Annotated in this window: 49 protein-coding genes and 2 tRNA genes (2 of these 51 only partly in view); 24 read left to right on the forward strand and 27 right to left on the reverse strand. The window is 63.9% G+C overall.

The genetic code is table 11. The features are described from left to right. Both AX756_RS15355 and AX756_RS15360 read right to left on the reverse strand, forming a co-directional pair. Positions 1–642 carry the 5' portion of a metalloregulator ArsR/SmtB family transcription factor gene (locus AX756_RS15355; protein WP_068313335.1) on the reverse strand. The gene continues 216 nt to the left of window position 1, outside the view, so the window shows 642 of its 858 coding nt (coding positions 1–642); it begins with the start codon at positions 640–642; its stop codon lies off the left edge, out of view. Positions 643–1,031: 389 nt separating this feature from the next. After that, the gene (locus AX756_RS15360) at positions 1,032–1,829 is read right to left on the reverse strand and encodes an N-acyl homoserine lactonase family protein (RefSeq protein ID WP_068313338.1); all 798 of its coding nucleotides are present in this window, start codon (positions 1,827–1,829) and stop codon (positions 1,032–1,034) included. Positions 1,830–1,963: 134 nt separating this feature from the next. Here AX756_RS15360 and AX756_RS15365 point away from each other — a divergent pair, with 134 nt between their 5' ends. Both AX756_RS15365 and AX756_RS15370 read left to right on the forward strand, forming a co-directional pair. Beyond that, the gene (locus tag AX756_RS15365; protein ID WP_156461515.1) at positions 1,964–2,983 is read left to right on the forward strand and encodes a Gfo/Idh/MocA family protein; all 1,020 of its coding nucleotides are present in this window, start codon (positions 1,964–1,966) and stop codon (positions 2,981–2,983) included. Continuing rightward, positions 2,980–3,654 (forward strand): GntR family transcriptional regulator, encoded by a 675-nt coding sequence (locus AX756_RS15370; RefSeq protein ID WP_068313343.1) that lies wholly within the window; start codon positions 2,980–2,982, stop codon positions 3,652–3,654. The genes AX756_RS15365 and AX756_RS15370 overlap by 4 nt, the downstream gene beginning before the upstream one ends. A gap of 4 nt (positions 3,655–3,658) precedes the next feature. Here AX756_RS15370 and AX756_RS15375 read toward each other — a convergent pair whose 3' ends face one another. Then, entirely contained in the window at positions 3,659–4,144 is a 486-nt protein-coding gene (locus AX756_RS15375) for an ureidoglycolate lyase (protein WP_068313346.1), read from the reverse strand. Continuing rightward, complete coding sequence (gene puuE, locus AX756_RS15380; protein ID WP_068313348.1) at positions 4,144–5,565, reverse strand: allantoinase PuuE; 1,422 nt, start codon at positions 5,563–5,565, stop codon at positions 4,144–4,146. The genes AX756_RS15375 and puuE overlap by 1 nt, the downstream gene beginning before the upstream one ends. Before the next feature lie 79 nt (positions 5,566–5,644). Here puuE and uraH point away from each other — a divergent pair, with 79 nt between their 5' ends. Next, positions 5,645–5,998, forward strand: coding sequence for a hydroxyisourate hydrolase (uraH, locus tag AX756_RS15385; RefSeq protein WP_068313351.1), 354 nt, complete (start codon positions 5,645–5,647; stop codon positions 5,996–5,998). A 91-nt stretch (positions 5,999–6,089) separates the two neighbouring features. Here the strand turns inward: uraH and AX756_RS15390 are convergent, their stop codons facing one another. Next, on the reverse strand, positions 6,090–10,811 hold the full coding sequence (locus AX756_RS15390) for a translocation/assembly module TamB domain-containing protein (RefSeq protein ID WP_068313354.1): 4,722 nt from the start codon (positions 10,809–10,811) through the stop codon (positions 6,090–6,092). Next, complete coding sequence (locus AX756_RS15395) at positions 10,811–12,625, reverse strand: autotransporter assembly complex protein TamA (protein WP_082739133.1); 1,815 nt, start codon at positions 12,623–12,625, stop codon at positions 10,811–10,813. The genes AX756_RS15390 and AX756_RS15395 overlap by 1 nt, the downstream gene beginning before the upstream one ends. A gap of 319 nt (positions 12,626–12,944) precedes the next feature. Here AX756_RS15395 and parA point away from each other — a divergent pair, with 319 nt between their 5' ends. Both parA and AX756_RS15405 read left to right on the forward strand, forming a co-directional pair. Further along, positions 12,945–13,583, forward strand: coding sequence for a ParA family partition ATPase (gene parA / locus AX756_RS15400; RefSeq protein ID WP_068313583.1), 639 nt, complete (start codon positions 12,945–12,947; stop codon positions 13,581–13,583). 61 nt (positions 13,584–13,644) lie between these two features. After that, entirely contained in the window at positions 13,645–14,526 is an 882-nt protein-coding gene (locus tag AX756_RS15405; protein WP_068313360.1) for a YegS/Rv2252/BmrU family lipid kinase, read from the forward strand. Between the two features lie 4 nt (positions 14,527–14,530). Here the strand turns inward: AX756_RS15405 and AX756_RS15410 are convergent, their stop codons facing one another. From AX756_RS15410 to AX756_RS15420, 3 genes are all read right to left on the reverse strand, one after another. Further along, positions 14,531–15,142, reverse strand: a complete 612-nt coding sequence (locus tag AX756_RS15410; RefSeq protein WP_068313363.1) for a L,D-transpeptidase — start codon at positions 15,140–15,142, stop codon at positions 14,531–14,533. A gap of 184 nt (positions 15,143–15,326) precedes the next feature. Further along, positions 15,327–15,665 (reverse strand): carboxymuconolactone decarboxylase family protein, encoded by a 339-nt coding sequence (locus AX756_RS15415; protein ID WP_068313367.1) that lies wholly within the window; start codon positions 15,663–15,665, stop codon positions 15,327–15,329. A 309-nt stretch (positions 15,666–15,974) separates the two neighbouring features. Further along, positions 15,975–17,048, reverse strand: coding sequence for an NAD(P)/FAD-dependent oxidoreductase (locus AX756_RS15420; protein WP_068313370.1), 1,074 nt, complete (start codon positions 17,046–17,048; stop codon positions 15,975–15,977). Positions 17,049–17,348: 300 nt separating this feature from the next. Between AX756_RS15420 and AX756_RS15425 the strand changes: the two genes are divergently transcribed. Then, entirely contained in the window at positions 17,349–17,672 is a 324-nt protein-coding gene (locus AX756_RS15425) for a hypothetical protein (protein ID WP_068313373.1), read from the forward strand. 103 nt (positions 17,673–17,775) lie between these two features. Beyond that, on the forward strand, positions 17,776–18,819 hold the full coding sequence (locus tag AX756_RS15430) for a Hint domain-containing protein (RefSeq protein ID WP_068313376.1): 1,044 nt from the start codon (positions 17,776–17,778) through the stop codon (positions 18,817–18,819). A 57-nt stretch (positions 18,820–18,876) separates the two neighbouring features. On the opposite strand, the gene AX756_RS15435 is transcribed toward AX756_RS15430, so the two are convergent. After that, positions 18,877–18,952 (reverse strand) — tRNA-Trp (locus tag AX756_RS15435). A gap of 69 nt (positions 18,953–19,021) precedes the next feature. Further along, on the reverse strand, positions 19,022–20,104 hold the full coding sequence (locus AX756_RS15440; protein WP_068313379.1) for a hypothetical protein: 1,083 nt from the start codon (positions 20,102–20,104) through the stop codon (positions 19,022–19,024). A gap of 527 nt (positions 20,105–20,631) precedes the next feature. On the opposite strand from AX756_RS15440, the gene AX756_RS26080 reads away from it, so the two are divergent. After that, positions 20,632–20,907 (forward strand): hypothetical protein, encoded by a 276-nt coding sequence (locus AX756_RS26080; protein WP_197431083.1) that lies wholly within the window; start codon positions 20,632–20,634, stop codon positions 20,905–20,907. A gap of 4 nt (positions 20,908–20,911) precedes the next feature. Continuing rightward, positions 20,912–23,299: a caspase family protein gene (locus AX756_RS26085; RefSeq protein ID WP_068313385.1), complete on the forward strand. Its 2,388-nt coding sequence runs from the start codon at positions 20,912–20,914 to the stop codon at positions 23,297–23,299. Positions 23,300–23,613: 314 nt separating this feature from the next. Here AX756_RS26085 and AX756_RS15455 read toward each other — a convergent pair. Continuing rightward, a tRNA-Arg gene (locus tag AX756_RS15455) sits at positions 23,614–23,690 on the reverse strand. A gap of 292 nt (positions 23,691–23,982) precedes the next feature. On the opposite strand from AX756_RS15455, the gene tolQ reads away from it, so the two are divergent. From tolQ to tolB, 4 genes are read left to right on the forward strand one after another with little or no spacing between them, the layout of a single operon-like run. Then, positions 23,983–24,678, forward strand: coding sequence for a protein TolQ (tolQ, locus tag AX756_RS15460; protein ID WP_068313388.1), 696 nt, complete (start codon positions 23,983–23,985; stop codon positions 24,676–24,678). A gap of 3 nt (positions 24,679–24,681) precedes the next feature. Beyond that, the gene (tolR, locus tag AX756_RS15465) at positions 24,682–25,164 is read left to right on the forward strand and encodes a protein TolR (RefSeq protein WP_068313391.1); all 483 of its coding nucleotides are present in this window, start codon (positions 24,682–24,684) and stop codon (positions 25,162–25,164) included. Next, the gene (gene tolA / locus AX756_RS15470) at positions 25,157–26,329 is read left to right on the forward strand and encodes a cell envelope integrity protein TolA (RefSeq protein ID WP_231701074.1); all 1,173 of its coding nucleotides are present in this window, start codon (positions 25,157–25,159) and stop codon (positions 26,327–26,329) included. Before tolR ends, tolA begins: the two co-directional genes overlap by 8 nt. Positions 26,330–26,381: 52 nt before the next feature. Beyond that, positions 26,382–27,716: a Tol-Pal system beta propeller repeat protein TolB gene (gene tolB, locus AX756_RS15475; protein ID WP_068313397.1), complete on the forward strand. Its 1,335-nt coding sequence runs from the start codon at positions 26,382–26,384 to the stop codon at positions 27,714–27,716. An 18-nt stretch (positions 27,717–27,734) separates the two neighbouring features. Here the strand turns inward: tolB and AX756_RS15480 are convergent, their stop codons facing one another. Further along, positions 27,735–28,127, reverse strand: coding sequence for a hypothetical protein (locus tag AX756_RS15480; protein WP_068313401.1), 393 nt, complete (start codon positions 28,125–28,127; stop codon positions 27,735–27,737). A 176-nt stretch (positions 28,128–28,303) separates the two neighbouring features. Here AX756_RS15480 and pal point away from each other — a divergent pair, with 176 nt between their 5' ends. The 7 genes from pal (at position 28,304) to folD (ending at position 36,889) form a co-directional block, all read left to right on the forward strand. Beyond that, positions 28,304–28,816, forward strand: a complete 513-nt coding sequence (gene pal / locus AX756_RS15485) for a peptidoglycan-associated lipoprotein Pal (RefSeq protein WP_068313586.1) — start codon at positions 28,304–28,306, stop codon at positions 28,814–28,816. Between the two features lie 12 nt (positions 28,817–28,828). Next, complete coding sequence (gene ybgF, locus AX756_RS15490; protein WP_068313403.1) at positions 28,829–29,659, forward strand: tol-pal system protein YbgF; 831 nt, start codon at positions 28,829–28,831, stop codon at positions 29,657–29,659. A gap of 10 nt (positions 29,660–29,669) precedes the next feature. Continuing rightward, positions 29,670–30,893 (forward strand): tRNA lysidine(34) synthetase TilS, encoded by a 1,224-nt coding sequence (gene tilS / locus AX756_RS15495; protein ID WP_231701078.1) that lies wholly within the window; start codon positions 29,670–29,672, stop codon positions 30,891–30,893. A gap of 76 nt (positions 30,894–30,969) precedes the next feature. Further along, complete coding sequence (ftsH, locus tag AX756_RS15500; RefSeq protein WP_068313407.1) at positions 30,970–32,901, forward strand: ATP-dependent zinc metalloprotease FtsH; 1,932 nt, start codon at positions 30,970–30,972, stop codon at positions 32,899–32,901. A 258-nt stretch (positions 32,902–33,159) separates the two neighbouring features. Further along, positions 33,160–33,957: a methyltransferase domain-containing protein gene (locus AX756_RS15505; protein ID WP_156461516.1), complete on the forward strand. Its 798-nt coding sequence runs from the start codon at positions 33,160–33,162 to the stop codon at positions 33,955–33,957. A 180-nt stretch (positions 33,958–34,137) separates the two neighbouring features. Further along, the gene (locus AX756_RS15510; RefSeq protein ID WP_068313409.1) at positions 34,138–35,814 is read left to right on the forward strand and encodes a formate--tetrahydrofolate ligase; all 1,677 of its coding nucleotides are present in this window, start codon (positions 34,138–34,140) and stop codon (positions 35,812–35,814) included. A 181-nt stretch (positions 35,815–35,995) separates the two neighbouring features. Further along, positions 35,996–36,889 (forward strand): bifunctional methylenetetrahydrofolate dehydrogenase/methenyltetrahydrofolate cyclohydrolase FolD, encoded by an 894-nt coding sequence (gene folD / locus AX756_RS15515; protein WP_068313412.1) that lies wholly within the window; start codon positions 35,996–35,998, stop codon positions 36,887–36,889. A gap of 281 nt (positions 36,890–37,170) precedes the next feature. On the opposite strand, the gene AX756_RS15520 is transcribed toward folD, so the two are convergent. From AX756_RS15520 to AX756_RS15545, 6 genes are all read right to left on the reverse strand, one after another. Continuing rightward, positions 37,171–37,599: a PaaI family thioesterase gene (locus AX756_RS15520; RefSeq protein ID WP_068313415.1), complete on the reverse strand. Its 429-nt coding sequence runs from the start codon at positions 37,597–37,599 to the stop codon at positions 37,171–37,173. Between the two features lie 34 nt (positions 37,600–37,633). Next, on the reverse strand, positions 37,634–38,290 hold the full coding sequence (gene pdeM / locus AX756_RS15525) for a ligase-associated DNA damage response endonuclease PdeM (RefSeq protein WP_068313592.1): 657 nt from the start codon (positions 38,288–38,290) through the stop codon (positions 37,634–37,636). A gap of 50 nt (positions 38,291–38,340) precedes the next feature. Then, the gene (locus AX756_RS15530; RefSeq protein ID WP_068313418.1) at positions 38,341–40,767 is read right to left on the reverse strand and encodes a ligase-associated DNA damage response DEXH box helicase; all 2,427 of its coding nucleotides are present in this window, start codon (positions 40,765–40,767) and stop codon (positions 38,341–38,343) included. Between the two features lie 77 nt (positions 40,768–40,844). Next, entirely contained in the window at positions 40,845–41,951 is a 1,107-nt protein-coding gene (locus tag AX756_RS15535) for a DUF389 domain-containing protein (RefSeq protein ID WP_068313421.1), read from the reverse strand. Between the two features lie 177 nt (positions 41,952–42,128). Then, positions 42,129–42,947 carry an NAD(P)-dependent oxidoreductase gene (locus tag AX756_RS15540; RefSeq protein ID WP_231701075.1) on the reverse strand — a complete coding sequence of 273 codons (819 nt, stop codon included), beginning with the start codon at positions 42,945–42,947 and terminating at the stop codon, positions 42,129–42,131. Continuing rightward, positions 42,944–44,254 (reverse strand): DUF8689 domain-containing protein, encoded by a 1,311-nt coding sequence (locus tag AX756_RS15545; RefSeq protein ID WP_068313428.1) that lies wholly within the window; start codon positions 44,252–44,254, stop codon positions 42,944–42,946. Before AX756_RS15545 ends, AX756_RS15540 begins: the two co-directional genes overlap by 4 nt. 132 nt (positions 44,255–44,386) lie before the next feature. On the opposite strand from AX756_RS15545, the gene AX756_RS15550 reads away from it, so the two are divergent. Next, on the forward strand, positions 44,387–46,000 hold the full coding sequence (locus AX756_RS15550) for a hypothetical protein (protein ID WP_068313431.1): 1,614 nt from the start codon (positions 44,387–44,389) through the stop codon (positions 45,998–46,000). Here the strand turns inward: AX756_RS15550 and AX756_RS15555 are convergent. From AX756_RS15555 to AX756_RS15580, 6 genes are all read right to left on the reverse strand, one after another. After that, positions 45,988–46,488, reverse strand: a complete 501-nt coding sequence (locus AX756_RS15555) for a prepilin peptidase (RefSeq protein ID WP_438938408.1) — start codon at positions 46,486–46,488, stop codon at positions 45,988–45,990. The genes AX756_RS15550 and AX756_RS15555 overlap by 13 nt on opposite strands. Before the next feature lie 7 nt (positions 46,489–46,495). Next, positions 46,496–47,344 carry a tetratricopeptide repeat protein gene (locus AX756_RS15560; RefSeq protein ID WP_068313435.1) on the reverse strand — a complete coding sequence of 283 codons (849 nt, stop codon included), beginning with the start codon at positions 47,342–47,344 and terminating at the stop codon, positions 46,496–46,498. A gap of 29 nt (positions 47,345–47,373) precedes the next feature. After that, entirely contained in the window at positions 47,374–47,940 is a 567-nt protein-coding gene (locus tag AX756_RS15565) for a tetratricopeptide repeat protein (RefSeq protein ID WP_068313437.1), read from the reverse strand. Positions 47,941–48,154: 214 nt separating this feature from the next. Beyond that, positions 48,155–48,697 carry a molybdenum cofactor biosynthesis protein B gene (moaB, locus tag AX756_RS15570; RefSeq protein WP_068313438.1) on the reverse strand — a complete coding sequence of 181 codons (543 nt, stop codon included), beginning with the start codon at positions 48,695–48,697 and terminating at the stop codon, positions 48,155–48,157. A gap of 3 nt (positions 48,698–48,700) precedes the next feature. After that, positions 48,701–49,330 carry a LysE family translocator gene (locus tag AX756_RS15575; protein ID WP_068313441.1) on the reverse strand — a complete coding sequence of 210 codons (630 nt, stop codon included), beginning with the start codon at positions 49,328–49,330 and terminating at the stop codon, positions 48,701–48,703. After that, positions 49,327–50,142 (reverse strand): uracil-DNA glycosylase, encoded by an 816-nt coding sequence (locus AX756_RS15580; RefSeq protein ID WP_068313444.1) that lies wholly within the window; start codon positions 50,140–50,142, stop codon positions 49,327–49,329. Before AX756_RS15580 ends, AX756_RS15575 begins: the two co-directional genes overlap by 4 nt. A 203-nt stretch (positions 50,143–50,345) precedes the next feature. Here AX756_RS15580 and AX756_RS15585 point away from each other — a divergent pair, with 203 nt between their 5' ends. Both AX756_RS15585 and AX756_RS15590 read left to right on the forward strand, forming a co-directional pair. After that, complete coding sequence (locus tag AX756_RS15585) at positions 50,346–51,839, forward strand: efflux RND transporter periplasmic adaptor subunit (RefSeq protein WP_068313447.1); 1,494 nt, start codon at positions 50,346–50,348, stop codon at positions 51,837–51,839. 3 nt (positions 51,840–51,842) lie between these two features. Continuing rightward, positions 51,843–55,259, forward strand: a complete 3,417-nt coding sequence (locus tag AX756_RS15590; protein WP_068313450.1) for an efflux RND transporter permease subunit — start codon at positions 51,843–51,845, stop codon at positions 55,257–55,259. 26 nt (positions 55,260–55,285) lie between these two features. Here the strand turns inward: AX756_RS15590 and AX756_RS15595 are convergent, their stop codons facing one another. After that, the gene (locus tag AX756_RS15595; RefSeq protein ID WP_156461517.1) at positions 55,286–56,143 is read right to left on the reverse strand and encodes a protein-disulfide reductase DsbD domain-containing protein; all 858 of its coding nucleotides are present in this window, start codon (positions 56,141–56,143) and stop codon (positions 55,286–55,288) included. 84 nt (positions 56,144–56,227) lie between these two features. Here AX756_RS15595 and AX756_RS15600 point away from each other — a divergent pair, with 84 nt between their 5' ends. Further along, positions 56,228–56,803: a YqgE/AlgH family protein gene (locus AX756_RS15600; protein ID WP_068313453.1), complete on the forward strand. Its 576-nt coding sequence runs from the start codon at positions 56,228–56,230 to the stop codon at positions 56,801–56,803. 4 nt (positions 56,804–56,807) lie between these two features. Here the strand turns inward: AX756_RS15600 and AX756_RS15605 are convergent, their stop codons facing one another. Then, positions 56,808–57,097, reverse strand: the 3' end of a protein-coding gene (locus tag AX756_RS15605) for a TIGR02186 family protein (RefSeq protein ID WP_068313456.1). The gene runs 490 nt beyond the window's last position; only the last 290 of its 780 coding nucleotides appear in the window; its start codon lies off the right edge, out of view — the gene reads right to left on this strand; its stop codon occupies positions 56,808–56,810.

Here is a 57,097-nt window from a genome sequence, read left to right on the forward strand (position 1 = left end):
GGGCCAGACCGGGCAGACCTCGGCGGCGGCCTTGTCACAGACGGTGAAGACGAAATCGAGCTTCGGCGCGCCTTCATTGGCAAATTCGGCCCAGTCCTTGGTGCGAATCTCCGACATGTCGTGGTTGAGGTTCTCCAGCAATTCGACCGTGTAGGGGTGCGGGCCATCGGCAGAGGGCAGGGAGCCGGCTGAGAAAGCGCGGAACTTGCCCATGCCTTCGCGATTCATGATGGCTTCGGCCATCAGCGAGCGGGCGGAGTTGCCCGTACAGAGAAAAAGCACGTTGTAGCTGTCTTTCGCCATGGGGGCCTCTGTGCGCTTGGAGGATCGTTCGATCAGGGGAAAACAGATTTCGGGACGCGACTGGCAGCACCCTTCCAGCAAGAAGGAGAGCAGCTCGCTGATCGTTTTTGTATCGGCCGTGTAGCGGATATTCCGGCCCTCGCGGACGCGTTCCACCAACCCTGCATTCAGCAGGATGTTCAGGTTGTTCGACAATGTGTTCTGTCGAATTCCCAACGTGTCGGCGATCTCGCCGGCATGGCGGCCATGTTCTCCGGCCTGCACAAGCATACGAAATATGTCCAGCCGGATCTGCTGGGACAGGGCGAAGAACGCCGTGGTTGCGGTCAACTTTTCCATAATTCATGAATTAATGAAATGAATTCTGGGCGTCAATGAGTCGATTGCCGCTGGCGGGGCGCTTTCTCTTTGCCATCTTTGGGTGACAGACAGATGTCGGTGCCGCGTGATAGCTACCAGTTCTAGAAAGTTAGACCTTAGGTATCAATTTTTGTTGTTGAGGTCTTCCAAGGGGCGCGATTGATGCTATCCTGACGCCTACAAGAAAACGCATTTGGAGGAAAACGGCATGCATCCTGTGCACGGATACCAGATGTTGAATGGCGAGCGGCGCTACAAGAGCAAGATCATGTTCCGTAGCCTTGTGGGTTCTTTCCCACCTCTCCGCTTTTTGCGGCGAATCTGGAGCTGAAAGCACCCGGCCGAACAGGCGGCTAACCTGCAGATTGTCAGAACGGGAGCGGTCGCATCGGGCCAAGATCGAGGCGGTTTATCCAGTCTGCCTGATCGTGGCGCGGGAAGAGCTCGCGCACCAACGGATCATGACCGGGAATCAAGCGTCCGGGATCTACGGCCAGTTTCTGAATTGTCTGGAACCCGCGCAGCATTTCCTCGGCATCGGCCACGATGGGGAAGAGTTTCCCCGCAAAGGCATTCTCATAGTAATGCGCGGCGTCGGAAGCCAGGCAGAGCGGGCCGGACTCGGTTTCGACACGAACCGCTTGAAGCCCCCGTGAATGCCCGCCGATCCGGTGCACGCTTACGCCCGGCGCCACCTCTCCGGAACCATCGTAAAACACCACGCGGCCAGCATAGAGCCGCTTGATCGCTTCGCAGATATGATCGGCGGTGAAGGGGTGGCGCATGGCCTGGTGGCACATGCAGGGCCCGGTCGCATAGGCCATCTCGACCTCTTGCATATGCAGCGTGGCATTTGGGAACAGATGCAGCCCGCCCGCATGATCGTAGTGCAGGTGGGTCACGATGAGAGTGTCGATCTGATCGGGTCGGATGCCGAGCGGAGCGAGGGCCTCTGTCGGGTCCATCCGAATGGGGCGATCGCGCCTAGCACCTTCGGCGGAATCATAACCGGTATCGACCAGGATCGTCCGCTCTTCGTCCTGCAGGACCCACATGAAGTAATCCATCGCGTGCGGCGCGGTCGGGTCCGCGTCGAACAGGAAGGAATCCGCCCGAATACGCGCGTTGCGCTCGGCATATTTCACGGAATGGACCTGCCATGTCATCGTTGTACCTCCCGGTTGGTGGCCACGGTTTTGATGGTGATCATCGCGGCGGTGTCCTTGCGGGACGGGCGCGTTCTGGCCTAGACTACGTATGCACTTGAAAATGCGCAACAGATTGAGCAGGGATGACGATCATGGCGTTGACGGCCGCCGTTCTGGGTGCCGGATATTTTGCGTCCTTTCATCACGAAGCATGGGACAGGCTGGACGGCGTCACGCTCAGCGCTGTTGCCAATCGCACGGTTGAAAAGGCGCAAGCCACCGGGTTTCCGGCCTTTGACAGCCTGAGCGCGCTTTTCGACAGGGCGGGCGTGCCGGACATTCTCGATATCGCAACCGCGCCGGAAACGCATGTGAACGCGGTTCGGGAAGCAATCGCGGCCGGTTGCAGGGTGATCATCTGCCAGAAGCCGTTCTGCAACAACCTGGAAGAGGCCCGCGCCCTGACCGAGCTTGCCGAGGCCGCGGGTTCCACCCTCGTCGTGCACGAGAACTTCCGCTGGCAACCCTGGTATCGCGCCATGAAGACGGCGATGGAGCAGGGCGAGATTGGCGACGTGCTCCAGGGCAGCTTCCGGATGCGGCCGGGCGACGGGCAGGGGCCTCGGGCCTACCTGGACCGCCAGCCCTATTTCCAGCAGATGCCGCGTTTCCTCGTGCATGAGACGGCGGTGCATTGGGTCGACACCTTCCGATACCTCTTTGGGCCGGTGAAATCCGTCTATGCTGATCTGCGACGGATGAACCCGGTCATTGCGGGCGAGGATGCGGGTTTCATTCTGTTCGATCACGGGGAAGGGGTTCGCTCGATGTTCGACGGCAACCGCCTGCTCGACCACAAGGCCGAACATCACAGGCTGACCATGGGCGAGGGGCTGATCGAGGGAACCGGCGGCGTCCTGCGCCTTGCGGGGGACGGCTCGGTGCATTTGCGGCGGTTCAATTCCCTGCAGGAACATGTTCTGATGCCGCCCTATGACGGCGGACGGTTCGGAGGCGATTGTGTCTTTCGCCTCTGTGAGCATGTCGCGCGTTTCCTGCGTGGCGAGGGAGCGCTGGAAAACAAGGCGCGGGATTACCTGAAAGTTCTCGAGATGGAGAACGCGATCTACAAGTCGTCCGAAACCGGATGCCGACAGGAACTGATCACATGACGCAAGCCGTGAAACCGAAGTCGAACACGCTAAAGGCACAGGACACGCTGCGCGAGATGATTTTCGCTGGCGACCTGATGCCGGGTTCCACCTATCTGGAAGCGGAACTGGCCGAGCTTCTGGGCATGTCGCGCACGCCGGTTCGCGAGGCGGCGCTGCGGCTGGAGGCTTATGGCCTGTTGGAGGTTCGTCCCCGGCACGGGGTGCGGATCACGCCGGTTTCGCCCAAGGATATGGAAGAGATCTACGAGATTTTGACCGAGCTGGAAGGCCTCTGTGCCGAGAAAGCCGCCGATGCGAGCCATTCCGACGAAGAAGTCGCCGCTTTGGAGGATGCGATCCGGCACATGGACGAGGCGCTCGCTGCGGAGGATCGCGTTGCTTGGGCCGCGGCCGACGAGGAGTTCCATTCGGCCCTGATCCGGCTCGGGCATAACAAGCGCATCCAGTCGATCTGCGCAATGTACAACGACCAAGTGCGGCGGGCGCGGGCGGTGACGCTCTGGCTGCGGCCCTTGCCGACAGAGTCGAACAAGGCCCACCGCGAGGTTTGCGAGGCGATCCGGAATTGCGACGCGGAGGCCGCCGGGCGGCTGCACCGCGCCCACCGCCGCGCGGCCCGCAAGCTGCTGACAGAGCTGCTTACGCGGCACGGGCTGCGAAACGTCTGAACCCTCAGCGTTCCCGAACGCTCCATGGCTGCGAATAAGTGACTTCTTCCAGGTTGGCGCCCTCCCCGATTCTGTCAATCACGGCAAAGAGGCCGGGGGCGTGGAGTGGGGTCAAGACACCATGCCATGTCCCACGGTACAGGTTGATGCCCTGGCCCGGTGCAGTGAGGAAGGCGCGCGGCGCGCCGGGGCTGCCATCCTCATCCGGAGCGACGATAACGAGAAACGGGTGCTCCGTCATTGGCAGGAATGCCTGGCTGCCCAAAGGGTGCCGTTCCACGAGGTCGAACGCGTAGGGCAGGCTGCGGGGCTGGGCGTTGAAGAGCGAAATGCCCGCCTGCCCATCGACGAAATCGAGCCGGGCGCGGTCATGATAGCGGCCGCAGGCGCCGGCATTGATCCACTTGTCGGGCTCGCCGCCGATTTCGAGGACATCCCCGAACGGCGCGAACGCTTCCGAGGTCAGCGGGGTCGTTAGGATCTCGGGCATTACCACTCCATCGCTTGCAGGCGCAGTTCGGCGATCCGCTCGACCTGCCGGCAGGCCTCGGCGAATTCGTACTCCCGATCCTGTTTCAACCGACGCTGGAAGGTCGCGAGAATGCCGGCCTTGTCGTGATCGCGCACGGCGATGATGAAGGGGAAGCCGAAGCGGTTGGTATAGGCGCGGTTCAGCGCCGTGAAGCTGTCGCGCTCGGCATCGGTCAGCGCGTCCAGCCCGGCGCTGGCCTGTTCGGCGGTGCTTTCATTGGTGAGCCGCTTGGCCTTTGCCAGCTTGCCGGCGAGATCGGGATGCGCGCACAGGACTTCGAGCCGTTCCTCTTCGCTTGCCGAGCGGAAGGCACGGATCAGCGCGGAATGCACGCCTGTCGCGGTGTCGTGCGCGGGGCCAAGCTCCAGCGCATGGGCACGCTCCGCGATCCAGGGCGAATGCTCGAATATCCCGCCAAAGGCCACGATGAAAGCCTCGCGATCCATCTCGCTCGGTCGAACCATCAGCCGTTTCTGCGGCGGATGGGTGGCCGCCCAATGCTCCGCGATATCAATGCGGCGCGCGAACCAGACGCCGTCCCGGGCGCTGGCATGTTCGAGGAAACGCTTCAACCCGGCAAGCCTCCCGGGCCGTCCGGCAAGCCGGCAATGCAGCCCGATGGAGAGCATCTTCGGCTGGCCCGCTTCGCCCTCGGCATAGAGGCAGTCGAAGCTGTCCTTGAGATAGGTGAAGAAGTCTTCGCCCGTGTTGAAACCCTGCGCGGTGGCGAAGCGCATGTCATTGGTGTCGAGCGTGTAGGGAACGACCAGTTGGTCATGCCCGTCAACCTCGATCCAGTAAGGCAGGTCGTCGGCATAGCTGTCCGCGATATAGTCGAAGCTGCCAAAACGCGCGGCCAGTTCGACCGTGTTTACCGAACAACGGCCGGTGTACCAGCCCCGCGGCGGCGCACCCGTCACCTCGGTATGCAGCCGGATCGCCTCCAGCATATGCTCGGTCTCTTCCTTGGGCGTGAAATCCTTGTACTCAATCCACTTCAACCCGTGGGACGCAATTTCCCACTCCGCCGCCTGCATCGCCTTGACCTGCTCGGGAGAGCGGGCCAGCGCCGTTGCGACCCCGTAGACCGTCACCGGAACCTGGTGTTCCGTAAACAGCCGGTGCAGCCGCCAGAAGCCTGCACGGGCGCCATATTCATAGATGCTCTCCATGTTCCAGTGCCGCTGACCCGGCCAGGCCGCCGCACCGACGATCTCGGACAGGAAAGCCTCCGAAGCGGCATCGCCATGCAGCACGCAGTTTTCGCCGCCTTCTTCGTAGTTTATCACGAACTGGATCGCGATCCGGGCATTGCCCGGCCAGTTGGCGTTGGCGGGCGTCGGGCCATGGCCATGCATGTCGCGAGGATAACGGTTCATTCTGGTCTCCGATCCGGTTCGGGCTTGTCTGGCGGCGAGTTTCCCGCCTTCATGGGGCGGACGCAAGAAGGAGAGCCCGATGGCGGGATATCTGACGACCCATGTTCTGGACACCGCGCTCGGGAAACCGGCGGCAGGCCTCGAGATTGAGCTGTTTCGGATCAAAGGTGACGCAAGGGAATTCCTTGGCCGCAGGATTACCAATCAAGATGGACGCACCGACGGACCGATCCTGCCGGAAGACCTGTTCGAAATCGGCAGCTACGAATTGGTGTTTCATGCCGGCGATTACCTGCGCGAGAGCGGGCAGGTCTTGCGGGAGCCGCTCTTTGTCGATCTGGTGCCCATCCGCTTCGGAATGTCGGAAGTCACGCATTTCCATGTGCCACTATTGCTCTCGCCCTTTGGTTACTCGACGTATCGAGGCAGCTGATCGGCGCAAGAGCGCGGGGGGCAATGCCCCCTACACATTTCACAAAGGGCTCGAACTGTACTTTAGGCACAAGCCCGTTTTGGCATTGAAGCTAGTAATCCCGCTCGAAATAGATGCCGATGGAGCTGTCGCCCTTTGAATCCGCCGTCCCCTTGACGGTGAAATTCTTGGTCAGGTCAATATTGATATCGATCTCGGTCTGGCCTTCGCTGTCAGCCACAAACTCGGTATAGATGTTGTCGCTGATATACTTGCCGGCACGAACCTCGGTGCCGCCGTCATCCGTGGTCGCGAGATCCAGGTCGTCCAGCCCAAGCCCTTCGCGCAGGTTGCCCATCAGGCCCACGCCGCCACGCCCGGTGAGGGTGGCGAGCGCATTTGCCATCTGCACGGCCTGCAACGCAGAGAGGTCCGTCACGCTTTTGCCGAACAGGAAATAGGCGAGCACCTCGTCCTGGGGCAGGTCCGGAACCGAGCTGAGCTTAAAGGTTGGATCATCCACCGGGCCGGTGATCTTGGCAACGAACTCGAAATCGTCCCTGCTCGAAGAGGCAGTGATGTCGATATAGGGCTGCAGCCCACCGGCCAGGGAAACGGTGCCTTCGGTCACATCCAGGCGTTGGCCGAGGATGTCCAGTCGTCCGCGGATCACCTCGATCTCGCCGACTGGCTTGGGGACTGCCGTGGTTCCGGTGACGACCATTCCGCCACCCAACTCGGTGTCGAGCCCGCGCCCGCGGATGAAGATCTCGTCCGGCGCGCTGACGGTAACGTTCAGCCCGAACACGGCGCCCGCTCCGCCCGAACCACTGGAAGAGGATGTCTCTTTGTCGATCAGCCCGGCCCGCTGGCGCGTTTGGCGCACGGCAAATGGTTCATTCACATGAGTCAGGTTCGGAACCGAGCCGCCGAAGCCCAGTCCGCCATCCGGAATGCGGATCTCGGTCCGGCCGACATTGATCCGTCCGTCGATATTGGCGCCACCTGTGAGCGGGCCAGAAATGGTCACGCCTCCGTCGAGGGTGGTCGAGAACAGGGCCGGGTCGGTCAGCACGAACTGGTTGAGCGAGGCTTGCAGGTTGGCGTTCATTCCGCCGGAGATCTGCAAAGATCCATTGGCGCCGAGCGAGCCGCCAGCCTGGCTGTTGGCGCTGGCGTCAAGCTGGATATTGGAGCCGTCAAGGCCAACCTGCACGTTGATGCCGCTCAGGTTTTGCCGGAACTCCGGCATGGTCATGTCGGCGCCGTTGATGGTGACCGTCCCGGAAACGGCGTCGAGCGATGGGGCGCCGTTGATTGCGATATCGAAGGCGGCGGTGCCGTTGAGCACGTTGGGCGAAAGCGCCTTGTTGACGAGGCCAAGCGGAGCGGTGCCGACTGCATCGAGGGCGACGGTTGCAAAATCTCCGGCCACGCTGCCGGAAACGGACGAGGAGACGCCCTGCGGTCCGCTGGTGTCGAGGGTGACGGCGTAGCCCGCTTCGGATTGCGCAACATTGCCCGTTGCCGAGAAACCGCCCGTGATGCCGGGGGCGAAGGGGGCGATCGTCGGCAGGTTCACCTGCAGGTCGAGCGCGGTTGCCCCGGCCGCGATCATGCCGGCAATATTGGCCGTGCCGTCATAGGGCAGGCCGGCATCGAGAACGACGTTCCACGTGTTGGCGCTCGCCTCGTCGGCTGTGCCCTTGATCGAGAACGGGCCGGAATAGGCCGGTGCAAGCGCGCCGACATCCGGCAGGGCTGCCTCGACAGCGAGGCGGCTCACGCCGGGGCCGTAAACGCCACCGGCGGCAACCGTGCTGCTATAGGGGCCGTTTGCATCCAGATCGAGTTCCCAGGCGCCATCGTCGCGCTGGGCGGCCGTTGCCTCGGCGGTCAGCGCGCCGTTCACGCCCGGCGCAAAGGCCGAAACCTGCGGCACCGCGACGGCGAGTTCCACATCCGTGCCGGTTGCACCGACGGCCCCGGCAATATCGGCTGTTGCTCCTTGCGGGCCGGCGACGTTGAAATCCACGTTCCAGCGGCCGTCGCCGGCCTCTGCGGCAGTGCCACGCGCCCGAACAGGGCCCTGCACTTGGGCAACGAGCGGCGATAGGTCGGGCAGAGAGGCGTCGAGCAGGAGGTCGCTCTGTCCGCCGCCCACGACACCATCCACGGTGGCAACGCCGTCATAGGGGCCGCTGGCGTCGAAGTCGATTTTCCACAGACCGTCGCCGGCATCGCTTGCCGTGCCTTCTGCAAGGATCGGGCCGGTCAGGCCGGGAGCGAGCGGGGCAATGTCCGGCAGGCTGGCGGTCAGCGCCACCTCGCCGGGGCCGCCGCCCATGCTGCCGTCCAGATTGACTTGCGCCTCGTAGGGGCCGGAGCCGTCCAGCTTGAACTTCCAACCGCCGGTTCCGGTTTCCGCAGCCGTACCAGACAGCGCCACGGCGCCACGATGACCGGGGACAAGCGGTGCGATGTCGGGCAGGGCAATCTCCAGCGCAACGTCGCTCTCGCCGGGGGCGACAAGGCCCGCCACCTGCGCGGCCAGCTCGTAGGGGCCGCCAACATCCAGATCGACATTCCACTTGCCCTCGGCCTCTTCCTTCGCGCTGCCCGTGACGCTGATCGGGCCGCTGTGATCTGGCACCAGCGGCGCGATGTCCGGCAGGGCAATCTCCAGCGCAACGTCGCTCTCGCCGGGGGCGACAAGGCCCGCCACCTGCGCGGCCAGCTCGTAGGGGCCGCCGACATCCAGGTCGACATTCCATTTGCCCTCGGCTTCTTCCTTCGCGCTGCCCGTGACGCTGATCGGGCCGCTATGGTCGGGTACGAGCGGCGCGATGTCGGGCATGGAGATATCGAGGGTGATATCGCCGTCGCCGGGGTGAATGCGTCCGGCGAGTTTTCCGGCCAGCTCATAGGGGCCAGCCAGTTCCAGCCCGGTCATCCAGTCGCCCGGCGCGGTTTCGCGGGCGTCGCCCGAAAGGGTCAATTGCCCTTCGTGCCCCGGCAGAACCAGCCCGACATCGGTCAGGGCCGCCTTGAAGGTGATATCCGAGCTGCCGCTGCCAACATTGCCCGAAGCATCGGCCTCGACACCCCGGCTGCGCAGCTCGAAACGGTCCAGCACGGTGCCGGAAGTGTCCCGCCGCGCGGCGGTGGCGATGGTGACCGGTCCGTCGAGCAGGCGGTCCGCCGTCTCGTCGCCGATAGACAGGCCGTCCGCCGCGATATCCGCCGTCACCGCGAAGATGCCGCCGAGCGGGTCGCCCTGACCGGAAAGCCCGACCGTGGCTTGGCCGGTCAAGGGACGCCCGGCCAGATCGGAGAAGCGCGAAATGTCGTCCGCCCGAACCTGGCCCTGGCCAGACACTTTCAGGCTGCGATCCGCGACCCGAAGATCGCCGAGAATGGTAACGCCGAAATCTGCCCCGTCGGCGAAGAGCCGCGTGATGTCCAGCGCGCCGCCCTGTTGCCAGCCGAAGGTCACGCCACCGTTGAGAACCTCGCCCGCCGCCGCCGCCAGCGCGGGGTCGGCCAGGGCAAGGCCGGCGAGATCGAAGAGCAGGTCGCCGGAAACGGCCGCGCCGTCACCGGTGGAGATCTTGCCGACGCCATCGAGGGCCAGCTGTTCCAGATCGGCGGCCTCCGTATCCACGCCGTCAACCTCTGCCGTCAGCGTCCAGCGGTCGCTTTGCGCGGCATCGAAATTGGCTGCGAGCGCGACCTGGTCGAGATAGGTGCCCGGCCCGGAGACTGGCAGGCGCAGCGGCGCGCCATCGGCCCGCCCCATCTTGCCGTCGATATCGAAGGCGGTCGGCAAGCCATCGGCGCCGAGCGTCACCGCGCCCTGCAATTGCAGCGACTTGGCTGCGAGCGAGAAAAGCGGCAGATCCAGAACCCCTTCGGCGCCGCGTTCGCCATTGACCGTCAGACGAATATCTTCGCCAAAAAACTCGTGGAAATCGGCCGGGATGAGCGGGGTAACGTCACCGCCGATATCTGCCGTGAAGGCGGTGTTGCCATCTTCGTCGCCCTTGAGCGTCACCGCGCCCGCGATCCGGTCCTGGTCATCGGTGCGCAGGCCGATATCGGCAGCGAAATCACTGAGCGGGCCGGCACCGGCGACCTTCAGGTCGAGCGACGGGGAGCCGGGCAGCTTGAGCAAGCTGGTGACGATCCCACCCGCGTCTTCGGACATGTTGAGGTCGAGCGTGAGCGTGCGGGTTTCGTTGACGAAACTGCCATGCAGGCTGATGGTATCGTCCGGCCCGTCGAGCCGGCGGGTCTCAAGATCGACCCGGCCTTCACCTCCTGCCAGCTCCACCCCGCCTTGCAGCCCGAGGATAGCGGCCTGGCCCAGCACCGGCTCGCCCAGTTCCGCGCGTTCGATGGCGAGCGTGTCGATCCGGATCGATATCGGCAGCTCGGGCAGGGAGAACCCGGAGGCCTCGGCCTTCGGCGCGTCCGGCAAGGCGTCCTCGTCCTGTGGTGCGGCTTCAGGAAGGCGCTCCACGATCAATTCGCCCGCCGAAAGGGTTTCGACCGAGAGATTGCCCCTCAGAAGCGCGGCCCGGCTCCAGTCCAACTCGGCATTGCGCAGCGTCAGCCAGACGCCCTTGTCATCGGCAATGGTCAGCTCGCCCAGGCGCGCTGCGCCGGAGAGCAGCCCCTCGAAGCCGCTGATCCGCACCTCTCGCCCACCGGAAGAGAGCTTGTCCTGCAGGAAACGCTGGATCATGCCGCCGCCATCTTCGTCTTGGGCGGGGGCGGGCAGGGCGATCAGGAAAAAGGTTCCTGCAAAAGCAGCTTGGCGGGCAAAACGCATCAGAAGGCCTGTCCGATACCAATATAAAGTTGAAGTTTGTCAGCGTCGTCCGGGCCGCCCTGAACGGGCGTTGCAAAATCTACCCGGATCGGGCCGAAGCCGGTTTTGTAGCGGACGCCGATCCCGGCGCCGGACATCCATTCTCCGGAGCCGTCATAGTATTCTTCGGCGCCGACATATCCGCCGTCGACGAAACCGACGACCCCGATATTGCCGGAAACATAGCTGCGGATCTCGCCCGAGAGGGCAACATAGGAGCGGCCACCGAAGATCGTGCCGTCGAATTCCCCCGCGCCAAGGGATTGATAGGGCTGGCCCCGCACGGAGCCGCCGCCGCCGGCGAAGAACAGGTAATCCTGCGGCGCGCCGGAGATTTCCGGGCCGAACAGGCTGCCATATTGCATCCAGCCGGCCAGCACGGTGTTTCTTTTCTCGCCGAAGCCGTAATAGCCGCGGGCGTCGAGCTCAAAAAGCCCGCCATTTTCCATGTTGTCGATGCCGACAAAGGGCCGCAACTCGGCACCAAGATAGTAGCCCTGGGTTGCGTCGAATTCGTTGTCGCGTTTGTCCCAAAAGGCCTGAAGCGGCAGGGAGACCATCATGTAGTTGCGTTCACCGAATGCGTCATCCACCTCGGAGGCACGGAAATCGAGCCCGGCGGCCAATTCGAGATCGTCGGAGTAATGCCATGCGAAAGCGCCGCCAATTTCCGCCAGACTGGAGACGTAGCCTGGCTCGTCCTCGTATTCGAGAACTGCCCGCAGCACCAAGTCGACATCGGGATGGAAGGTTGCCGGGCGCCTGAATATGGCCGAGGCGAGGTAATCTATGCCATTGTCGTCAGCCGTCGTGCCGATATTCTCGATTTCGAAACTCAGACGCAGGTTCTCGGCACCGCCGAGCAGGTTTCGATGCATCCAGAAGGCATTGATCCGTCCGCCTTCCTGGGTGGAAAGTTCCGCGCCCACACCTAAGCGGCGGCGCTTTTGCTCAAGCACTTCCGTTTCGATACCTATCAGGTCGCCCGGTCCGACCTCCTCGGCCTCCCGGATCGACACGGAGCGGAACGTGCCGGCGCGGCGCAGGCGCTCGGCGGCGTCGTTGAGTTCTTTCGGGCTGTAGGTCTCGCCTTCGGGAAGGCCGGCAATGGCCTTGATCCGCTCCGTGCGCACCCGCTTGTTGCCGCTGACCGTCATCGGGCCGAAGCGCAGTTTCGGGCCGGGATCGAGCGTCAGCCGCGAGGCGAGGGTGGAGTTCGCGTGGTTGGCGGAGATGTCTTCCTCGACAAGGTCCACCTTGGGGTGGCCGGCATCCTTCCAGGCGGAAGTGGCGGTGCTCGCGGCCTGTCCGATCAGCCCGGATTCGGCGATCTCGCCCTTCCGGTAGCCCTCGGGCAGTTCCGTTTCCGGCGCGAGCGGCTTCACGCTGGCTTCGGAGAACAGGAATTCCGGCCCCGGCTGCACGGTGATCTCGATGGTCCCGATGCTCGCCGGCGGAGTGAGCGGCGGAATATCGGCGGCTTCGCGACCGTCGATCTTCACGCTGACCGTGCCACCATAGCGCCCCGCACCATAGAGAACCGAGGTCATCCGCTTGTACTCGGCCCGCGCGGTCGCCAGCAGGTCGTCGGGGCTGGTCCGCTCCTCCTCCTGGGCCTGCAGGATCATGGATGCGCCTTCGAGCGTCTTGTGAAGGGCGTCATCGGCGCCGGGGGTATTGAGAATGACATTGTCGAGCGCGCCTGCGGGAAAAGCTGCAAATGAGCCAATCGCGACGGCACCGAGCCTCGACATAATGGGTCCAATCTTTCTCATCGACACAATCCCTAGCGTGCAAACCCGTTTGCCGCAAAATCCCTGACGGTACTCACGCGGTATCCTCAAACGTTGTTAACGTGACTCTCACCCGCCCGCCAAGCAGGAAGGCGGCTTGCAGGGCCGAAATAAGGCAACACGGCGAGGTGTGGCGGATTTGACGATCATTTTGGCCCGATTGGGCCGGACGAAGGCGTCAAAACCGGTCGAAACGCCGAATCGGCAAGCGGCGGGGCGCCGCATCCTGTCCTCGCCTGTTGTGCATCTGCAGCATTTGCGCCACGATCCGGCGAAGGCATGCTCGGCACCGGGGGGTGAAATGGCTGGACATACGATCACAGTGGCCCAACAGAAGGGCGGAAGCGGCAAGACGACGGTCGCCGTCAACCTTGCCGTTCATCTGCGCGCCGCAGGCCACAGCGTTGCCGTGCTGGACACGGACCCACAAGGCTCGCTCGGGCGCTGGTTCATGACGCGGGTCGAGGCGACCGGTGGCGAGCCGGGCATGGAGTTTTCTACCGCGTCGGCCTGGGGCGTGGGCTACGAATGCGACAAGCTGCGCAAGCTCAATGATTTCGTCATCGTGGATACGCCGCCAAAGGCAGATAGCGACCTGCGCCCCGCGCTGCGGGAGGCGGACCTGGTGATCGTGCCGGTCTCGGCCAGCCAGCTCGATCTCTGGGCGACGGAAGCGGTGCTTGAGCTGGTGGAGCGGACCCGAAAATCCGCTCTGACGGTCCTCAACCGTGCCCGCGCGGGCACCCGGCTTTCCGGAGAGATGGTCTCGGGCATGCACGAGCTCGACGCGCCGGTCGCCGAAACGGTGCTCGGAAATCGGGTGATCTATGCCGAGGCGCTCGGACAGGGGTTCGGCGTGACCGAAAGGCAGCGCAACGGCGCTGCCGCCCGAGAGATCGCGGAACTGTGGGCCGAAATCCGGACCATTCTGGACGCCTGAAGGGGCTTGCCCGCCGGAACGCCGGCGGCAAGACTGGGAAGGAGGTGCCGGGGAGATTCAAATGACCACGAAGGCCCTGCTGGTCCTGAACCGCAAATCGGCCGCCCGTGCCGATCTTGAAGAAATGATCGAACGGGCTTCGAAACTACATGATCTCGATGTGCATGTGGCGTCGAGCGGGACCCAGTTGCGTGCCGGTATCCGCAAAGCCGTCCGCAATGGCAGGGTTCGAATCGTTGCAGGTGGAGGTGACGGCACCATCAACTGGGTTGCCGCGAGCATTGCGCGGCTGGAGCTGCTGGGCGAGGCGGAGATGGCGTTTCTGCCCCTTGGAACAGCCAATGATTTTGCCCGTGGCTGCGGAGATTCCGGCGACGATATCGAGGCCTCGCTGTCGCGGGCACTGGAAGATGCGGCGGTTCCAACGGATCTGGGCAAGATCAACGGCAAGGTTTTCGTGAATGTGGCCTCCGGCGGGTTCGGCGCCAGGATCACGGCGACGACGCCGAAAGATCTGAAGGCGCGTCTCGGCGGGCTGGCCTACACGCTGCATGGCCTGTCGCGCCTGAGCGAGATGCGTCCGCGCAAATGCCACTTCACCATTGATGGCGACGAGCAGATCGAAGCGGAACTCAGCTTCCTGGCGGTCGGCAACAGCCGCTACGCCGGCGGCGGGTTCGATGTGACGACCGAGGCGCTGCCCGACGATGGCCTGCTTGATCTGTCATTGATCCGCCATGACTGGTCATGGGAACCGGGTCTTCTGGCGCGGGAACTGATGAACCCGAGGAACCGGGAGAATATCGCGCTGGTCTACCGGCAGTTCCGAAACTGCCGGATGGAAGCGGAGGAGCCTTTCCACCTCAATCTGGACGGCGAGCCGATGGAGGCGGAAAGCTTCGATATAACGGTGTTGCCAGGAGCGATCCGATTGGTCCGTTAGTGGATCAGAGAACGGTCACGACCGTGCCCAGTGGAACGCGGTTATAAAGATCGATGACGTGCTCGTTCAGCATCCGGATGCAGCCATTCGAAACCGAACGGCCAATGGATTCCGGGGCGGTGGTGCCGTGGATCCGGAAATAGGTGTCCTTGCCGTTCTGGAACAGGTAGAGCGCGCGGGCGCCGAGCGGATTGCTGGGCCCGCCGGGCATGACATAGTCGGTTCCGTTGAACTTGGCATAAGACCGGGGGTCGCGCTCGATCATTTCGTCTGTCGGGCGCCAGGTCGGCCATTCCTTCTTGACATCGATTGTGGCCTGACCGGTGAACTCCAGCCCGGCCTTGCCGACACCGACGCCATAGCGGATCGCCTTGCCCGTTTCGAAGACGAAATAGAGAAAATGCGAGCGCGGCAGGATCAGGATTTCGCCCGGCTGGAACTGCTTCTTGATCTTGACCACCTGCGGTTTGAATTGCGGGTGCAACTCGAAGCTCTCGCTCGTGGTCGTAGAGGTGGTGGCTGTCTGGGCCAGCGCCCGGCTTGCACCGGCGGGCAGAAGCGCAGCGGTCAGGCAGGCGGCGGAAGTGGCGGTGACGAAATCACGGCGGGTCGGCATCTGGCACAGCTCCGAAAAGTTTCTGTAATCAGTTAGAGTTCTGGCCCGCCTTGCCGGAAAAATCAACGTGTCTGGCCTGTTGAACGCTTAACGCGCCTTCACGTTTGTTCCGGTTGTGCCAGTGGGAACACGAAAGCCGCCGCGGGGCGACGGCTTTCGACGAGGTACTCTCGAAGCTGGAAGCTTACTCGGCGACGAGTTGATCCCAGGCGGCGAGCGTCTTGGCAGCATACATCAGCGAGGGGCCACCGCCCATCTGGATGGCCATTCCGAGCACGTCAACCAGCTCCTCGCGGCTGCCGCCGGCCTTGGCCAGCGCCTTGACGTGGAAGCCGATGCAAGGCTCGCAGCGCATCGCGATGGCAATGCCGAGCGCCACGAATTCCTTGCTCTTCATGTCGAGCACGCCGCTTTCCTTGGCGGCCTTGGTCAGGGTGCCGAAGCCCTTGGTGACCTCGGGGTTGGCCTTGCTCAACTCGCGGAGCTGGCTGTTCATGTCATCGACGAAATTGTTCCAGTCCATCCTGGTCGGTCCTTGAATCTTGCCGGTGTCACGTGACCATCACGGGCATCCGGGAGCAGGGGGCCGATGGCGGTCGAGGGGGGAGGCCGGCGGGTTGTTCCTGCTTCGCCGCAGACTTGGGATACAGATGCAGAATTTTCAATATGAATGACGGTCGCAGGTGGGCCGGGAACGACAATCTGTGCGGCCAGACGGCGAAAGACGGTCTTAATGCCCCGCAAAATGCCGATTTCAGCGTGGATCGGGTCGGAGCCCTGCAGTTTCCGTCAAGCAGCATTGCTTTCTGGGCAGGGCGAGCCGGAACACCAACTAGCGGCGGAAGCGGGCCGGGCTCACCGCTACGACCACATTTGCTTCGAGTTCACAGGATGCTCCGCTGGCCAGCGCTGCCAGCAGGCCTGCCGCGGCGGGGGCTGTCTGGAAGCCGTATCCACCCTGGCCAGCACACCACAGGAAAGCGGGCTCGGTGGGGTCGCGGCCGATCACGAGGGCCCTGTCGGGCGCAAAGCTGCGCAGCCCCGCCCAGGTGGCTTCAACCCGTGTCACCTCGACCGTGACAAAGGGCTGATAGCGGGCCAGGCCCTCGGCGATGACCATGTCATCGGCCCAGGCATCATGCGGATCCACCGGGTCTTCGTCGGCCGGCGAGACAAGCCAGGCACCGGCATCGGGCTTGGCATACCAGTCCTCGCTCACATCGTCGACGAAAGGCCAGTTGCGCGTGTCCAGCCCGTTTGGCGCGGGCAGACGCGCCATGGAACGCCGCATTGGCTGGATGCCAAGCGGTGCGATCCCGGCCATGCGCGCCACCGGATCGGCCCAGGCGCCGGCCGCGTTCACGATCTGGGTCGCCTCCAGCGTCTGGGTCGCCGTCTCCACCTGCCAGTGATCTCCGATCTTGCGGATTTTTTCGACCGTCTGGCGCGTCAGGATCTCGGTGCCCTGCTGGCGCGCCTGGCGCGCGTAATGTTGCAGCAGGCGGTCGGTGTCGAGATCGTAGGCCTCTTCGAGCCAGGCGGCATGGGCGCAATGGGCCGGATTCAGGATCGGCCAGAAACCCTGCGCTTCTGCGATGGTCACCCTTTGCGCGCCGAAGCTGGCATGCTCACGTTCGAACACCGCGCCCCTTTCCCGGTCTGCCACCATGAGAAAGCCACGTTGGGACAGAACATCCGTGCGTCGATGCGCGTCCGCGCTGGCTTCGTTGAGTGCGCGAACGGTCGAATTCCCGTAGGATTGCAGGAACATGGCCGCCGAGCGGCCCGAGGCGTGATAACCGAGCGCATCCTCGGACTCCACGAGAACAACCGAGCCGGAGCGTGCGAGTTCCGCCGCTGCGGAAAGGCCGGCGATGCCGCCGCCAATGACAAGAAAATCCTTCATGGGCCCTTATCGCAAGCCCTTGGCAAACTGGACAGCGGCCGAAGCGTCGCGGAGGTGACCCGCGAGGTATTCCACTTCGAAGTGCCATTTTTCAGAGCGGCGCGCCTGTTCTGGCGACGGTCTGCATTGGCAACATGAGCGTCGGATCGGGTTGTGCCTCACCGCCATTTCCCGTAATCTGAGTCCATTACGCGCCGATTTGAACCACAGATTGCGGGCGCGCAAGAAATGCAGCTAAAGCGAGGGAACTCCGTTCCTTCGATAACCCAAAGACCGCGCCACAGGCGCCGGAGGACCGTGATGTATGACGCCGCCACCCTTGCCGCCCAGCCGGCCAGTGCCATTCCGTTCGAACAGATCGCTGAAACACGCCGGGCCTTTCCCGCCGCGCGGGTCGGTTTCGAACTCCTGATCGAGACGGGGGATGCGCTTGTCGGGCTGGAACGCTGCGCCTCGGCCTTTCGTCGGGCCGGGCTCAGCCTGCAATCGCTGCGATGCTCCGGGGAAGGGCGGATCTGTTGCCGTCTGCTGGACAGTTTCGCGGCGGACCTGACGATTCTGCAGAAAGAGCTGTCAGGCCCGGAGGCGCGAATAGCAAGCTGGACTACCCTTATTGGCGCCTGATTCCGGTCGATTGACCTCCATACGTGTACGGCACTTCCTCGGTCGAGCTTTTTGTGGTAACGCTCGGGTAGAAAAGAAAAAGAAAACGAGCAGGCATACACGGATGGGGACGGGCTTAACCGGCACCTTCGTTCTTCGCTGGTCACAGACGCGGGTCGACGGCTTGGTGCCGGATACCTTCTCCGAACTTGAGGTCGGGGCAAGCTGGCGTTGGAGCGGACAGGCATTTCGTATGGACGGGCCGGACGGTATTGCGCGTCTTGGCGTATCGCGCGAGGTGGCCGAGTTACATCGGCGCGCCGCCGGCAAGGCGCGGCGGATCTGCGGGCGTGTGGTGCGATTGAAGCATTGGGATGCGATCGACATCGACGACGAACACCTCATGGATCGCTGTGTTGTGCTGACCGACGGTTTGCAGGTTTTCGTCGCGATTCATGTGCCGGCGACCCATGCGCCAGACGGCCTTCTGGTGTTCCTGGGCGATCTTCCGCCGCCGGATACGGAGTTCTGGATCGCGCGGATCACCACCAATCCACGCGCCGAAGCGCGCGCGCGGCGGCAGGTGGCCCCGCCCGTTGGCGGTCTTGCTGCGGGGACAACGGTCGAGACACCTGAAGGGCCTCGGGATGTCGCGCAGCTCGAACCCGGCGATCTGGTCCAGACCCGCGATGACGGCCCGCAACAGCTTGGCTGCGTCTCGCATCAACGGATCACCGGCGCCAGGATGCATCTCGCCCCGCGACTGCGCCCGGTGCGCATCGCGGCGGGAGCGTTGGGCGAGACAGGGCCGCAGGAGGATTTGCTCGTGTCGCCGGGCCATCGCCTGCTGATTGCCGGATCGAACGCCCGTGCGCTCTATTCCGAAGGCGGCGTGCTCGTGTGCGCAGGGGACCTTGTGCGACTTCCGGGTGTCTCGCCGGCCCTCGATTGCACTGCAATTGTCTATGTCTCGCTCATGCTGGAGCGGCATCACCTTCTGACGGCCGCCGGGTTGGCAGTGGAGAGCCTCTTTCCCGTCCAGTCGGGCATGGCCGCGCCCACGGACAGAGCGCCCGGCTCCATTCCATCGGTCGCCGATTTCGGACCGCCGGCGCGCCGCTGTCTCGACCCCGGCGAAGCTGCAATCCTGACCTCCGGGTATTGTTGACCGGAGACCCGTCGCAATCGGGCGGGAAGCGTTTCCAGAGGCTGTTTTGATGGGAAATGGCAGGGGCAGCAGGGTTCGAACCCGCGACCTACGGTTTTGGAGACCGTCGCTCTACCAGCTGAGCTATACCCCTACGGCCCGGGCTTCTTAGATTTTCCGCCCGTAAGCGTCAAGCGGTTATCATCGGCCATTTCACTGGTGTTTACTCGCCAACCGGCGCGATCTGACCGCCAATCACATACGGTCTTCGTTGCAGCCGACCCTTGAAGAACTGCCCGAAATTTTTCCAGGGGTGGCGGACGATCCGTTTCAGTTCCCTGTGGATCGCGTCCCGTTCCGCTGCCAGAGAGTCGCGGTCTCTCAGAATCGCGCCGACAGCCGCCGCGATGGCCTCCATCTGGCGCTGGTCGATCTCGTGCAGATCATTGCGGCGGATACAGGGGGCAGAGCCGTGGTCGAGCTGTTCGGTTTCCGGCAGGAAAAGGTTGAAATAGCCGACCGAGGCCGAAAACCGTTCCCGGAACCGGTTCAGAAGCTCTCCCTCGGCGGTGAAGCGGTAGGATTCGATATCCGGCGCCAGTTCGACCAACCAATCGGAAAAGTCCGAACCGCTTTTCCTGCCCGACAGCTTGTTGAGCTGTTTGACCAGCTCCAGTTCGGTAAGGCTCAGCGAACGATTGACACGGATCGGCATGGATTTTTCGACGGAGCCAAGCGATCCGTCCTTGTCCAGATCCAATGCGTCGATGAATGCCCCGACCACATCGGCACTGCGGGCCGAGTAGTTGATAAGCCTTGTCTCGATGTTGTTCTTCAACAGCAACCGGTGGCATTTCTCGGCGTGCAGCAAATGGCCTTCCTGCTGCAGGTAGTCCTCGAAACTGCCCGTTTCACCGCCGCGTTTGACCCGTTGATGATAGGCCGAATTCGCCATTTCGAGCGGGTTCCGGATGAACAGCACAACCTTGAAATTGTACCGGCTCCGCAGATCCACGGAGGCCTCGATGATTTCCTCCAGCTTCCAGAAAAGCAACTCGTTCGAGAACAGGATGGCGCGGTCGGCGGGCCATTTCAGATCTTCCTCTTCGAGCTGCCCGAGCAGGGCCCCGACATCACCGCAGATATTGCCCGAGGTCACACCGCAACGTTCGGCACGCGAAAGCGAAGGATGATCGGGGTAGACCATACCGGCCGCAGCGACTGCACGCTTGTTCTGTGCCAGCCAGCACTGGATCGCCGATGTCCCGGTCTTTCCATGTCCGACATGCAGGATCACATCTCTCATTCCGTACCTCTTGATCGTCAATAGTCCCTTGGGCGGCGTGTTCCTGGTGCGCCCTCGGGGATGGCATCGTGGAACGGCGGAAAGGATCCGACCTGCCGCAAGCGGCCCGCCCCTTGCCGATCACATCGGGTGCGGGAAGGGGAGGCTCGTCCGTTCGACCTACTGCCCATGGATCCGGGGCAGTCGGCTGCTCTTGCGGTAAAAACTGTCGTCTCGTTTCGGCTTTTCCGGTTCAAGCCGCTATCTGGAGACCAATTGTGCAGGCAGTATCGACAGAGTTTGCAGACAAGAAAAATTCTGCGACTGACATTGATCGATCACGGATCGACCGGGCCCTGGAGCAGGTGCCCTTGACCTAGCGTAATGAGGCCTCTTGCAATCTGCACCGGCCTGTCGCAGTCTTGACCTATAGTAATTTTAAACAAAATCTGACCACAGCCCCCTTTTTTTGGAGGAAAATCCCCATGCAGTTTTTGCCATTTCTAATGATAATGGGTGCCGCGATCTGGTTGCTTGGATGTACGCCTATGCCGACCAGTTCGACCGATGACGTATCCGAAGCCGCGACAACGGCAGCTGCGGCAGCGCCTGCCAGGGCGTCAAATAGTGCCGTGTCTTCAAGCTCTTCAGCGAGCCAGTCTCTCGCCGACCGTTTCGATGACACGGACCGCGACGATGGAGACGGCAGTTCCGGCGGCGACAGCGGTTCGGACGGCGGCGATGACGGTGGCTCGGACGACAGCGGCGATGACGGCGACGATGGAACCGGTGGCGGCGGCGGCGGCGGCTGGAGCGGAGGTTGAGGCCATGTCGAGGTGGCGAACCCGGACGCTGACCGTCCCGTTTGCCGTCTGCGCAGTGCTGAGCGCCGGTGTCCTTCAGGCGCAAACGCTCGGCTCTGCACGGCCTGACACCGGGCGGGCGATCCCTAGCCGGATCGCCATAGTCGTGGGCAACCAGGACTATGAAACGGTCACCGACCTTGCGAATGCGCGCGGCGACGCCCGCGACATGGCTGAGTTGTTGCGCAGCTTCCGCTTCAACGTGTTCGACGGCTATGACCTGGACAAGCGTGGCTTCGAGGAATTGCTCCGGCAGGCATTACTGAACACGCCGATGGGCTCGGATGTGGTGTTCTACTATGCCGGGCACGGAATCCAGATCGGGCGGCGCAACTACCTGCTGCCGGTCGATGCGGCCTTTGCGTCCATCTATGATGTGCCGCTGGAAACCATGACGCTCGACCGTGTCGTGGAAACCCTGTCCTCGCGCGCGGCCGCCCATGTTGCCATTCTCGATTCCTGCCGGGACAATCCCTTCCCGGATATCCGCCTTGCTGCGGATCTCGACGCAAACCTGTTCGAGACCAAGTCGGGTTTCGACATTTTTTCCACCCCGCTCAACTCGCTCATTGCCTATTCCACCTCGCCGGGTGGCGTGGCGATGGATGGCAACGAGGGCGGCAACAGCCCCTACACGCTCGCGATTCTCGACGCTGCCAGGACGATGCCGCATGAAAACGTGCAAAGCCTGTTCCCGGTCGTTCGTCAGAGCGTTCACGATGCGACGGGCGGCAAGCAGGTTCCGTGGGAAAGCTCGACGCTCGTGCGCCCGTTCTTCCTGACGCCGGCCTCGGCCACGGTCGATCAGGAGGGGCCGGCGCCTGCCGAAGGCGTCGGGTCCGTCGATCGCGGAATGGCCATCGCCGCACAGCAGGATGCGCCGACGGCATTGCCCAGGGTCGAACTGGACATCGAGAAACGCTTCGATCGGCGCGTGGATATCGGCGATGCGCTGCAGGCGCAGTTCGGCCAGACATTCCAGACCGCTGAACTGGTGACACCGCCCGGAAACGGCATCCTGTCCTATGGGCAGGGCAGCTTGATTCCGGGCCGCATGATCTACGGGGCCGAGATTTCCGACGTGCGGGCAACCGAGCTCGATGGCTACTCGGTTTCCGACAGCTTCTCGGTTCTGCTCGGTTTTGCCGACGGATCGGAGCGGCAGGTGGATGTCGATCTGTCGTTGACGGTGGATGCCTGCGATCTGGAAATGGGCGACGCGCTCGATCTGGGCGGGATCGGCGTCTACCGGCTGGCCAACGAGATTGACGTCGCGGCGGGGCTGAAGGCCTGCGAGGCCGCTGTCCAGTCCGACCCGGAAAACGGACGTTTCCTCTACCAGCTCGGCCGCGCGCAACAGAGCGCGGGCATGCTGCCCGAGGCGTTCGCCAATTTCGAGGCCGCCGCCGAGGCCGGCCATATCCGGGCGCTGAACGCGCTGTCCATCCTGTTCGACACCAAACGGATGGACCGCGAGGCGACCGGTATTCCCTATGATCCCGAGATGGCGCTGGAATTGCTCGAACGCGGCACGGCCACGGGCGACCCCTACCCGATGCACCGTTTGGGCCAGAAGCTGCTACGCAACGGCGAGACCGCGCAGGAACGCCGCCGTGGCTTCGAACTGATGGAACATGCGATCGAGCTGGGCCACACATTCGCGATGAACGAGCTCGGGATCTATTTCCTGACCAAGGATACCGATCACTACCTACCCGAACGTGGCATGCGGTACCTGCGGGCCTCTGAATTGCATCAGGATATCTACGGCTATCACAATCTCGGCTACGTCGCGCTTCAGGGAATGGATGGAAACGAGCCGGACTTCGATACCGCCGTCGCCTATTTCCAGAAATCCACCGAAGGCGGGCACCCGCAGGGGCCGAGCATGATCGCCCGGATGATTCTGCGCGGCCAGCATGGCGAGGTGGACACCGTCGAGGCGGTCCGCTGGTACGACATGTCGCTGGCACGCGGCGACGCCTGGGGCGGCACCAACGCGGCCACGATCATCCTGCAAGGCAAGGTGCCGGGCAAGGGCGCCGCGGACGGTGCGCTTCGGGCCGCCAAGGCGGCGAATCTGGCCAATTCCGGCGCTGCGGAAAAGGCGCGTGAGCGGCTCTCGGAGGTTTCGGACAACGACCGGAACCTGGCGCTTCAGATGATACTGGGCGAAATCGGCCATCCGGTTGGCCTCGACGGTGCCATCGGCGCGCAAACCCTTCGCGCACTTGAAGCGGCGAGCAATGCTGTCGGTGTCACCTATGATCCGGGCGATACCCCCGAGGAGCGGCTGCTCTTCGCGGCACGGGTCTATTGGGCGCATAACCCGGCGCGTTTCGACCTGTTCTGAGGCCGGACATCCCCTGTTTCCTTTTACCGCCCGGTCCGGCCTCCCCCTGTGGGCCGGACAGGGCGGCCCAAGCTTTGGCAGAAATGGCATGACCGGGGAAAAATCTCGTTTCCGGATACGCGACTCCACTGAGCATCGAAATTCAAGGGAGGCGGATGGTCCGTATGCTGTCCGTTTCGTCGCTGGCGCTGGCCGTCTCCATCACCACTACCATCGGTTCGGCGCTGCTCTTTGCGGTCGCCGGTTGCCGGACCGAGCGAAAGTCCGGGAGGCCCGATTCGGACCGACTCAGCGTTGGGACTATGGGGAATTCATGGCGACCCCGACAGGACTTGAACCTGTAACCTATCCCTTAGGAGGGGATTGCTCTATCCAGTTGAGCCACGGGGCCGCGTCGGGCGGAAGGTCGAACCGCCGCCCGAGCCCGTGTCTAAAGGCTTCCCATGGCGGACGCAAAGCCCTTTTCGCGGCCCCGGGCGCCGTGAAGCAGCGCGACTCCACGCGAGGAGCGGGCGAAAAACGGCTTGTAGCGGGTGCATGGACGGCGGATTGCCGCCGCGATAAAGAAAATAAGGCAATAACCTCGCGGCCTCGCGGCTTCGTGTTGGCTTTTCCCCTTCAAACAGGATAGGTTTTCGGCAATCAACGCCGTCGTCAGAACGGTAGCAACACGAGCAGACAGCATGGATCCCTCGACCCTTTCGATGGCGCAGGAGATAGATTTCTCCCTGTGGGCGCTTTTCGCGCGCGCAACCTTCACCGTAAAAATCGTGATGATGATGCTGATCGGGGCCTCCTTCTGGGCTTGGGCGATCATCATCCAGAAGCACATCACCTATCGGCTGGCCCGCCGCGAAGTGGAAGGGTTCGACGAGCAATTCTGGTCGGGCGAGCCGCTGGACGAGTTGTTCGACCAGGTGGGTGGCGATCCCAAGGGGGCGTCGCAGCGCATCTTCTCCGCCGGCATGATCGAGTGGCGGCGCTCGCATCGCGAGGATGGCGGGTTGATCGCGGGCGCGCAGGCGCGGATCGACCGTTCCATGGATGTCGCGATTGCCAAGGAGGCCGAGGGTCTCAATCGCGGGCTGGGCTTCCTGGCCACGACCGGTTCCACCGCGCCCTTCGTCGGGCTGTTCGGCACCGTCTGGGGCATCAAGCACGCCTTTGAGGAAATCGCCATGGCGCAGAACACCAACCTGGCCGTGGTCGCACCCGGTATCTCCGAGGCGCTGGTCGCGACCGCGCTGGGCCTTCTGGCGGCGATTCCGGCGGTGATCTTCTACAATAAGCTCAATGCCGACAGCGACCGGATCATCGGCCGCTACGAGAGCTTTGCCGACGAGTTTGCCACGATTCTCTCGCGCCAGCTGGATTCCTGAGCCATGGGCGCGGGAGTCGTCAAACAGGCAGATGATGGCGGTGGCACGCGCCGGCGGCGTCGGGCGGGCCGCCACCCTGCTGCCATGTCCGAAATCAACGTGACGCCCTTTGTCGACGTCATGTTGGTGCTGCTGATCATCTTCATGGTCGCCGCGCCGTTGCTGACGGTCGGCGTGCCGGTCGAGCTGCCCAAGACGGCGGCCGAGGCGCTGCCGACGGAGCAGGAGGAGCCGCTGGTCGTCTCGCTCACGGCCGATGGACGCGTGACCATCATGACCACCGAGGTGCCCCAGGCCGAGTTGGTAGCGCGCCTGCGCGGCATCGCGGTCGAGCGGGCCGATGACAAGGTGTTCCTTCGCGCGGATGGCGCGATCCCCTATGAGCGGGTCATGCAGGTGATGGGCGCGCTCAACGCGGGTGGCTTCTCGAATATCGGTCTGGTGACCGATACCGGCGGCCCGACACTAGACGGCAGGGATGGCTAGCTGGCCGCACATGAATACCGGGGTCAAGATCTCCGGCCTCGCCCATATCGGGCTGCTCCTGTGGATGGCAATCGGCGGGCTGTTTTCGTTTGACCGTGACAGGCCGCTGGACGTGTCCGAGGTCACGCTGATCACGGGTGAGCAATTCGCCGCGATGGTGGCGGCGGGCAGCCAGGCTCCAGCGGTTTCCGACGCGCCCGAAACGCCCGCACAGCCCCAAGCGGCCGAACAGCTGGAGACACCGGTTCCCGAGGCCGCGCCTGAACTGGCCACGCCGCCGGAAGCCGCGGAGGAAGTGCAGCCGGAATCCGAGCCGCAGGTCGAGGAGGCGTTCGAGACCCCGCGCGCCGAGGTGAGCCCGGTTGCTCCGCCCGCCCCGACAGCCCCCGACACGCCGGACGGAGCCTCGCCCGTGCTTGCCCCGGAAAACCCGCCCGCTCCCGATGCCGCGCCGCGCGTGGCGCCGCGCCCGGTCGAACGTCCCGAGCCCGATGCCAATGTCGCCGAGCAGGTCCAGCAGGCGGCGCGCCGTGAGCAGGCCCCCGAGGCGCCGCCGGTTCCCGAGGCGCCCGAGGAGACGACCGCTCCGGAGGAAGCCGGCACTGTGATCGAGACCGAGGCGACCGATGAGGCCGGCGGCACCGCGCAGTCCGAGCTTGCGCCGCCGGGAGCGCTGCGCCCGTTGCGCCGCCCCGATCGCCCCACGCCGCCAGCTCCCGCTCCGGCGGCAGAGCCGGAGCCTGCCCGGGATCCGCTGGCCGATGCCATCGCCGGCGCCGTGGCCGAAGCCACCGCCAGCGCGCCCGCCGAGGCCGCGGGGCAGGGCACGGCGCGCACCGGCCCGCCGCTGAGTGCGGGGGAAAAGGATGCGTTGCGGCTGGGCGTGCAGCGTTGCTGGAATGTGGGTTCGCTCTCGACGGACGCGCTGCGCACAACCATCACGGTCTATTTCGAGATGGACCAGAATGCGCGTCCCGTTTCCGGTACCATCCGGATGCTGGACTCCGTAGGCGGCTCGGCTGCCGCCGCGAACCAGGCTTTCGAGGCCGCTCGCCGCGCGATCATCCGTTGCGGTGTGAGCGGATACGGTCTACCGCCGGAGAAGTACGACCAGTGGCGTGAGGTCGAAGTGGTTTTCAATCCAGACTATATGAGGGTCCGGTAAACATGCGTGGCCTGATCGATATGAATTTCAAACCCGTGAAAATGAGGATTGGATGATGTTCCTGCGTTCCCTTGCAAAAGCCGCCGTCATGGCTGTGGCCGCCCTTCTGCCGCTGGCCCTTCCGGCCTTGGCGCAGGACCGTCTGCGTATCGAGATCACCGAAGGTGTGATCGAGCCGCTGCCCTTTGCCATTCCCACCTTCGAGGCGGAGACGCCGCAGGCGGCACAGCTGGCAAATGACATCACCCGCGTGATCGCTGCCGATCTCGTCGGCACCGGCCTCTTCCGGGAGGTTCCCGCAAGCGCCCATATCGCGCGGATCACCAGTTTCGCCTCTCCCGTCTCCTATCCCGACTGGAAGGCGATCAACGTTCAGGCGCTGATCACCGGTGCCGTATCGGTCGATGGCAGCGGGCGGACCAACGTGAAATTCCGCCTTCACGACGTCTTCGCCGACAACGAGCTGGGCGAGGGGCTTCAACTCGGCGGCGCCTCCAGCGCCGCGCGGCGGCTGGCGCACAAGGTCGCTGACCAGGTTTATTCCCGCATCACAGGCGAGGGCGCCTATTTCGACAGCCGCGTGGTCTTCGTCCACGAAGAAGGGCCGAAGAACGCTCGCCAGAAGCGGCTCGGGGTCATGGATTATGACGGTGCGAACGTGCAGTACCTGACCGACAGCTCCTCCATCGTGCTGGCGCCGCGCTTCTCGCCCACGGGCGACCGGGTGCTCTACACCTCCTACTCCTCCGGCGTGCCGGAGATCTACATGATGCAGGTCGGCGCGCCGCGTCCGCAGAAACTGATCGAAGCGCAGGGCGCCATGACCTTTGCGCCCCGTTTCGGCCCCGACGGCAACACCGTGGTCTATTCGGAGAGCCGGGGCGGCAATACGGACATCTTCGTCACCTCTATCGGTGGCAGTGCGTCCAAACTGACCAACACGCCCTCCATCGAGACGGCGCCGAGCTATTCGCCCGATGGCTCCCAGATCGTCTTCGAGAGCGACCGTTCGGGAACGCAACAGCTCTACATCATGTCGGCGCGTGGTGGTGAGGCAAAGCGGATCTCCTTTGGCGAGGGCCGCTATGGCACCCCGGTCTGGTCGCCGCGCGGCGACCTGATCGCCTTTACCAAGCAGCATGGTGGCCGGTTCCATATCGGCGTGATGCGGACGGATGGCTCCGAGGAACGGCTGCTGACCGCGTCCTTCCTCGACGAAGGGCCGACATGGTCGCCCAATGGCCGGGTCATCATGTTCACCCGGCAGAGCGCGGGCGCCGGTGGCCAGCCGTCGCTCTACTCGGTGGATATTACCGGGCGGAACCTGCGTCGCGTGCCCACGCCGGGCGCCGCGTCAGACCCGGCCTGGTCGCCGTTGTTGCCGTAAGACAGGGCGGATGCGGAATTATTCCGGTGCCGCGCCTTGCTCTACCGGAACCTCGGTGGGCGCGCGGGTGGGCTCCAGTTCGATGGGCGCCTGGCTACTGGCCCAGAAGACCAGCGCCGCGACCCCTGCGATGAGCACGCCGAGCAGTCCGACGGGCACCAGCAGCAATTTGCGCAATGTGGATCCAGGGCGCAGGCTGGCCCGCACCACCCAGCCGACAAGCGCGAACGTGCCCGCCGCGGCTTGCCAGCCGAGGAAGGCGAGGACGCGGTTCACACCGGCGGTAAACCCCATATCCGTGGATGGGGTGAGCGCGAAGACCACGAAAGAGCCAAAGAAAGCAATCGCCCAGAAAACAAGGATCACCGAGCCTGCCCGACGCAGCCAGATCCTGCCTGTTGTCCTGTTCACTTGCCGACCTCCTGAATCCGTCGAGACATTGTCATGGCCTGCCCGTCCCGGCGATGGCGCGCGAGCCTAGGCAAAAAACCACGAAGAAATCGTAACCAGGCTCGCGAGGCGTTTTCATGGCGTTATCGGGGTGATAGAAGGGAGCGGGGCAAATGCCAGCCAAGGAGCACAAAACAATGGCCCATCGTGCAGTCAAGACACTCGTTCTGATCGGGGTAATGGGCCTTGCCGCCTGTTCCAATAACAACCGTTTCGGAGATGGCACCGATTACGGGGCCGGCGCGGCCGGCGGCTACGGCGCGGGCGATGCCAGCAATCCCAATTCGCCGGCCTATTTCCAAGCCGCGGTGGGCGACCGTGTCCTGTTCCCGGTGGATCAATCGACACTGACCGACGTGGCGCGCGGCACGCTGGACGCACAGGCCGCGTGGATGAACACCAACACCGCCTATAACGCCCAGATCGAAGGCCATGCCGACGAACAGGGCACGCGCGAATACAACCTCGCGCTTGGCGCGCGCCGTGCGAATTCGGTGCAGGAATACCTGATTTCGCGCGGAGTCGCCGGAACCCGGCTGAACACCGTTTCCTATGGCAAGGAACGCCCCTTGGAGATCTGTTCCGAGGAAGCCTGTTATGCAAAGAACCGCCGGGCGGTAACCGTTCTGCAGGCGGCGGCCGGTAGCTGAGGAGCCTAATCCATGCGTCTGACGACCCTAGCAACGCTTGTCGCGTTTGCCGTGCCGCTGCCTTTGGCGGCGCAGGACAATTCGCAGACGCTTGCGGACATAAGGCAGGAGCTCTCGGTGCTTCATGTCGAATTGCAGCAGCTTACCCGCGAGCTGTCGACAACCGGTGGCGCCCAGACCTTGCAGCCATCGGCGTCGATCCTCGACCGGGTGAACGTGATCGAGAGCGAATTGCAGCGCCTCACCGCGAAATCCGAGGAGCTGGAGTTCCGCATCAATTCCATCGTCAAGGATGGCACCAACCGGATCGGCGATATCGAGTTCCGCCTTTGCGAGATCACCCCCTCCTGTGACCTCTCGAAGCTTGGCGAAACTTCGGTTCTGGGCGGCGGGGCACTGCCGCAGGCGCCGCGCCTGCCGCCGGTGGAGAGCACCAACAACACCAGCGCGCCCCAGCTTGCCGTTGGCGAACGGGCCGATTTCGACCGCGCCAAGGGCGAGTTGGACAATGGCTCCTTCCGCAGTGCCGCCGATCTCTTTGCTGCCTTTACCGAGGCCTATCCGGCCGGCCCCCTGACGGGGCCCGCGCATTTCCACCAGGGCGATGCGCTCAGCCAGTTGGGCGAAACCGCCCCGGCCGCGCGCGCCTATCTGAATGCCTTCTCGGCTGATCCCGATGGCGAGCAGGCGCCGATGGCGCTGTTGCGTCTTGGCCAGAGCCTGGGTGATCTGGGCCAGACCAACGAGGCCTGTATCACTCTGGGCGAGGTCAGCACGCGTTTCCCTGGCGGCGAAGCGGCCAGCGAGGCCGAGACATCGCGAGTCAACCTGGGGTGCCTGTAATTTGGTGGAGATGAAGGGCGCGCTGCCACTTCGGGAAATCCAGGCAGGACGCACCGCGCGACGCATCGGGATCGCCGTGTCGGGTGGTGGTGATTCGATGGCGCTTCTGCGCTACATGCATGCCATTGCGAAGCGGGAGAACGTGGATCTCGCGGCCGTCACGGTCAACCACGGTCTGCGCGATGAAGCGGCGGACGAGGCCGCTTTCGTGGCCAGGCAATCGGCGACTCTCGGAATTCCGCATGAGACCCTGCGCTGGACCGACCGGGACCAGACCGGAAACCTTCAGGCCGAGGCGCGCACCGCGCGCTACCGGCTTCTGGCGGATTGGGCGCAGGATGAGGGCATCGCGGTCGTCATGATCGGGCACACTGCCGATGACCAGGCCGAAACCCTGATGATGAACCTGACGCGCGGCTCGGGCGTGGATGGCCTGTGTGGAATGCCGCAGGAGTTTTCCCGTTACGGGATGCGGTTCGTTCGCCCCCTGCTGGGGGTGCCACGTGCCGGCCTGCGGGCATATCTCGAAGAGCTGGGACAGGCCTGGGTCGAGGATCCGTCGAACGAGGATCTTCGCTATGCGCGTGTTCGTATCCGTCAGATCCTCACCGAATTGGAACCGCTCGGGCTCACCCGGCAGCGCTTGCTCGATATGGCCGACCGCATGCGGGATGCCGAGGAGGTCCTGCAGGAACGCATGACGGCTCTCGCCGAAGAGATCGAGCTGCATGCTGGAGACGTACTCCTGTCCGAAGCCGTGTTTCGTGCCGCACCCCGGGACACCCGACACCGGTTACTGGCCTCGGTCCTCAGCTCCCTGTCGGGGCAGGAATACCGGCCTCGGTTTCAACCGCTCCGTGAGCTGGCTGCCGCTGGAGACGGTGTTTTGTATGGCTGCCGTGTCACCACGCGCGGGGGAGTGATCCGCATTGCCCGCGAAGCCGCCTCGCTGGAAAACATCACGGCCGCGCCAGGCGAGATCTGGGATCGCCGCTTCCGCCTGACCGGCCCGTCCGAACCCGGCGACGTTGTCCGCGTGATGGGCAAGGCCGCCCTTGGCCGGCTGCCCGAAACCCGCGACAGCAAGATTCCGCGCACGAGCCTGATGGCCTCGCCCGCGATCTGGCGCGCCGGAGAGATGATCGCGGCGCCGCTGGCCGGGATCGGAGAGGGTTGGCAGGCAATAAACGTGCAGAAACGGGCCGATTTCATTCAGTCCCTGTTATCGCGTTGAACCTCGCGCATGATCCACTATCTTAGTGGGAACCGGTCGGTGCCATCGCGCGCGGCTATTGAGGAGATTCATCCCCGTGGGAAATGCCCGTAATTTTGCTTTCTGGATCGTGCTGTTCCTGCTGATCCTGGCCTTGTTCAACCTGTTCAGCGGTGGTCAGTCGACTATGGCGACGCGCACGCTCAGCTATTCCAATTTCATTCAGCAGGTGGAAGACGGAACTGTCTCGTCGGTTACGATCGATGGCGAGCGTCTCCGTATCCGCGGCACCGATGGCAACATGTATTCCTCCGTCCTGCCCGAGGGCACCGATGTGACCGAGCGGTTGCTCGATGCCGGTGTCGAGGTGACGGCGGAGGCACAGCAGCAGAACGGGCTTCTGGCCTATCTCGGCACGCTTTTGCCCTTCATCATCCTGATCGGTATCTGGATCTTCCTGATGAACCGCATGCAGGGCGGCGGACGTGGCGGCGCAATGGGCTTCGGCAAATCCAAGGCGAAGCTGCTGACCGAGAAATCCGGTCGCGTGACCTTTGACGATGTCGCCGGCATCGACGAGGCCAAGGAAGAGCTCGAGGAGATCGTCGAGTTCCTCCGCAATCCGCAGAAATTCTCCCGCCTCGGCGGCAAGATCCCGAAAGGCGCGCTGCTTGTCGGCCCGCCGGGTACAGGTAAGACCCTGCTGGCTCGCGCTATCGCAGGTGAGGCAGGCGTGCCTTTCTTCACCATCTCCGGTTCGGACTTCGTGGAAATGTTCGTCGGCGTCGGCGCCTCCCGGGTGCGCGATATGTTCGAACAGGCCAAGAAGAACGCCCCTTGCATCGTCTTCATCGACGAGATCGACGCTGTGGGCCGCTCCCGTGGCGTGGGTTATGGCGGTGGCAATGACGAGCGCGAGCAGACGCTGAACCAGCTCCTGGTGGAGATGGACGGTTTCGAGGCAAACGAGGGCATCATCATCGTCGCGGCCACCAACCGTCCCGACGTGCTCGACCCCGCCCTGCTGCGTCCCGGCCGCTTCGACCGCCAGGTGCAGGTGCCCAATCCCGACATCAAGGGCCGCGAGAAGATCCTCGGCGTCCATGCCCGTAAGGTGCCGCTCGGCCCGGATGTGGACCTGCGCATCATCGCCCGCGGCACCCCCGGTTTCTCCGGTGCGGACCTCGCCAACCTCGTGAACGAGGCCGCGTTGATGGCTGCCCGCGTCGGCCGCCGCTTCGTGACGATGGAGGATTTCGAGAACGCCAAGGACAAGGTGATGATGGGCGCGGAACGCCGCTCCATGGTCATGACCGAGGACGAGAAGAAGCTGACCGCCTATCACGAGGCCGGTCACGCCGTTGTCGGCCTGAACGTGCCGCAGCACGACCCGATCCACAAGGCGACGATCATCCCGCGCGGCCGGGCACTCGGCCTTGTGCTGTCGCTGCCCGAGCGTGACCAGCTTTCTGTGACCTTCACCAAGTATAAGTCCAAGATCGCCATGGCGATGGGCGGCAAGGTCGCCGAGGAGCTGATCTTCGGCAAGGAGAACGTCACCTCCGGCGCGGCCTCCGACATCCAGCAGGTCTCCAAGATCGCCCGCGCGATGGTGACCCAGTTCGGCATGTCGGACCAGCTCGGCAATATCGACTACGCCAACGAGCAACAGTCCTATCTCGGCAATTACCAGGCCGCGGCCAATGCCTCGCCCGAAACGCAGGAGCGGATCGACGAGGAAGTGCGCCGGCTGGTCGACGAAGGTTACGAGACCGCCAAGCGGATCCTGACCGAAAGGTCGCAGGATCTCGAGAACCTCGCCCTGGGCCTGCTCGAATACGAAACGCTGACCGGCCCCGAGATCGGCAAGGTCATCGCCGGCGAGCCACTGAACCGTGGCGATGACGACGATACGTCAACCGGAAGCGGCAACACGCCCTCGCTCACGGCCATTCCGAAGACCAAGCCCAAGGCCCCCAAGCCGGAAGCGGACCCGGATCCGGATATGGAACCCGATCCGACAGCCTGAGGCTGACAACAGAAAACAAGAACGCCCGGTTGGCTCCTGTAGCCTGCCGGGCGTTTTCATATTGCGCCGCCGTGTTCGGCAATCGGGCGCTTTCACCCCGGTTCATCCTTCCCCAAATACCTCCGCCGGAGGCACAATCCCAAGGATTGTTCATGCGCCCACGGCCACCGGCGCCGCCGCACTCATCCGCGAAGACGGCGCTTTTTCTCCTTGCGCGGCCGCGATAGGCTCCCGGTCATGCAAGAGGGGAACAGCCGCATGAACAGGGATTGGAACCCGGAGAGCTATCTCGCCTTCAACGATCTCCGCCTGAGGCCGGCGCTCGATCTGCTCTCGGCCATCCCCGCGCTTCCCAATGGCGACGTCATCGACCTCGGCTGCGGTGCCGGCACGGTCGGACCCGCGCTGGCCAGCCGATTTCAGGGCCACCGCCTCGTGGGAATCGACCTGTCCGACGCCATGCTCGAAAAAGCTCGCCGCGTGCCCTGCTATGACCGACTGGAGCGCGCGGACATCGCGGGTTGGGTCCCGGATCGACGCCCCGCGCTGATCTTTTCCAATGCCGCGCTTCAATGGGTTCCGGAACATGGCTGCCTTCTGCCGGGACTCTTCAACGCGCTCGCGCCCGGGGGTGTCGTTGCCATCCAGATGCCCCGGCAACACCATGCCCCGGCACAGGAAGCGATGCGGGCCCTTGCACAGGCACTTTTCCCGGACCGTTTCGACTTTTCCGGCTGGCAGGCGCCGGTCGCCAGCCCGGAAGACTACGCACTGCTGCTAAGTCCGCTAGGCACGCTGTCGCTCTGGGAGACGACCTATTTCCAGCGACTCGATCCGTCATCCGACGGCCACCCCGTGCGTCTCTTCTCGCAATCCACCGCAGCGCGTTCCATCCTGGAGAAACTTTCGGAAACCGAGTCGGAGCAATTTCTGCGCGCCCTGGATGCGCGCCTGGCCGAGCTCTATCCAAGGGCGCCGGACGGCTCTGTCCTCTATCCGTTCCGCCGGATCTTCATGACCGTCCTGCGCCAATCAGCGGAGCCACCGAGCAGTTGAGGGCCTTTTTCGCGGTGCACTCGGGCGGACAGGCTCCTATAGCGGTGTCTGCGATCTGAGACCCGGGCCTGCCGAACGACGCTCGCGACGGTGGAAATGTCGCAATCCCCCGCTCGGAACAGGTGATGCAAGGCTAAGAGCGTTCTAGGGACGTGCATGCAAATTCTGGGAGGACACTGCGTGAGCTTCAAATCCGACATCGAGATCGCCCGGGAGGCAAACAAGAAACCGATCCAGGAGATCGGCGCAAAGCTCGGCATCCCGTCCGAAAGCCTGCTGCCCTATGGCCATGACAAGGCCAAGGTTGGGCAGGACTTCATCGAATCGCTGAAGGGCCGCGAAGACGGCAAGCTCATATTGGTGACCGCCATCAACCCGACCCCGGCCGGCGAGGGCAAGACGACCACCACGGTCGGGCTTGGCGACGGCCTGAACCGGATCGGCAAGAAGGCCGCGATCTGCATCCGCGAGGCCTCGCTCGGGCCCTGTTTCGGCATGAAGGGCGGGGCTGCCGGCGGCGGCTACGCACAGGTCGTGCCGATGGAGGAGATGAACCTCCATTTCACAGGGGATTTCCACGCCATCACCTCGGCGCATAACCTGCTCTCGGCGCTGATCGACAACCATATCTACTGGGGCAACGAGCTTGGCATCGACGAGCGCCGCGTTACCTGGCGCCGGGTGGTCGACATGAACGACCGCGCGCTGCGCGACATGGTGACCTCGCTCGGCGGCGTGGCCAACGGCTTCCCCCGTCAGACCGGTTTCGACATCACCGTTGCCTCCGAGGTCATGGCCTGCCTGTGCCTCGCCAACGATCTGGCGGATTTGCAGAAGCGGCTCGGCGACATCATCGTTGCCTATACCCGCACGCGGGAGCCGATCTATGCGCGAGACCTGAAGGCGGACGGCGCGATGACGGTGCTGCTCAAGGACGCGATGCAGCCCAACCTCGTTCAGACGCTGGAGAACAACCCGGCCTTCGTCCATGGGGGCCCTTTCGCCAATATCGCCCATGGCTGCAACTCGGTTATCGCCACGAAAACGGCGCTGAAGCTGGCCGATTACGTGGTGACCGAGGCCGGATTCGGCGCCGATCTCGGTGCCGAGAAATTCATGAACATCAAATGCCGCAAGGCCGGGATCGCGCCCGCCGTCGTGGTGATCGTGGCGACGATCCGCGCGCTCAAGATGAATGGCGGCGTGGGTAGGAAGGACCTTGGCGCGGAAAACGTGGAGGCCGTCCAGCATGGCTGCCCGAACCTTGGCCGACACATTGCCAACGTGAAGAGCTTCGGCGTGCCGGTCGTGGTGGCGATCAACCATTTCGTTTCCGATACCGAGGCAGAGGTGGAGGCGGTCAAGGCCTTTGTCGAGACCCAGGGTGCCGAGGCGATCCTTTGCCGCCACTGGGAGCTTGGCTCCGAGGGCACCGAGGCGCTGGCCACCCGCGTGGCCGAGATTGCCGATTCCGGGGCGGCGCAATTCGCGCCCCTCTATGACGACGAGATGCCGCTGTTCGAGAAGATCGAGACAATTGCCAAGCGGATCTATCATGCCAACGAGGTTCTGGCCGACAAGAAGATCCGCGACCAGCTGCGCCAGTGGGAAGAACAGGGCTACGGACACCTGCCGGTCTGTATGGCCAAGACGCAATACAGCTTCTCGACCGACCCGAACCTGCGCGGGGCGCCGACCGGGCATGGTGTTCCGGTCCGGGAGGTGCGGCTCTCGGCGGGCGCCGGTTTCATCGTGGTAATCTGCGGCGAGATCATGACCATGCCGGGCCTGCCCCGGGCGCCGGCGGCGGAAACGATCCTGTTGAATGCGGCTGGCGAGGTCGAAGGCCTGTTCTGAGGCGGGCAGACCTCCCACCGGGCGGCCGGATGCGGCCGGCGGGGGGCAACGCTGGCGGAGGGGCCGGCGTCATCGGGAGCCAGCAGACAGCTATGGGACCGCGCGTCCCATGCACGAAAGGGATTGAAGTTCTCTTTGGATCGTCCGAGACGGAGAACGATCGCAAGAAGGAGCGAAACCGATGACGGCACAAATCATAGACGGCAAGGCCATTGCCGCCAGCGTACGCGAGAAGGTGGCCGGCCACGTGGCCCGCTTGGTGAATGAGCATGGAGTCACCCCCGGGCTGGCCGTGGTGCTGGTGGGCGAGAATCCAGCGAGCCAGGTCTATGTGCGCAACAAGGGCAAGCAGACCAAGGAAGCCGGCATGCTCTCGGTTGAGCATCGGCTGCCCGACACGACCTCGGAGGGAGATCTGCTGGCGCTCATCGACGAGTTGAACAACGATCCGACGATCCACGGCATCCTCGTGCAACTGCCGCTGCCGGAACACATGAATTCGGACCTCGTGATCAACGCGATCGACCCGTCCAAGGACGTGGATGGCTTCCACATCTCCAATGTCGGCCTGCTGGGCACGGGCCAGAAGAGCATGGTTCCCTGCACGCCGCTCGGCTGCCTGATGATGCTGCGCGACCATCACGGCTCGCTTAGTGGGTTGAACGCTGTTGTCGTCGGTCGCTCCAACATCGTCGGCAAACCGATGGCGCAGCTTCTGTTGGGTGACAGCTGCACGGTCACCATCGCGCATTCCCGCACCATGGACCTCGCCGGCGTTTGTCGCGGAGCCGATATCCTCGTGGCCGCCGTGGGCCGCCCGCAGATGATCCCGGGCGACTGGATCAAGCCGGGCGCGACAGTGATCGACGTGGGCATCAATCGCATCCCGAAGGAAGACGGCAAGACGCGCCTCGTGGGCGACGTGGATTTCGACAGCGCCGTCGAGGTTGCCGGTGCGATCACCCCGGTGCCGGGAGGGGTCGGCCCGATGACCATCGCCTGCCTGTTGGCCAACACGGTTACCGCCTGCTGCCGCGCGAAGGGTTTGCCGGAGCCCGAGGGACTGACTGTCTGATCTCCGTAGCTGAGATCCTGGAGAGGGCGTATGATCGCCCTTTCTTGTTGTCCCTGTTGCGAGAGATTGTTTTCGGCCAGCATGCGCTTGGAGCCTGGAATGGTGGCGCTGCCCCCAAATCCCCGGGATAGTTATTGTCAGAAGAAAATGGAGCGATCCTGACGACGTCTTCTGTCTATAAATGTCCCCGCCGGAGGCGCGATCCGCAGAACCGTTTCTGTGCATCAAAGAACGGCTTGGAGGTATTCAACTCAGAGGAAAGCGCCTTCGAAAGACTGTTTTCAAACCGGAATCATCGTTCCCTGAAGCAGAGCCACCTGCTTGCGGGTGCCCACGTTGTCCGCAAAAACTTCAGCGCTGACCACGACCAGCCTGCGGCCGGGCTTGACCACCTTGCCGATGGCGATCAGTCGGTCGCCTTCGGCCGGTGCAAGAAGGTTGATCTTGACCTCGACCGACATGACTTCTGCCCCTTCCGGCATCATGGAGAGCGCTGCATATCCCGCCGCGCTGTCACCCAGGGAAAAGGTCAACCCGGCATGGGCGTAGCCATGTTGCTGGAGGGCGCCGGGCAGGATCGGTGCCGTGATTTCGACCCGGCCAGGAGCGATCTCGCCCAGTTCCGCGCCGAAGGTGCGCATCAACGACTGCGCGGCAAAGCTTTTTCGAATTCGGTCGACCTCCGAAGGCGATAGCGTATTCTTTTCCATCTCGGTGACATCTCCCTCGTGTCCCGCGGCCCTGTCAGGCGGCTACCATCGGCAATACGGCCTGCGTTGCCCCGGTCAGGATTGCTCGCGCATCGCCTTGCATCAAGCCCGCAATCTCGGGCGCTGAGAGGTCCATACCTCCGGTATAGGCCCCGAAAGCCGGCAGAATCATACGGTGCTGGTCAACGAGGAAACAGGGGCGCCGGACCCCGCCGACACGGGCCTTGGGGTGGAAATGGCCCGAAATCTCGCCTGGAGAGCTGTCGGCTTTCGCGATATGACGGAAAGTCAGCGGCTCCTGTACGAATTCTCCCATATGCTGCCCGGAGAGCGACAGAGGTGCCGGGTCGTGGTTGCCGGCGATCCAGATCCAGTCTCGTCCGGCCATCAGCCTCGCGATCCAGAGCCGGTGCGGCTCCGACAGGCTCTCGGCGGCCGGACCGTCGTCGAAACTGTCACCCAGACAGATGACGACCTCCGGCGACAGCGCCTCGATCTCGGTATCGAGCCGTTCCAGCGTCTCCGCGCATTCATAGGGGGGTAGCAACCCGCCGCCGCGCCGCGCCATTCGCTCCGCCTTGCCAAGATGGAGATCCGCGACGCACAGGAGTCGCGCCTCTGGCCACCAGAGTGCGCCGGACGGGCGTGGTTCGAGCGCCGCTCCACAGAAAGAAATCGTCAGCTTGTTCATGATGTGTTCTTCGCCTTTGCCGGGCCACATTGCAAGCAGGAGATTCAAAGTCAGGAGCCGGGATTCGTGCCCCCGATCCCGGCCGCTTCCATCAACCGCGCCGCTTCCTCCGCCACGAGTCGCTCGCGCCCTGCGCCGACAACCGGCACCTTGCCGACCTCCAGCAGCAGTGGTGCGGCAAAGGGTGTGATCCGTTCCAGCCGCACCAGGTCGATCCGGCCCTCCACCCGGTCAATCATCTCCTCGATGCGCTCAAAATCGACCAGCCCGCGCAAGGCTTCCTCGCGGGTGATCTGCATCAGCAGGTGGTTGGGGTCGTATTTCAGAAGCGTGTCATAGAGGATATCCGAGGAAAACGTCGCCTGCCGCCCGCTCTTGCGCGCCGAGGGCGTGTTGCGCTCGATCAGCCCGGCGATGGTGGCGGAGGCCCGGAACGTCCGCTTCATCACGGCGTTCCCGGCCAACCATGTCTCCAGCCCCTCCCGCAAGGTTTCGCGGGCAAAGAGCGGTGCGGCGTCGCGCAACGGTTCCAGCCCCCAGATCAGGGTGGCGTAATCGGTCGAGACGAAGCCGAGCGGTTGCAGCCCGGCATCCTCCATGCGTCGTGTAAGCAGCAGGCCGAGCGTCTGCTGGGCGTTCCTGCCGGCGAAACCATAGGCGCAGACATGTTCGCGTCCGTCATGCGGAAAGCTCTCCACCAGCAGGCGGTCGCGTTGCGGCAGGCGGGACAGACCGCGCTGGAGCCGGAGCCAGTCGCCTGTGTGGGCGGGCAGCTCTGGCCAGTCCGGCTGTTGCAGCATGGCGAGGATCCGATCCATCAAGCGCGTGGTGGAGGCGAATTTCGTGCCGGCAAAGACGGCGACCTTCGGGTTTTGCGCGGCGTGCCGGGAGACCTCGACCGTCATCTCCCGTAGTCCCTCGTAGCGGACGATCTGGCCGCCAATCAGGAAAGTGTCGCCTTGCGTGAGCGAGGCCGCGAAAGCCTCCTCCACCTCGCCCAAGGCCTTGCCGCCTCCTCGGCTCTTGAGGCGGACCTTGAGCGTATCCGTGTCCTGGATCGTGCCGATATTCATCCGTATGCGTTGCGCCGCGCGGGGATCGCGAAGCTGCCACAGCCCGTCCGGGCGCTGCTTCAGGCGTTGCCAACGGTCGTAGGCGCGCAGGGCGTAGCCACCGGTTGCGCAGAAATCGAGGCAATCGTCGAAGGCGCTCCGCGAAAGACCCGCATAGGCGCCAGAGGTCGTCATCTCAGTGAAAAGGGTGTCGGCCGAGAACGGCCCGGCACAGGCGGCGATCAGGATATGCTGGCAGAGCACGTCGCGGGGACCAGCCCCTCGCGGCGCACCGTCGAGATCGTGTTCCCGGACCGCTTCCAGCGCGGCCTGACATTCAATGATCTCGAAGCGGTTGGCTGGCACCAGCAGCGCCTTGGAGGGCGCGTTGTAGCGGTGATTGGCCCGCCCGATCCTTTGCACCAGGCGTTTGACATTTTTCGGCGCGCCGACCTGGATCACGAGGTCGACATCGCCCCAGTCGATGCCGAGATCGAGCGAGCCGGTGCAGACAATGGCGCGCAGCCGCCCTTCGACCATCGCCGCCTCGACCCTCTCTCGCTGCTCGCGCGAGAGCGAGCCGTGATGGATGCCGATGGGCAGGCCCTCCTCGTTGGCGAGCCACAGGTGGTGAAAGAAAATCTCCGCCTGCGCGCGGGTATTGTGAAAGATGAGTGTCGTGCGGTGCCGGCGCACCTGTTCGAGCACGGCGGGAATCGCATACCGCCCGCCGCCGCCGGACCAGGGCGGGGGCGTCTCGGTTGCGAGCATGGCGATATCGGGGGCAGGACCCGGGTCGGCCTGCAGGATCTCCACCGGGTCCGGATGCCGCGCCATCAGCGCGCCAATCGCTTGCGGGTCGTCTACCGTGGCCGAGAGGCCCACGCGCCGCAGCCCCGGTGCAAGGGTGGAGAGCCGCGCCAGCGACAGCATCAGTTGATCGCCGCGCTTTGATTCCGCAAGCGCGTGGATCTCGTCGATAATCACCCGGCTCAAACCGGCGAACATGCGCGGTGCGTCTTCGTAGGAGGTGAGCAACGCGAGCGATTCCGGGGTGGTCAGCAGGATATGCGGCGGGTCGGCGCGCTGGCGTTTCTTGCGCGTGGCCGAGGTGTCTCCGGTGCGGTCCTCGACACGTATGGGCAGCTCCATCTCTCCGATGGGCGCGGAGAGGTTGCGCTTGATATCTGCCGCCAGCGCCTTGAGCGGCGAGATATAGAGTGTGTGCAGCCCTTCGTGGCGGCCATCGGCCAGTTCGGCGAGCGTGGGCAGGAAGCCGGCAAGCGTCTTGCCGCCGCCGGTTGGTGCGACGAGCAGAATAGCAGGCGACGCGGCATGCTCCAGCATGGCGTGTTGATGCGGGTGGATCTGCCAGCCGCGGCGGGAGAACCACTCATGGAAGATGGGAGGAAGCGGCGTGGACATGAGGACAACCTAGCCTCGGGCGGTGTCGGCTTCCACGGCCTCTCGGTAACAAAAGGCAGGGGCGCCTCTGAGTTGCCTCAACTATCGGGCGCCGTCGGTGGCGAAACCTCGTGAACGACGACTTGCATCGGTAGGATTTCCAACCTGAGCGACACCGGCTCGCCGAGTTCCTCGGAAATCAACTGGCGGAAGGTCTCCGCCGAGGCATCGACCCGGTCCAGGTTCTCGCGCAGGCCGAGCATGACGATGGAGACGTTGAGAGCGCCATCCATTCGCTCGCCCCGGACCTGGAGAATGAACGCGTCCTCGCTGACGAAATCGCTTTGCTGCCGAATGGCCTCGACAAAGAGCCGTTTGACTGCGTCTTCGACAAAGATGATTTCGAGCCGGCGGTCGAGTTTGTCGACGACGAAGAAGGAAAGAAACATGAGCGCGGCCGCGACGGCGAAAGGCTTTCGCCAACTGCCGTATCCCTGCAGGCCGAAAATCAGGATCGCGGCCGCGACGATCCCGAGAAAGTTCGTGACGAAGAGCAGGAACGCGCCAGCAGCCATCGACCCGCCACTGCCCTGATGGTGAAAGTCGGACAGTGCGATTGCCTGTTGGGATACGGCGCCGTCGCCGAGGGCGAGGCCGATGCCGACGACCGAGAGCGGTGGTACCAGAGCAACGGCGATAGCCACGCCGGCGATCGAGTTGGCGATCCCGATACGCGAATGGGCAAAGGCGGCAGCGGCTCCCGAACACAGGGCGACCATGAGATCGAGAGTCGATGGCGCGGTGCGTGCGACGATCTCCGAGCCGACGACCCGAAGGCCGACTGCGATAGTGCATAGAAACGCGATGCCGACAACGAGGGCAACGCCGGTCACGATAGAGAGCAGCGCCTGGAGCGCCAGCTTGTTGGATCCCATGATGGCCGCGAAAGAGAAGCCGATAATGGGCGACATCAGCGGTGCGACGATCATTGCCCCGATGATCGCAGGCGCGCTATTGCTGAGCAGGCCGAGCGAGGCGATGGCCGTCGCCATTCCAAGCATGAAATAGAAGTTGAGGCTCGGGACAGAAGATTCTTCGATCTGCTCGAAAAGCAGCGTGCTGCCCTTGGATGAAGCCCTTGTTGTTGCGCTCGAAAGTCCGGTTGGGCCTTTCCGGTCAGGTGTTTCTGCTTTGTTGGTTTGCATCGGAAAACTCTCTGTCTCCTACGCGCCGAAGCCTGGCGCGATATGCCGCTGACGAAGACTAGACAGAATCGCGAACACGAAAGCAATTGGGATCTTGCACCCTTGAGAGGTCGCGAAGCAGAACAACATTCGGATTGATACGGCGTCCGAGCAGCGGGGCACCCCTGTCGGGCGGTTTCAGCTTCGGCGGCGCGGTTCCAGCGCCCGGATCACTCGGCGGACCTCTTCGGGCAAACGCGTGTTGGCAGAGAGGGGGGCGGCATCGAGCGCAGCGGATACGTCCTTGACGAGAATGCCGATGGAATTGTCTTCCGACCAGCCGTCGCGGGCGAACTCGATCGTGTCCATGCCGCTGGCGAGCCAGTTCTGGCCAGAGGAGGTCTCGATCAGGGCCAGCAGGCGGCGTTCGTCGAGGCCAGTGGCGTCGGCCCAGTCGAGCACCAGACGGGTCATCGCCGTGTGAGAAGCGGCGAGCAGGTTGTTGAGCACCTTTGCCTGTGCACCGTTTCCGAATGGCCCCATACGGTGGAAATGGGCACCCATCGCGTCGAAGAGCGGTTGCAGACGGTCGAGTTCCGCTTCCTCGCCGCCGAGCATGAAGCTGAGCCGTCGTTCCTGCGCGGCGATGCGGGCGCCGGACATGGGCGCGTCCACCAACCGGACGGAGTCGGGCATCCGCTCCGCGAGGCCGCGCACGTAACGCGGCGAGAGGGTGGAGGAAATGATCAACGTTTCGAGGTCGCGGGCGCGCTCGGCAAGCCTGCCATGGCCGAAGAGCACATCATCGGTCTGTGCCTCGTCGCGGACGACCGTGATGAGAACGCGTAACCCCTCCGCGACGCGCGACGGATCGTCGGTAACCGGAACGTCATCAACGACGTTTTCGGGCGCAATGTCATAGCCTTGCGCGTCAAACCCAGCGGCGCGGAGGGCGGCGAGCATCGGGCCACCCATGCGGCCACAGCCGGCAAGGGCGATGGGTCCAGGTTGCGTCAATGCTCGATATGCTCCTCCTTGACGAACATGTTCTCCCATGCGCGGTCGATCAACTCCGGGGTCATCTGGTTCGGGATGCCCTCGTATTGGCAGATCGAGATCATCTGGTCGACCAGAAAGATCGGCTGGTAGTTGGCATAGACATTGTCGATCGTCGGGTACTTTTTCCGCAACAGGTGGATCAGCGTGTCCTGATCCAGCGGCATCTTTCGCTTCTTGGCGACCATGGCGAAGATCTTGAGGAAATCCTCCTGCTCCGGCCCGTCGATCTTGATCTTGAAGAAGATCCGGCGCAGCGCCGCCTTGTCGAAGATCTCGTTGGGGTGGAAGTTGGTGGAGAAGATCACCAGCGTGTCGAAGGGAACCTCGAATTTCTCCCCCGATTGCAGGGCGAGGATGTCCTTGCCCTCCTCCAGCGGTAGAATCCAGCGGTTGATCAGGGCCTGGGGCGGATCGGCCTGACGACCGAGGTCATCGACGATGAAGATCCCGCCGGTGGATTTGAGCTGCATCGAAGCCTGATAGGTCCGCGCGGTCGGGTTGTAGACGAGATCGAGCATGGAGAGTGAAAGCTCGCCGCCGGTGATCACGGTCGGGCGTTCGCAGCGCACATAACGCGTGTCGAAGCGATTGCTCGAACGACGGAGTGCGTTGGGATCGTCAACCTGCTCTTCCGCCGCGGAATGCACGATCGGATCATAGACCGTGATCACCTGGCCGGCATATTCAACGGCCCGCGGGATGTAGATCTTGTCGCCCATTGCGTCACGGATACCGTTGGAGATCGAGGATTTACCATTGCCCGGCGGACCATACATAAGGATCGAGCGGCCGGCAGAGACCGCCGGGCCGAGTTGACTCAGCAGGTCTTCAGGAAGCACGAGATGCCCCATGGCGCCGGTCAGCTGGTCGCGGGTGATCTGGATATTGCGGATCGACTGGCGTTTGACCTGCTCGCCATAGACCTCCATCGGGACCGGCATTGCGCCGAAATACTCCGATTGCGACAGCGCGTCGAGCGCACGCGCCTTGCCGGCATCGGTCAGTTGGTAACCCATCTCGCCGCCGGAGTTGGCGTGCAGCGTACCGGTCGCCTCGACCAGCTTCTGGACGCGGGCCATGTCGACCAGCTCCTGCGTCACCGGGATCGGCAGGCAGACGGCGCGGGCAAGTTCCGTGACCAGTTCGAGGTTCTTGCGGAAAATGGTCTTGAGCAGGATGTCCCGCATCATCACCAGGGGCAGTTGCATTTCATCCAGACGTTTCGGCGCGGGAGGCGCCATCACGTTTCCGACTTCCATGTTCATTGCGTCACCTGTTCGCCTGTTCCGAAAACTATTCCGATTTTGCCCGGAAATGGTCATGTTAGCCTGCCAAGCCACGGACATTGCAAAAGATGCTGTGCCAATGTGGCCAAAAAAGGGAAAATGAGAGCAGAGATGCAGACACGTAAGGGTATTGTCGCCTTCAGCCTTTTCCTCGCGGGTTTCTGGGCGCTTCTGGCAGGCGCACTTCTGGCCAAGGGCGGTTTTTATATCGGCAAGCATGAGGGGGACACGATCCACCTGGCCGATCTTGTCCTGCGGCAGGCTGCCGGAGAATGGGCACATCTGGATTACATGACACCGATCGGCGTTCTGGCAACCGCTCCGATGGCCTTCTTCGCGGCACAGGGCATGGGGCTGGGCATGTCGATCCTCGCGGCACAGGCGGCGGTGGGCGCCTTGCTGCTGGTGCCGATCTGGTGGATCGGTGTCACCCGGCTGCAAGCGGGTTGGGCCATGCTTTACGGCGCAATCTGCCTCGTGATGACCATGGCGCTGGTTCACGGTGAGCCGCTGCCGGGCATCTCGATCTCCATGCATTACAATCGCTGGGCCTGGGTGCTGTCCTTTCTGGCGATCGCGACGGTGCTGCTGCCGCCACAGGGGCGCGGCACGGGCAGGGCGGGGCGCGTAGCCGATGGGCTGATCCTGGGTCTCTGCGTTGCTGGCCTGGCGCTGATCAAGGTGACCTATGTCGCGGCCTTTCTGCCTGCGATTCTCGCGGGGCTGTTGATCCGGCGCGACTGGCGCGCTCTGAAGACGGCGCTGGTGGCGGGCCTGCTCGTCATTCTGCTGCTGACGATCCTTGCCGGGCCGGGTTTCTGGCTGGCCTATTTCGGCGACATGATCTCGGTCGCGACCGAGGGCGACCGGCTCTATCCGCAAGCGAGCCTGACCGGGGTGATCATCGCACCGGCCTATCTCGGTGGCTCCTTCCTTGCGATCTTCTCGGTGATCCTGCTGCGCCAATGCGGACGGCAGGAGGAAGGGCTGATCCTGCTTCTGCTGGTGCCGGGGTTCTTCTATGCCACCTTCCAGAATTTCGGCAACGATCCGCAATGGATGTACCTGCTGGGCGTCCTCATGCTGGCGCTCCGCCCGGAACCCGGCGTTGAAAACGGCTGGGGCTGGAACATGCGGCTTGCGGTGACGCTGGCGGCCTGCGCGGCCTTCGCGCTCTCGCTGCCCTCGGCGCTCAACCTCACCTTCAGCCCGTTCCGGCATCTGGCGCTAAACCCGGCCGAGTATGACCTGCTGCTGCCGGCCAAACCGGAACATGATGACATCTTCTTTGCCAAGGAGCGAAACGAACGGCCCTATGGTGAGATCAGCCGACCACTTGCCGGCGCCGATCTGGAGGATCCTCCGGTGATGTTGCTGGGCGAGCAACTGCCGGTGTGCGCGCTGGAGCGTGGGACAGTCACCTATCTCGATGCGGTCGGGCGCGAGATCGAGGCGGCGGGCTTCGCCGGGCGCGCGATCTATCACGCGGACCTGATGTCTGGGATCTGGCTTTTCGGAGACTTCCAACGCCTGCACGGGGCCGCGCCGTGGCGGTATTCCGGCCTGCCCGGGTTCGAGGAAGCGGAATTCCTTCTGGTGTCGTTCTGTCCAATCGTTCGCGTGTCTCGCGACGGAATTCTTAGCGAGGTGGCCAAGACGGGCGTGGGGCTAGCAGAAGTCTATCGCGGCGATGACTTCCTGCTGCTGGAGATTCAGCGGCCGTAGACCACGCCAAGCGCGAGATAGAGGATCAGCATCCAGCCGAGCGCAAGGCCCATGGGAAAATCCTTGCGCTCCCAGCTCTCCCAGTGCGGAGCGGCCCGCCTTATCGCGGGAATGGCGCGCATGGTGCGATGAACGACCAGGGCGGCCAGCGAACAGGCGACATAGATATAGCAGAAGGTCGCGGCATCGCCGAGCGCCACGAAAGGCGCCATGACGGCGGCGAACTTGGCGTCGCCTGCGCCCATCAGCCCGATCATGTTGAGAATGAAGCCCGCGAGCAGCACCACCACGAGGTGCAACCATTGCCATGCGTAGGTTTCCAGTGGCAGAGCCAGCGGCCCGATAACGAGATAGACGAAGAACAGGGCCATGACGGCCTTGTTCGGGATCTTCATGCGCGCCATGTCGTTCCAACCGACCCAAAACCCGATCGGAAGGGCGAAGGGCAGGAACCACGTCGCCGCGCTGGATGGAATGTCGAGCATCATGCCGGGATTAGACCCCGTCGAGCGCGTTTAGGCTGTGAACGGCGGCTTCGAAATGCTGCGGATGGGTGTCGATGGCGTCCTGGAGAAGGGTGCGCCCAATCGAGGTGTCGCCATGCTTGATCGCGGTGAGCCCGGCCGTGTGCAGAAGCTGCGCCCGCTCGACCTGGGTCATCTCGACGATCGGCAGTTGGTAATTGCGCTGCGCGCCGCGGGCCAGCACCAGGTTGTTCTTGGCCGTGTACAGGTCCGGCTCGTATTGCAGCGCTTCGCCAAAGAGCCGCTCGGCCTCACGGTAGTCGCCGCGGGTGAGCTTGGAATAGCCCCAGTTGTTGAGCGTGGAAGCCGGTTTGGTGGTCAGCCCGACGGCGATCTCGTAGAAGCTGTCGGCTTTCTTCCATTCCTTGTTGCCATCGGCGACCATGGCTTCGAGCTTGTAGCGTTTGAAGGTCTCGTGGGTGGGCGGGACCTTGTCGAGCATGGCTTCCGCCTTGTCCCAGTCGCCAGCGCGGATGAGCGCGTCGGCGTAATCCACGCTGTCGGAATTGGTTGCCTCCGGCATCGCGACGACCTTGGCCCAGACGGTGGTGGCCTCGGTGTTATGCTTGGCGCGCACGAGCGATTTCGCGAGGTTGCGCTGCAGGTCGATACGTTCCGGGTGCTCCGCGGCTGTTCGCTTGTAATAGGAGACCGCCTCGTTGGCATCGGCTGCCGTAAGCATTAGGTCGCTGAGGTTGCTTTCGTCGATCACGTTCACGCTCTGGATGGCGCGATCAACCTCGCTCTCGCCGGCCTTTTGACAGGCCGAAAGCGCCAAGGCAGTGCCAAGGCACATCGTGACAAGGGTAATTTGGCGCATTTTTGCGTCCTTTTACTGCTCGTTCTGCCTCAAGGTGTCGTCAGGATACGGTATTGCCCGCTTCCCCTGCGCACCAATTCAAATTCTTCTTGTTGCTCGGAAGTGTATGCAGGATTTTCAAGTTTTGCGAGCGCGAGCTGCAAGTTTTCCTTGATTTCGACACTTTCGCCACTGTCGAGGGCGAAAGCGGTCTGAAAGGTGCGCGCGGCCTCGCCGAATTCTCCCTGTTCCATCAGCACCACGCCGAGATTGTTCCAGGCGGCGGCGAAGCGCTCGTCCTCGTCGATGGCGCGGCGCAGCATGCGTTCGGCCTGGCCCAGCCGCCCGAGCTTGAGATTTGCCGAGCCGATGGCCGAGAGCACATCGGCCGAGAGCCCGTGATCAGCGGCTGCGCGGTAGTATTCCTTGAGCGCCAGCTCGTACTCGCCCGCTGCCATCAGGCGATGGCCGACAATCAGCCCGTCAACGGCGTCACGACTTCCTTCGACGCCGGCCGGCGCCGGAGGGCCCTCGTTGAGCGCTTTCAGGCGCGGGTCTTCCCCGCAGGCGGCAAGCACCAGCAGAAGGGGCAGAACCAGAAGGGCAGGGCGCAGCATCAAGACCTCGGGAATGCGTGGAGTGTTTCGAGTTTGACCGCTTGCATGGGTTCGGCCAAGAGAAGTGGAGCCGCAGCCCGCCCATAGTCTTCCGTGTGTGGCAGATGCGGCACCCCCTCCGGGCGTAGCCGCGCGCAAAGCGCGCGGCAGAAGATTTTTCGTGAGAAATCTTGGGGTCCTGTTGCCTGCGTTTGGAGGTCATGAGCAGGTTGCGCTATTTGCGGCGTTTGTGTTCTTCCAGCCGTGGAAAGATTTCGACGAAATTGCAGGGCCGGTGGCGGTAGTCGAGTTGCGGTTCGAGGATCTCGTCCCAGCCATCCTTGCAAGCGCCGGGCGAGCCGGGAAGCGCGAAAAGATAGGTGCCGCGAGCCACGCCGGCGCAAGCACGTGACTGCACAGCCGAGGTGCCGATCTTCTTCATCGAGACGATGGTGAAGATCGTGCCGAAGGCATCGATTTCCTTTTCATAGACATCACGGTGGGCCTCGACGCTCACATCGCGCCCCGTAAGCCCCGTCCCGCCGGTAGAAATGACGACATCGACATCCGGGCTGTCACACCATGCAGACAATTGCGCGGCGATCTCGGCGCGTTCATCGGGCAGGATCTTGCGATCGGCGAGGATATGTCCGGCCGCCTCGATCCGGGCGGCGAGCGTGTCGCCGGAGCGATCCTCGGCAAGGCCGCGGCTGTCGGAGACCGTCAGGACGGCGATACGGACGGGGATAAATTCCTTGGGCGCATCTGGGCTGTGCATGGTCTAGCTTCGCTCCATGAAGGCCAGCCTTGCGGCCAGCGCGGTGAAGACCCCGGCCGTCGTCCAGCGGAGCGCGCGGGCAAAACGGGGCGAATTGGCAAGCCGGCGGCCAAGGCTTCCGGCAAAGACACCGACCAGCCCGTTGATCACGAGCCCGCCCGTGGCGAGGATCAGGCCGAAGATCAGGAATTGCGGCAGAATGGCGCCGCGGGTGGGATCGACGAATTGCGGCACGAAGGCGAGCACGAAAAGGATCACCTTGGGATTGGTCAGGTTCACGAGCAGGGCTTGCCGGAAGGCCCGGGAAGGGGCGAGAGCCGGGGCTTTCGCGTCTGGAACCGGGCCGGTTTGAAAAGCGCCATAGGCCAGCCACAGCAGGTAGCCGACCCCGAGCCAGCGGATGATGTCGAGCAGCGCGGGCTCGGCCGCGACCAGCGCCGAGAGGCCCAGCCCCGCCGCAGCGGCGTGAAAGAAGGCGCCGAGCGCGATGCCGGCATCGGCGGCCAGTGCCGCGCGCGCGCCCCCGCGCAGCCCCTGGGCGAGGCAGAACATCATGTCCGCCCCCGGCGTCAGGTTGAGCGCCAGCCCCGCCGGCACGAAGGCCAGCAATGTCAGCGGATCGACGGGAATCATGGCTGTTCTCCGCGTTTCAGCCGGGCCTTGAGCGCCAGAAGGTCGGCCCATGCCTCGCGCTTGGCCGCTGGGTTGCGCAGCAGGTAGGCCGGGTGAAACATTGGCAGCGCCGGCAGACCCAGCACTTCGGACCAGTTGCCGCGCAGCCGGGTAATTCCGCGCCGCCCGAGCATGGCCTGACAGGAGATATTGCCCATCAGCACCAGCAGATCCGGCGAGACAAGCTCGACATGGCGCTCGACAAAGGGCTTGAGCATGGCGATTTCTTCCGGCTTCGGGTCGCGGTTCTGCGGCGGGCGCCAGGGCAGGATATTGGTGATGTAGACGGCGGCCTCCGCGTCGGTCGCCTCGCGCGACAGCCCGATTGCGGCAAGCATCCGGTCCAGCAACTGGCCTGCGCGACCGACGAAGGGACGGCCCTGGATGTCCTCGTCGCGGCCCGGCGCCTCGCCGATGATCATCACGCGGGCCTGCGGGCGACCATCGCAAAAGACCAGCGAGCGCGCGCCATGTTTCAGCTCGCAATGATCGAAAGCCGCGAGCGCCGCCGCCAGCGATTCCAGCGAAGAGGCGCCCGAGGCCATCGCCCGGGCATCGCCGATCGGGTCGGCCTTGATCGGCACGGGGGGCGGCGTTGCCTTCGCCGATTCTGGCGTTGCCGCTTGCGCCGGCGCCTTGGCCTTTTGTTCGGCGGCGGCAGCGCTCAGCGCATAACGATCCAGCGGATCCTCACCAATAGCCATATCCGCGCCCATCGCGATCTGGAAATCGAGGGCGGCAAGGGCGTCATATGGCGAAAGATCCTGAACCATGGGGATCTTGCTAGCCGATTGCAAAGGAGTCGGGAAGGGCGGCCGAAACGGGCGGATGCGATGAAGTCTTTGGCAGTGATCGGCATTGCGCGCGACGGAACGCGCGCTCGCGCCCGTAACAACACCGTGGGTTTGCGCAAATGTCGTTTCAGTCTAGGTAGAATCGTCGCAGCATCGGTTGCATCAGTTAAAAAGGTCCAGCAATGCAGTTTCTTCGGCGGTCCCTTGTCGGGCTGTTCCTGTTCTCGGTCACCATCGGGATCCTGATCTATGCCGGTATTGTCTTCAACGATGCCGTGCAGGAGATGCTGGCGCGCGAATCCCGCCAAAGACCCGCACAGGAGCGGATCATGCCGGTCAACTCGGTCGTGATCGAAGCCGGAACGGCCACGCCTGTGATCACGGCCTTCGGGCAGGTGCAGAGCCGGCGCATCCTTGAACTGCGCGCCGGGGCGGGCGGACGCATAGTCGAACTGCACGATCAGTTCGATGCCGGCGCCACGGTCGAGCAGGGCACGCTGCTTGCGCGAATCGATCCAACCGACGCGCTCTCCGCGCTGGAGATCGCACAGACCGAACGGGCCGAGGCCGAGGTCGAGCTGCGCGACGCGGAACGCAACCTTGTCTTGGTGGGCGACGAACTGGTCGCTTCCCGCGCGCAGGCGCGGCTTCGCAGCCAGGCGTTGAAACGCCAGGAAGACCTCGCCAATCGCGGTGTCGGGACGGAAGCGGCCATCGAGACGGCGGCGTTGGCCGAGGCGAGCGCCAACCAGGCGGTGGTGGCTCGCCAACTGGTCGAGGCCGCGGCGGAAAACCGGGTGGAACAGGCGCGCAGCCGGCTGGAACGCGCGCGCATTGCGGTGGCCGATGCCGAACGACGGCTGGAAGACACCAAGGTTTATGCCGCCTTCACCGGCACGCTGGCGGGGGTGGATGTTGTCGAGGGCGGGCTCGTCTCGCAGAACGAGCGGCTGGCCACGCTGATCGACCCGACAGCGCTGGAAGTGGATTTTCGCCTCTCCACCACGCAATACGCCCGCCTTCTGGACGAGGCGGGAACGCTGATCAACGCGCCGGTACAGGCCACGCTGGATGTTCTGGGGCTTGACCTGCAGGCGCAGGGGCGGATCTCGCGCGTGGATGCGCTGGTGGGCGAAGGACAGACCGGGCGGCTCATCTTTGCCCGGCTCGACAGTTTCGCAGGCTTCCGGCCGGGCGATTTCGTGACCGTGCAGGTGCGCGAGCCGGAACTGACCGATGTCGCCGTGCTGCCGGCCACGGCGGTGGATGCGGCCAGTTCGGTTCTGCTGATCGGTCCGGAGAAACGCCTCTCGGTGGCCGAGGTGGAGGTTCTGCGGCGGCAGGGCGACGAGGTGATCGTCTCGGTCGGCGCGTTGGGTGGCCAGCGCATCGTGGCGGAGCGGACGCCACTGATCGGCCCCGGCGTTCTGGTGCGGGACCTGACGGCGCAGGCGGAGGAACGGCTGGAGGAAGGCGGGGCTAAGGATGCCGGCGGTTCGAAGGACGGCTCCGAGTTGATCGCGCTGACGCCAGAGCGCCGCGCGGCGCTGATCGCCGCTGTCGAAGGCAACGCGCGCATGCCGGCGGAAGCCCGCGCGCGCGTGCTTTCGCAGCTCAAGCAGGAAAAGGTGCCCGCCGGCGTGGTCGAGCGCATCGAAAGCCGGATGGGGGGCTGATCCATGGATGGCAAGGACACCGCGCCGCGCGGGCTGCTCTCCTATTTTGCCCGCCACGCGACAGCGGCCAACCTGCTGCTGGTGCTTCTGATCGCGGCGGGGCTGTTTTCCCTGCCACGGATGCGCGCGCAGTATTTTCCCGACGTGATTCTGGACGAGGTCAACGTCAATGTCAGCTGGGACGGGGCGGGTGCCGATGACGTCGACACCGCGATCGTCGAGCTGTTGCAGCCGGTCCTGCTGGCCGTCGACGGTGTCTCTTCTTCCTATTCCAGCGCAAAGGAAGGCTCTGCGGCGATCACGCTCGAATTCGAGCCGGGCGTGGATATGGGGCAGGCCGCCGAGGATGTGCAGCAGGCCATCGACACGGTGACGACAATGCCTGACGACGCCGACGATCCGGTCGTGCGACGCAGGGCATGGCGCGACAGGGTGTCGGACGTGGTGATTGCGGGACCGGTGGGTGTTGGCTTGCTGGCCGAGTTCACCGACGAATTCGTGTCCCGCCTGTTCACCGAAGGGGTGACGCGAACCACCATCCGGGGGGTGGCCGCACCACAGGTCATTGTCGAAGTGCCGACCCTGGCGCTCGTGCGCCACAATGTGACCATGGCCGAGATCGCCGATGTCATCGCCGGCGAGGTCGCGGCGGACCCGGCCGGTGATGTGAGCGGCGCCAATGCCCGCGTACGAACGGGGCGCGAGAAACGCTCCGCCGAGGAGATTTCCGGCATCACGCTGCGAACCTATGATGACGGCTCGCGGCTGACCATCGGCGACGTGGCCACCATCCGGGTGGAGGGGGTTGACCGCAACCGCACCTATTTCCGTGGCGCCGATCCGGCGATCTCGGTCCGGGTGGACCGCTCCGCACAGGGCGATGCGCTCGATATCCAGGCAAGGGTCGAGGAGGTGGCACGGGAAATGATGCTCGGCCTGCCGGAAGGGGTGACTATCGAGCTGATCCGGACGCGCTCGGAGGCGATTTCCGGGCGCATCGCCGTGCTGCTGGAAAATGCCCTGACGGGTCTGGTGCTCGTCGTCGGCCTGCTCTTCCTGTTCCTGAATGCCCGCACGGCGATCTGGGTGGCAGCCGGCATTCCCGTGGCGCTCTTCTCGGCCATTGCGCTAATGTACGCGGCGGGCCTGACGCTCAACATGATGTCGCTCTTCGCGTTGTTGATAACGCTCGGGATCATCGTGGACGATGCGATCGTCGTGGGGGAGCATGCCGATTTCCGGGTTCGGCGGCTGGGCGAGGCGCCCATGGTCGCCTCCGAACGGGCGGCGCGGCGGATGATGGGGCCGGTCTTCTCGGCCACGATCACCACCATCATCGCCTTTTCCGGCCTGACACTGATCGGTGGCTTCTTCGGCAACCTGATCAAGGAAATCCCCTTTACCGTGATCGTGGTGCTGATCGCCTCGCTGGTAGAGTGTTTCCTGATCCTGCCGAACCACCTGGCGCATTCGCTGCATGCCGCGAGCGAACGCGAGGCATGGTATGACTGGCCGTCGCGCATGGTGAACCGGGGCTTCTCCTGGTTCCGGCACAACATCTTTCGCCGGGTCGTCGCCTTTGCGCTCTGGGCGCGCTACCCCGTGCTGGCGGTCTTGGTGCTGATCCTGTCCACGCAGGCGGCCAAGATCGTGAACGGCGATGTTCAGTGGCGTTTCTTCAGCGCGCCCGAAGAGGGATCCGTGTCGGGCAATTTCGCCATGGCGCCGGGAGCCAAGCGGGAGGATTCGCTGGTCCAGATGCGGGCTTTCCAGGCGGCTGTGGAGGCGCTCGACACCGAATATGGCGAGACATATGGCACCCGGCCTGTCCTTTATGCGTTGGCTGAAGTGGGCGGCAATACCGGTCGCGGGCTCGCAGGGGCCGATACCAAGGATGCCGACCAGCTCGGCTCCATCGCCGTCGAGCTGATCGACCCGGACCTGCGCCCCTATTCGAGCTTCCAGTTCGTCTCGGATCTGCAGGACCGCGTCGAACGTCATCCGCTGGTGGAGACGATCTCCTTCCGGGGGTGGCGCTCGGGGGGCGGCGGCGATGCGCTCGACGTGCAGTTCTTCGGGGCAGGCAACGAGACCCTCAAGGCCGCCTCGGAGGCCCTCAAGACCGAGGTCGCGCGCTTCGGCGAGGTCTCTGCGGTGGAGGACAACCTCTCCTATGACAAGGAGGAGATGATCCTTGAGCTGACCGCGCAGGGCGCGGCACTCGGCTTCACCATCGACGAGTTGGGCCGCGTGCTGCGCAACCGGCTGAACGGGATCGAGGCGGCGACCTATCCGGTAGGACCGCGCAGCGCCGCGATCCGGGTGGAACTGCCGGAAGACGAGCTGACGGCCGATTTCCTGAACCGGACCCAACTGCGAACGCCGGCGGGCGAATATGTGCCTCTGGCCGATGTGGTCGAGGTCTCGCGACGTACCGGCTTCTCGACGATCAACCGCGAGAACGGCATCCGCGTGGTCTCGGTCACCGGCGACATCTCCGAGGACGACCCGGCACGCGCCGAAGAGATCGTGGAGATTCTGCGCAACGATATCCTGCCGGAGATCGCCGAGGCACACGGGGTGCAATGGCGCCTGTCGGGGCTCGCCGAGCAGGAGCAGGATTTCCTGACTGACGCCTTCGTCGGCTATGGGCTGTGCCTTATGGGGATCTACCTGACGCTGGCCTGGGTGTTCTCGAGCTGGACGCGGCCGGTGCTGATCATGGCGGTGATACCCTTCGGGCTGATCGGAACGGTCTATGGGCACCAGGCATGGGACATGCCGCTCTCCATGTTCACGATCATCGGGCTCATCGGCATGTCCGGTATCATCATCAACGATTCCATCGTTCTGGTGACGACGGTGGATGAGTATTCCCGCGACCGTGGGCTTGTTCCGGCGGTGGTCGACGCGGCGGCGGACCGGCTCCGGCCGGTGCTGCTGACGACGCTGACAACCGTGATTGGCCTGACGCCGCTGCTCTACGAGCCGTCCCGGCAGGCGCAGTTCCTCAAGCCGACAGTGATCACCCTCGTATATGGGTTGGGCTTCGGCGTGGTGCTGGTGCTGCTGATGGTCCCGGCGCTTCTGGCAGTGCAGAAAGACGTGCAGCGGCAGGTGCAGGCGCTGCGCCGGGCGCTCAGCGAACGGGGGCGCACGGGGATGGTGAACGCCCTGACCTGGGTCGCCCTGCTGGCCGTGGTGGCGCTTCTGGCCGCGACCTTCGGCAGCTTCCTGAAGGACGGGGTCATCTGGCCGCCACTGGCCGGGTTGTTGCCATTCGAAGCGACCAGCCCCCTGGTCGTTTTGCTTGTATTTCTCGCGGGTAGCTGGGCGATCACGACCGGGCTCTTCCTGCTCGGAGCGTTCTGGATGCTGGTCTCCGGGCGCAGGAAAGAGGCCGTCAAGGGCGCCGCCTAGGACCGCGCACTTCCGTTTGCTGAGCTCTAATTCGTGGTGCAACCTCGAATATCGACGGAATTCGTCGAGCCGATCACGGTAAAGCGCAGGGCGCTGCGGCTCAGCGCCATTGGCTTGCCATTGGGCGGCACGAGATCGGCCTGAACGGCCAGCGCATTGCCCTGCCGTTGGACCTCCGGCTCGGAGACCCAGATCCGCGGATCGCCGGCCTCGACCATGGCCACTTCCTCGCCCTGCAACCGGGGCATCTCGATCCGGGCCGAGAGTCGCAGCCCGTCGGAAATCGGCGACAGGTCACATGTGACATCGCGCACGCCGGCCCGGTTGGCCGGGCGGGGACGGTTCGCAAGGGCCGTGTGAATCTCGGGGTCGAAATGGCCGGGGCCCTCCAGCATCGCATCAACCGTCAGATGCGCCGGCATGCAGATCGTTTCGCAAACGCCGAGATCGACCTCTCCCTTGAGGCGAATCGGCGCGCCGGCATTTTTCGGGTGAAGCTCGATGGGCAGGATCAGCTCGTCCTTGTAGCCTATAGAGCGCAGTCCATAGCTGGTGAAAACCTGGGGGCTGGGCCAGTGATAGCTGACGCCTTGCAGGTTTTCCGAGCCCGACCAGTTGAAGACGGGGGGAATGCCCGCATCGCCGGGCGCGCGCCAATAGGTCTTCCAGCCGGGCGTCAGCGTGAGGTGCAGCGCGGCCATCCGTGTGCCGTCCTTGGTCATCCAACCCTCGCGTATCTCGGCCTGGACGACGTTGTCCGGCAACCCGCCGGCCTGTCCGGCAAGGGGCAGGAGCCCGGCAAGCGCTGTTGCGAGGGTGAGGGCGGTGTTGCGAATGCGGGTTCTGCTCGTCATGGCGCAGAGCATATGCAGCGGGTTCGCCATGGGAAATCACATAATGGCGACGGATCGCCTCCGTGTGTTCACGGCCACTTGTCCCCGGCGAAATCCACCCTCATTGTTGATCCCATGCAAGAGCTCTACCCGCCAATGGACCTGTCCGGAAAACTGTTGATCGCCATGCCGGGCATGGGCGATCCCCGGTTCGATCATTCCGTCATTTATATCTGTGCCCATTCGGAGGAAGGGGCGATGGGGTTGATCATCAACCAGCCGGCAGCGGATCTGGCCTTTGGCGATCTGCTGGAACAGCTCGACATCGACACCAGCGACGAAAGCCTGCCGACCCAGATCCATATCGGCGGACCGGTTGAGCATGGCCGCGGGTTCGTCCTGCATTCGGGAGAATACGACATTGCCGAATCGACGCTCCGGGTGGATGCGGATTTCGGCATGACGGCGACGCTGGAGATTCTGGAGGACATGGCCATGCGCCGTGGTCCCCGGCTGGCGCTTCTGGCGCTGGGGTATTCGGGCTGGGCGCCGGGACAGCTCGAAGGCGAGATCGCGCAGAACGGGTGGCTCACCTGCGACGCAACGCCAGCGCTGGTGTTCTCAACCGAAAATGACCGCAAGTGGGAAAAGGCGCTCAAGACGCTCGGGATTGATCCGTTGACCTTGAGCGCTGCCGCGGGGCGCGCCTGAGCGTTCAGGAACCGCGCATGTAGCGGAAGGCCGCCGAGGCGCTCCAGCCCGCCGCGATGGCGATGGCCAGCGACAGCAGGCCATAGATCAGCGCCTGGTCCTGTGCGAGATTGTAGACCCAGCGTTCGATCCCGACCTTGCGCACATACAGCACGCGGGTGAAATCGGCGACCACCTGTTCGTTGCGGGTCAGGAAGATCCGGGTGGTGTAGTCGCCTTCGACGAGATTCGCGGGCAGGTTGATATCGGTACGGAACAGCGTCTGGTCGATCACCCGGACACTGTTGGGCAGAA

The sequence above is a fragment of the Aliiruegeria sabulilitoris genome, assembly GCF_001558155.1.
In the GTDB taxonomy this organism is placed as follows: Bacteria; Pseudomonadota; Alphaproteobacteria; order Rhodobacterales; family Rhodobacteraceae; genus Tropicimonas; species Tropicimonas sabulilitoris.

Bases quoted from the DNA above. Each gene is read 5' to 3' on its own strand.
- AX756_RS15360 (WP_068313338.1), bottom strand. From the start codon at position 1,829: ATGACATGGCAGGTCCATTCCGTGAAATATGCCGAGCGCAACGCGCGT.
- AX756_RS15365 (WP_156461515.1), top strand. From the start codon at position 1,964: ATGGCGTTGACGGCCGCCGTTCTGGGTGCCGGATATTTTGCGTCCTTT.
- AX756_RS15370 (WP_068313343.1), top strand. From the start codon at position 2,980: ATGACGCAAGCCGTGAAACCGAAGTCGAACACGCTAAAGGCACAGGAC.
- AX756_RS15375 (WP_068313346.1), bottom strand. From the start codon at position 4,144: ATGCCCGAGATCCTAACGACCCCGCTGACCTCGGAAGCGTTCGCGCCG.
- puuE (WP_068313348.1), bottom strand. From the start codon at position 5,565: ATGAACCGTTATCCTCGCGACATGCATGGCCATGGCCCGACGCCCGCC.
- uraH (WP_068313351.1), top strand. From the start codon at position 5,645: ATGGCGGGATATCTGACGACCCATGTTCTGGACACCGCGCTCGGGAAA.
- AX756_RS15390 (WP_068313354.1), bottom strand. From the start codon at position 10,811: ATGCGTTTTGCCCGCCAAGCTGCTTTTGCAGGAACCTTTTTCCTGATC.
- AX756_RS15395 (WP_082739133.1), bottom strand. From the start codon at position 12,625: ATGAGAAAGATTGGACCCATTATGTCGAGGCTCGGTGCCGTCGCGATT.
- parA (WP_068313583.1), top strand. From the start codon at position 12,945: ATGGCTGGACATACGATCACAGTGGCCCAACAGAAGGGCGGAAGCGGC.
- AX756_RS15405 (WP_068313360.1), top strand. From the start codon at position 13,645: ATGACCACGAAGGCCCTGCTGGTCCTGAACCGCAAATCGGCCGCCCGT.
- AX756_RS15410 (WP_068313363.1), bottom strand. From the start codon at position 15,142: ATGCCGACCCGCCGTGATTTCGTCACCGCCACTTCCGCCGCCTGCCTG.
- AX756_RS15415 (WP_068313367.1), bottom strand. From the start codon at position 15,665: ATGGACTGGAACAATTTCGTCGATGACATGAACAGCCAGCTCCGCGAG.
- AX756_RS15420 (WP_068313370.1), bottom strand. From the start codon at position 17,048: ATGAAGGATTTTCTTGTCATTGGCGGCGGCATCGCCGGCCTTTCCGCA.
- AX756_RS15425 (WP_068313373.1), top strand. From the start codon at position 17,349: ATGTATGACGCCGCCACCCTTGCCGCCCAGCCGGCCAGTGCCATTCCG.
- AX756_RS15430 (WP_068313376.1), top strand. From the start codon at position 17,776: ATGGGGACGGGCTTAACCGGCACCTTCGTTCTTCGCTGGTCACAGACG.
- AX756_RS15440 (WP_068313379.1), bottom strand. From the start codon at position 20,104: ATGAGAGATGTGATCCTGCATGTCGGACATGGAAAGACCGGGACATCG.
- AX756_RS26080 (WP_197431083.1), top strand. From the start codon at position 20,632: ATGCCGACCAGTTCGACCGATGACGTATCCGAAGCCGCGACAACGGCA.
- AX756_RS26085 (WP_068313385.1), top strand. From the start codon at position 20,912: ATGTCGAGGTGGCGAACCCGGACGCTGACCGTCCCGTTTGCCGTCTGC.
- tolQ (WP_068313388.1), top strand. From the start codon at position 23,983: ATGGATCCCTCGACCCTTTCGATGGCGCAGGAGATAGATTTCTCCCTG.
- tolR (WP_068313391.1), top strand. From the start codon at position 24,682: ATGGGCGCGGGAGTCGTCAAACAGGCAGATGATGGCGGTGGCACGCGC.
- tolA (WP_231701074.1), top strand. From the start codon at position 25,157: ATGGCTAGCTGGCCGCACATGAATACCGGGGTCAAGATCTCCGGCCTC.
- tolB (WP_068313397.1), top strand. From the start codon at position 26,382: ATGATGTTCCTGCGTTCCCTTGCAAAAGCCGCCGTCATGGCTGTGGCC.
- pal (WP_068313586.1), top strand. From the start codon at position 28,304: ATGGCCCATCGTGCAGTCAAGACACTCGTTCTGATCGGGGTAATGGGC.
- ybgF (WP_068313403.1), top strand. From the start codon at position 28,829: ATGCGTCTGACGACCCTAGCAACGCTTGTCGCGTTTGCCGTGCCGCTG.
- tilS (WP_231701078.1), top strand. From the start codon at position 29,670: ATGAAGGGCGCGCTGCCACTTCGGGAAATCCAGGCAGGACGCACCGCG.
- AX756_RS15505 (WP_156461516.1), top strand. From the start codon at position 33,160: ATGAACAGGGATTGGAACCCGGAGAGCTATCTCGCCTTCAACGATCTC.
- folD (WP_068313412.1), top strand. From the start codon at position 35,996: ATGACGGCACAAATCATAGACGGCAAGGCCATTGCCGCCAGCGTACGC.
- AX756_RS15520 (WP_068313415.1), bottom strand. From the start codon at position 37,599: ATGGAAAAGAATACGCTATCGCCTTCGGAGGTCGACCGAATTCGAAAA.
- pdeM (WP_068313592.1), bottom strand. From the start codon at position 38,290: ATGAACAAGCTGACGATTTCTTTCTGTGGAGCGGCGCTCGAACCACGC.
- AX756_RS15530 (WP_068313418.1), bottom strand. From the start codon at position 40,767: ATGTCCACGCCGCTTCCTCCCATCTTCCATGAGTGGTTCTCCCGCCGC.
- AX756_RS15535 (WP_068313421.1), bottom strand. From the start codon at position 41,951: ATGCAAACCAACAAAGCAGAAACACCTGACCGGAAAGGCCCAACCGGA.
- AX756_RS15545 (WP_068313428.1), bottom strand. From the start codon at position 44,254: ATGAACATGGAAGTCGGAAACGTGATGGCGCCTCCCGCGCCGAAACGT.
- AX756_RS15550 (WP_068313431.1), top strand. From the start codon at position 44,387: ATGCAGACACGTAAGGGTATTGTCGCCTTCAGCCTTTTCCTCGCGGGT.
- AX756_RS15555 (WP_438938408.1), bottom strand. From the start codon at position 46,488: ATGATGCTCGACATTCCATCCAGCGCGGCGACGTGGTTCCTGCCCTTC.
- AX756_RS15560 (WP_068313435.1), bottom strand. From the start codon at position 47,344: ATGCGCCAAATTACCCTTGTCACGATGTGCCTTGGCACTGCCTTGGCG.
- AX756_RS15565 (WP_068313437.1), bottom strand. From the start codon at position 47,940: ATGCTGCGCCCTGCCCTTCTGGTTCTGCCCCTTCTGCTGGTGCTTGCC.
- moaB (WP_068313438.1), bottom strand. From the start codon at position 48,697: ATGCACAGCCCAGATGCGCCCAAGGAATTTATCCCCGTCCGTATCGCC.
- AX756_RS15575 (WP_068313441.1), bottom strand. From the start codon at position 49,330: ATGATTCCCGTCGATCCGCTGACATTGCTGGCCTTCGTGCCGGCGGGG.
- AX756_RS15580 (WP_068313444.1), bottom strand. From the start codon at position 50,142: ATGGTTCAGGATCTTTCGCCATATGACGCCCTTGCCGCCCTCGATTTC.
- AX756_RS15585 (WP_068313447.1), top strand. From the start codon at position 50,346: ATGCAGTTTCTTCGGCGGTCCCTTGTCGGGCTGTTCCTGTTCTCGGTC.
- AX756_RS15590 (WP_068313450.1), top strand. From the start codon at position 51,843: ATGGATGGCAAGGACACCGCGCCGCGCGGGCTGCTCTCCTATTTTGCC.
- AX756_RS15595 (WP_156461517.1), bottom strand. From the start codon at position 56,143: ATGGCGAACCCGCTGCATATGCTCTGCGCCATGACGAGCAGAACCCGC.
- AX756_RS15600 (WP_068313453.1), top strand. From the start codon at position 56,228: ATGCAAGAGCTCTACCCGCCAATGGACCTGTCCGGAAAACTGTTGATC.